Source organism: Burkholderia sp. Ac-20349, from assembly GCF_017104865.1.
In the GTDB taxonomy this organism is placed as follows: domain Bacteria; phylum Pseudomonadota; class Gammaproteobacteria; order Burkholderiales; family Burkholderiaceae; genus Burkholderia; species Burkholderia aenigmatica.
Window position 1 is genome coordinate 1 of sequence record NZ_JAAGPM010000053.1, and the last position, 51,624, is coordinate 51,624.

The 51,624-nt window shown below is 65.7% G+C and carries 50 protein-coding genes, 3 pseudogenes and 1 riboswitch; of the genes and pseudogenes, 16 read left to right on the forward strand and 37 right to left on the reverse strand.

What is annotated here, in order from left to right:
* Positions 1-100: 100 nt before the first annotated feature.
* From G3N61_RS18705 to G3N61_RS18715, 3 genes and pseudogenes are all read right to left on the reverse strand, one after another.
* Positions 101-370, reverse strand: a pseudogene (locus G3N61_RS18705) (alcohol dehydrogenase catalytic domain-containing protein); the annotation flags it as partial.
* 44 nt (positions 371-414) lie between these two features.
* Positions 415-1,047, reverse strand: a complete 633-nt coding sequence (locus G3N61_RS18710; RefSeq protein WP_205823273.1) for a Dabb family protein — start codon at positions 1,045-1,047, stop codon at positions 415-417.
* The gene (locus G3N61_RS18715; RefSeq protein WP_089452881.1) at positions 1,037-1,381 is read right to left on the reverse strand and encodes a hypothetical protein; all 345 of its coding nucleotides are present in this window, start codon (positions 1,379-1,381) and stop codon (positions 1,037-1,039) included. Before G3N61_RS18715 ends, G3N61_RS18710 begins: the two co-directional genes overlap by 11 nt.
* 181 nt (positions 1,382-1,562) lie before the next feature.
* Here G3N61_RS18715 and G3N61_RS18720 point away from each other — a divergent pair, with 181 nt between their 5' ends.
* The 5 genes from G3N61_RS18720 to G3N61_RS18740 all read left to right on the forward strand — a co-directional run bounded on the left by G3N61_RS18720 (position 1,563) and on the right by G3N61_RS18740 (position 7,862).
* Positions 1,563-2,606, forward strand: a complete 1,044-nt coding sequence (locus G3N61_RS18720; RefSeq protein ID WP_241017806.1) for a helix-turn-helix domain-containing protein — start codon at positions 1,563-1,565, stop codon at positions 2,604-2,606.
* Positions 2,607-2,695: 89 nt separating this feature from the next.
* Positions 2,696-2,889, forward strand: a riboswitch (cobalamin riboswitch).
* 341 nt (positions 2,890-3,230) lie between these two features.
* On the forward strand, positions 3,231-5,159 hold the full coding sequence (locus G3N61_RS18725) for a TonB-dependent receptor (RefSeq protein ID WP_205823275.1): 1,929 nt from the start codon (positions 3,231-3,233) through the stop codon (positions 5,157-5,159).
* A 527-nt stretch (positions 5,160-5,686) separates the two neighbouring features.
* Positions 5,687-6,322 carry a hypothetical protein gene (locus tag G3N61_RS18730; RefSeq protein ID WP_205823276.1) on the forward strand — a complete coding sequence of 212 codons (636 nt, stop codon included), beginning with the start codon at positions 5,687-5,689 and terminating at the stop codon, positions 6,320-6,322.
* Positions 6,323-6,555: 233 nt separating this feature from the next.
* Positions 6,556-7,401 (forward strand): GNAT family N-acetyltransferase, encoded by an 846-nt coding sequence (locus G3N61_RS18735; RefSeq protein ID WP_205823277.1) that lies wholly within the window; start codon positions 6,556-6,558, stop codon positions 7,399-7,401.
* Between the two features lie 35 nt (positions 7,402-7,436).
* Positions 7,437-7,862: a DUF6331 family protein gene (locus tag G3N61_RS18740; RefSeq protein WP_205823278.1), complete on the forward strand. Its 426-nt coding sequence runs from the start codon at positions 7,437-7,439 to the stop codon at positions 7,860-7,862.
* Here G3N61_RS18740 and G3N61_RS18745 read toward each other — a convergent pair.
* A complete protein-coding gene (locus tag G3N61_RS18745; protein ID WP_205823279.1) occupies positions 7,859-8,491 on the reverse strand; it encodes a LysE family transporter in 633 nt (210 codons plus the stop codon). The two genes, G3N61_RS18740 and G3N61_RS18745, sit on opposite strands and share 4 nt — an antisense overlap.
* A gap of 116 nt (positions 8,492-8,607) precedes the next feature.
* Here G3N61_RS18745 and G3N61_RS18750 point away from each other — a divergent pair, with 116 nt between their 5' ends.
* Together G3N61_RS18750 and G3N61_RS18755 are read left to right on the forward strand one after the other, a co-directional pair.
* On the forward strand, positions 8,608-9,069 hold the full coding sequence (locus G3N61_RS18750; protein WP_175023312.1) for an Lrp/AsnC family transcriptional regulator: 462 nt from the start codon (positions 8,608-8,610) through the stop codon (positions 9,067-9,069).
* 309 nt (positions 9,070-9,378) lie between these two features.
* Entirely contained in the window at positions 9,379-9,843 is a 465-nt protein-coding gene (locus tag G3N61_RS18755; RefSeq protein WP_205823280.1) for a cupin domain-containing protein, read from the forward strand.
* A gap of 85 nt (positions 9,844-9,928) precedes the next feature.
* Here G3N61_RS18755 and G3N61_RS18760 read toward each other — a convergent pair whose 3' ends face one another.
* The 10 genes from G3N61_RS18760 to G3N61_RS18805 form a co-directional block, all read right to left on the reverse strand.
* Entirely contained in the window at positions 9,929-10,276 is a 348-nt protein-coding gene (locus G3N61_RS18760; protein WP_205823297.1) for a copper-binding protein, read from the reverse strand.
* 52 nt (positions 10,277-10,328) lie between these two features.
* Positions 10,329-11,120: a DUF2182 domain-containing protein gene (locus tag G3N61_RS18765; RefSeq protein WP_205823281.1), complete on the reverse strand. Its 792-nt coding sequence runs from the start codon at positions 11,118-11,120 to the stop codon at positions 10,329-10,331.
* Positions 11,117-11,761: a DUF1326 domain-containing protein gene (locus tag G3N61_RS18770; RefSeq protein ID WP_043186620.1), complete on the reverse strand. Its 645-nt coding sequence runs from the start codon at positions 11,759-11,761 to the stop codon at positions 11,117-11,119. Before G3N61_RS18770 ends, G3N61_RS18765 begins: the two co-directional genes overlap by 4 nt.
* Positions 11,762-11,951: 190 nt before the next feature.
* Entirely contained in the window at positions 11,952-12,251 is a 300-nt protein-coding gene (locus G3N61_RS18775; RefSeq protein ID WP_043186617.1) for a hypothetical protein, read from the reverse strand.
* A 289-nt stretch (positions 12,252-12,540) separates the two neighbouring features.
* Positions 12,541-12,789 carry a hypothetical protein gene (locus tag G3N61_RS18780; protein WP_043186615.1) on the reverse strand — a complete coding sequence of 83 codons (249 nt, stop codon included), beginning with the start codon at positions 12,787-12,789 and terminating at the stop codon, positions 12,541-12,543.
* Positions 12,790-12,884: 95 nt separating this feature from the next.
* Complete coding sequence (locus G3N61_RS18785; protein ID WP_205823282.1) at positions 12,885-13,412, reverse strand: transferase hexapeptide repeat family protein; 528 nt, start codon at positions 13,410-13,412, stop codon at positions 12,885-12,887.
* Between the two features lie 3 nt (positions 13,413-13,415).
* Positions 13,416-14,360, reverse strand: coding sequence for an FAD-binding protein (locus G3N61_RS18790; protein WP_205823283.1), 945 nt, complete (start codon positions 14,358-14,360; stop codon positions 13,416-13,418).
* Between the two features lie 16 nt (positions 14,361-14,376).
* Positions 14,377-15,126 (reverse strand): electron transfer flavoprotein subunit beta/FixA family protein, encoded by a 750-nt coding sequence (locus G3N61_RS18795; protein WP_205823284.1) that lies wholly within the window; start codon positions 15,124-15,126, stop codon positions 14,377-14,379.
* A 38-nt stretch (positions 15,127-15,164) separates the two neighbouring features.
* Positions 15,165-15,953 carry an SDR family NAD(P)-dependent oxidoreductase gene (locus G3N61_RS18800; RefSeq protein WP_205823285.1) on the reverse strand — a complete coding sequence of 263 codons (789 nt, stop codon included), beginning with the start codon at positions 15,951-15,953 and terminating at the stop codon, positions 15,165-15,167.
* Positions 15,954-16,020: 67 nt separating this feature from the next.
* Entirely contained in the window at positions 16,021-16,857 is an 837-nt protein-coding gene (locus G3N61_RS18805) for an alpha/beta hydrolase (RefSeq protein WP_043186606.1), read from the reverse strand.
* 137 nt (positions 16,858-16,994) lie between these two features.
* On the opposite strand from G3N61_RS18805, the gene G3N61_RS18810 reads away from it, so the two are divergent.
* The 6 genes from G3N61_RS18810 to dmpG all read left to right on the forward strand — a co-directional run bounded on the left by G3N61_RS18810 (position 16,995) and on the right by dmpG (position 23,760).
* A complete protein-coding gene (locus tag G3N61_RS18810) occupies positions 16,995-17,774 on the forward strand; it encodes an SDR family oxidoreductase (RefSeq protein WP_205823286.1) in 780 nt (259 codons plus the stop codon).
* 154 nt (positions 17,775-17,928) lie between these two features.
* Complete coding sequence (locus G3N61_RS18815) at positions 17,929-19,494, forward strand: DUF1302 family protein (RefSeq protein WP_089452858.1); 1,566 nt, start codon at positions 17,929-17,931, stop codon at positions 19,492-19,494.
* Positions 19,495-19,534: 40 nt separating this feature from the next.
* Positions 19,535-20,917, forward strand: coding sequence for a DUF1329 domain-containing protein (locus G3N61_RS18820; protein WP_205823287.1), 1,383 nt, complete (start codon positions 19,535-19,537; stop codon positions 20,915-20,917).
* Between the two features lie 97 nt (positions 20,918-21,014).
* Positions 21,015-21,797 (forward strand): 2-oxopent-4-enoate hydratase, encoded by a 783-nt coding sequence (dmpE, locus tag G3N61_RS18825; RefSeq protein WP_043186601.1) that lies wholly within the window; start codon positions 21,015-21,017, stop codon positions 21,795-21,797.
* A 15-nt stretch (positions 21,798-21,812) separates the two neighbouring features.
* Complete coding sequence (locus G3N61_RS18830; protein WP_089452855.1) at positions 21,813-22,712, forward strand: acetaldehyde dehydrogenase (acetylating); 900 nt, start codon at positions 21,813-21,815, stop codon at positions 22,710-22,712.
* A 16-nt stretch (positions 22,713-22,728) separates the two neighbouring features.
* Complete coding sequence (dmpG, locus tag G3N61_RS18835) at positions 22,729-23,760, forward strand: 4-hydroxy-2-oxovalerate aldolase (RefSeq protein WP_205823288.1); 1,032 nt, start codon at positions 22,729-22,731, stop codon at positions 23,758-23,760.
* 122 nt (positions 23,761-23,882) lie between these two features.
* On the opposite strand, the gene G3N61_RS18840 is transcribed toward dmpG, so the two are convergent.
* The 7 genes from G3N61_RS18840 to G3N61_RS18870 are packed head-to-tail and all read right to left on the reverse strand — an operon-like array spanning position 23,883 to position 32,091.
* The gene (locus tag G3N61_RS18840) at positions 23,883-25,355 is read right to left on the reverse strand and encodes an efflux transporter outer membrane subunit (protein WP_089452853.1); all 1,473 of its coding nucleotides are present in this window, start codon (positions 25,353-25,355) and stop codon (positions 23,883-23,885) included.
* Positions 25,356-25,361: 6 nt separating this feature from the next.
* Positions 25,362-26,492, reverse strand: coding sequence for an ABC transporter permease (locus tag G3N61_RS18845; protein ID WP_089452852.1), 1,131 nt, complete (start codon positions 26,490-26,492; stop codon positions 25,362-25,364).
* Positions 26,489-27,421, reverse strand: a complete 933-nt coding sequence (locus G3N61_RS18850; protein ID WP_089452851.1) for an ABC transporter ATP-binding protein — start codon at positions 27,419-27,421, stop codon at positions 26,489-26,491. The genes G3N61_RS18845 and G3N61_RS18850 overlap by 4 nt, the downstream gene beginning before the upstream one ends.
* On the reverse strand, positions 27,418-28,383 hold the full coding sequence (locus G3N61_RS18855) for an HlyD family efflux transporter periplasmic adaptor subunit (RefSeq protein ID WP_089452850.1): 966 nt from the start codon (positions 28,381-28,383) through the stop codon (positions 27,418-27,420). The genes G3N61_RS18850 and G3N61_RS18855 overlap by 4 nt, the downstream gene beginning before the upstream one ends.
* Positions 28,384-28,425: 42 nt before the next feature.
* On the reverse strand, positions 28,426-29,640 hold the full coding sequence (locus tag G3N61_RS18860; RefSeq protein WP_089452849.1) for an alpha/beta fold hydrolase: 1,215 nt from the start codon (positions 29,638-29,640) through the stop codon (positions 28,426-28,428).
* Positions 29,633-30,793, reverse strand: a complete 1,161-nt coding sequence (locus tag G3N61_RS18865) for a phosphoadenosine phosphosulfate reductase family protein (RefSeq protein ID WP_179258803.1) — start codon at positions 30,791-30,793, stop codon at positions 29,633-29,635. The genes G3N61_RS18860 and G3N61_RS18865 overlap by 8 nt, the downstream gene beginning before the upstream one ends.
* 44 nt (positions 30,794-30,837) lie before the next feature.
* Complete coding sequence (locus G3N61_RS18870) at positions 30,838-32,091, reverse strand: hypothetical protein (protein ID WP_089452847.1); 1,254 nt, start codon at positions 32,089-32,091, stop codon at positions 30,838-30,840.
* Positions 32,092-32,687: 596 nt separating this feature from the next.
* Here G3N61_RS18870 and G3N61_RS18875 point away from each other — a divergent pair.
* Positions 32,688-34,067, forward strand: a complete 1,380-nt coding sequence (locus tag G3N61_RS18875) for an MFS transporter (RefSeq protein WP_205823289.1) — start codon at positions 32,688-32,690, stop codon at positions 34,065-34,067.
* Between the two features lie 77 nt (positions 34,068-34,144).
* On the opposite strand, the gene G3N61_RS18880 is transcribed toward G3N61_RS18875, so the two are convergent.
* The 3 genes and pseudogenes from G3N61_RS18880 to G3N61_RS18890 all read right to left on the reverse strand — a co-directional run.
* A complete protein-coding gene (locus G3N61_RS18880; RefSeq protein WP_043186594.1) occupies positions 34,145-34,393 on the reverse strand; it encodes a hypothetical protein in 249 nt (82 codons plus the stop codon).
* The gene (locus G3N61_RS18885) at positions 34,390-35,637 is read right to left on the reverse strand and encodes an alkaline phosphatase family protein (RefSeq protein WP_205823290.1); all 1,248 of its coding nucleotides are present in this window, start codon (positions 35,635-35,637) and stop codon (positions 34,390-34,392) included. Before G3N61_RS18885 ends, G3N61_RS18880 begins: the two co-directional genes overlap by 4 nt.
* A gap of 169 nt (positions 35,638-35,806) precedes the next feature.
* A pseudogene (locus G3N61_RS18890) lies at positions 35,807-35,926 on the reverse strand (AraC family transcriptional regulator); the annotation flags it as partial.
* 179 nt (positions 35,927-36,105) lie between these two features.
* Between G3N61_RS18890 and G3N61_RS18895 the strand changes: the two are divergent.
* Complete coding sequence (locus G3N61_RS18895) at positions 36,106-36,903, forward strand: alpha/beta hydrolase (RefSeq protein WP_205823291.1); 798 nt, start codon at positions 36,106-36,108, stop codon at positions 36,901-36,903.
* A gap of 168 nt (positions 36,904-37,071) precedes the next feature.
* On the opposite strand, the gene infA is transcribed toward G3N61_RS18895, so the two are convergent.
* The 10 genes from infA to G3N61_RS18945 all read right to left on the reverse strand — a co-directional run bounded on the left by infA (position 37,072) and on the right by G3N61_RS18945 (position 48,043).
* The gene (gene infA, locus G3N61_RS18900) at positions 37,072-37,335 is read right to left on the reverse strand and encodes a translation initiation factor IF-1 (protein WP_011355053.1); all 264 of its coding nucleotides are present in this window, start codon (positions 37,333-37,335) and stop codon (positions 37,072-37,074) included.
* 468 nt (positions 37,336-37,803) lie between these two features.
* Positions 37,804-38,007: a cold-shock protein gene (locus G3N61_RS18905; protein ID WP_006483056.1), complete on the reverse strand. Its 204-nt coding sequence runs from the start codon at positions 38,005-38,007 to the stop codon at positions 37,804-37,806.
* Between the two features lie 289 nt (positions 38,008-38,296).
* Positions 38,297-39,376 carry a Rieske 2Fe-2S domain-containing protein gene (locus G3N61_RS18910; protein WP_043186586.1) on the reverse strand — a complete coding sequence of 360 codons (1,080 nt, stop codon included), beginning with the start codon at positions 39,374-39,376 and terminating at the stop codon, positions 38,297-38,299.
* Positions 39,377-39,443: 67 nt separating this feature from the next.
* Complete coding sequence (locus G3N61_RS18915; RefSeq protein ID WP_089452840.1) at positions 39,444-41,906, reverse strand: MMPL family transporter; 2,463 nt, start codon at positions 41,904-41,906, stop codon at positions 39,444-39,446.
* Positions 41,907-41,971: 65 nt separating this feature from the next.
* Complete coding sequence (locus G3N61_RS18920; RefSeq protein ID WP_205823292.1) at positions 41,972-42,943, reverse strand: sialidase; 972 nt, start codon at positions 42,941-42,943, stop codon at positions 41,972-41,974.
* 150 nt (positions 42,944-43,093) lie between these two features.
* On the reverse strand, positions 43,094-44,299 hold the full coding sequence (locus G3N61_RS18925) for an acetyl-CoA C-acyltransferase (RefSeq protein WP_205823293.1): 1,206 nt from the start codon (positions 44,297-44,299) through the stop codon (positions 43,094-43,096).
* A gap of 18 nt (positions 44,300-44,317) precedes the next feature.
* Positions 44,318-44,803, reverse strand: coding sequence for a MaoC family dehydratase (locus G3N61_RS18930; protein ID WP_089452948.1), 486 nt, complete (start codon positions 44,801-44,803; stop codon positions 44,318-44,320).
* On the reverse strand, positions 44,803-45,603 hold the full coding sequence (locus G3N61_RS18935; RefSeq protein ID WP_043186578.1) for an SDR family oxidoreductase: 801 nt from the start codon (positions 45,601-45,603) through the stop codon (positions 44,803-44,805). The genes G3N61_RS18930 and G3N61_RS18935 overlap by 1 nt, the downstream gene beginning before the upstream one ends.
* Positions 45,600-46,799 carry an acyl-CoA dehydrogenase family protein gene (locus tag G3N61_RS18940; protein WP_205823294.1) on the reverse strand — a complete coding sequence of 400 codons (1,200 nt, stop codon included), beginning with the start codon at positions 46,797-46,799 and terminating at the stop codon, positions 45,600-45,602. The genes G3N61_RS18935 and G3N61_RS18940 overlap by 4 nt, the downstream gene beginning before the upstream one ends.
* A complete protein-coding gene (locus G3N61_RS18945) occupies positions 46,796-48,043 on the reverse strand; it encodes an acyl-CoA dehydrogenase family protein (RefSeq protein ID WP_205823295.1) in 1,248 nt (415 codons plus the stop codon). The genes G3N61_RS18940 and G3N61_RS18945 overlap by 4 nt, the downstream gene beginning before the upstream one ends.
* Positions 48,044-48,159: 116 nt before the next feature.
* On the opposite strand from G3N61_RS18945, the gene G3N61_RS18950 reads away from it, so the two are divergent.
* Positions 48,160-49,212: an RNA-guided endonuclease TnpB family protein gene (locus G3N61_RS18950; protein ID WP_089452835.1), complete on the forward strand. Its 1,053-nt coding sequence runs from the start codon at positions 48,160-48,162 to the stop codon at positions 49,210-49,212.
* A 20-nt stretch (positions 49,213-49,232) separates the two neighbouring features.
* On the opposite strand, the gene G3N61_RS18955 is transcribed toward G3N61_RS18950, so the two are convergent.
* The 3 genes and pseudogenes from G3N61_RS18955 to G3N61_RS18965 form a co-directional block, all read right to left on the reverse strand.
* Positions 49,233-50,111: an SDR family oxidoreductase gene (locus tag G3N61_RS18955; RefSeq protein WP_089452834.1), complete on the reverse strand. Its 879-nt coding sequence runs from the start codon at positions 50,109-50,111 to the stop codon at positions 49,233-49,235.
* Between the two features lie 33 nt (positions 50,112-50,144).
* Positions 50,145-51,296: an acetyl-CoA C-acetyltransferase gene (locus G3N61_RS18960; RefSeq protein ID WP_205823296.1), complete on the reverse strand. Its 1,152-nt coding sequence runs from the start codon at positions 51,294-51,296 to the stop codon at positions 50,145-50,147.
* Positions 51,296-51,499: pseudogene (locus G3N61_RS18965) on the reverse strand (acyl-CoA dehydrogenase); the annotation flags it as partial. The gene G3N61_RS18960 and the pseudogene G3N61_RS18965, both read right to left, overlap by 1 nt.
* Between the last annotated feature and the right edge of the window lie 125 nt (positions 51,500-51,624).

A 51,624-nucleotide genomic window follows, 5' to 3' on the forward strand; every position in this document is an offset into this window, starting at 1 on the left:
CAGCGGCCGGCCGTCACCGGCTGCCGCCCGACGCGACCCGGCCGGCCGCTTCGTCCGTCCCGCTGCCGGTGCCGCTCCCGCTGCCGACCAATTCCTGATAACGCACGAACGCGCGCTGCGCGGACGCGAAACCGTCGACACCGTCGCCGACCGCTTCGACCACGCCCGCCGCGTCAAAGCCGATCACGAACGGAAACGTGTATTGCATGAACGCGCCAAGGTAGCCTTCGCGGCATTTCCAGTCGGCGGGATTGACGCCCGCGTAGGCCACGCGGATCAGCACGTCGCCGGGGCCCGGCGTCGGTGCCGGCACGTCGGCCATTCGCAAGGCGTCGGAATGACCGACGCGGTCGATCAACAGGGCTCGCATCTTCGTGTCTCCAGGGTTGTTGTCAGCTTGATGTGTGCTGCGCGTCAGGCCGCTGTCTCGGCCAGCAGGCTCGACGCGAGCGGACAGAACGCATGCGAGATCGCATCGACCGTCCAGTCGGGGCTTTCGGCATCGAACCGGCGATCGACCCAGCCCCAGTGATACGGATGCATCAGGTATTCGCCGAGCAGATCGCCGACGTGCGCTAATTCCTGCTGCCACACGTGCGTCCATGCGCCGGGCGTCACGATCCGGCTCAGGCGCCAATTGCGGATGCCGGGCATGAACGCGGGCATCCGCAGCAGTTCGCGTTCGAGCGCGGCGATCTGCGCCGCGCTCGCCTGCGGCCGCACGCGCAGCATCAGCGTGCGCCATACGCCGTCGCGCAGCGCCGGTTCGCGCAGGCCGCCGCCGATCGCGCGGCAACCGGCGCCATCGATGCGCGCGATGCCCGGCAGGTGCGCCAGCGCGGCGAAATCCGCCGTGCCGTCGGCCGCCGACTCGTCGCGCAACACGTCGAGCGTGTAGTCGCCCGCGCCCCAGCTCCCGTCCAGATTTCGCGCCAGCGCCACGCGTTTCGCGCCCGCCAGTGCATGCGCGGCTTCGCGCAACGCGCGTTCGATGGCGTCGGCGTCGCGATCCGCCGACACGAATACCTGTGCCGTGTCATGCCGCATGATCGACCTCCTGCAGCGCGGGCAGCGGCGCATCGGCGTCCGTCATCACATGGCGGCGGCGCACGTCGCACAGCGCGTCGACGGCCATCCAGAAGCCGACCACGTCGGCATCCGTCAGCGCACGCATCCGGTAGTAGGCCGGCGCGTCGGCCACCTGCCAGGTCAGCCACAGCGTGCTCGGCTGCCCCGGCACCGCGACGGGCGGCGATACCCAGCGGCCGGCCGCCATCAGCCCGCGCGCCGCGTGGCCCGGCAGGTAACGGTCGCGCAGCAGTGCAAGCACGTCGGGAATGCGCTCGGGCGCGAGCGTGATTTCGTCTACGATCTGGATCATTCGCGTGTCGTCCGTGGTCGTTCGTTACAGGGATGCGCGCCGGCCTACGCCGTTTCGGCGAGGCCGAAGGCAGTCGGCGTGGATAGCATTCTTGCGTGGTGACGGTTCCCGGACCCCTATCGGCCCGCTCACCCGCCCCTGTCGCAACGCTCAGATCGGGAAACTCATGAAACAGCGCGCCATGCCGGCCCGAGGTCGCGTCCTGCCGGGCCTCGGCGCGCGCCTGCTGAGCGAACTCACGCGCAGCGGCGCGCCGCCGGCCGACCGCGACGCACCGCCGCCGCAACCGGCGACGACGTCGGGCGATTTCATCGCGCTGTACCGCGACGCGATCGAACGGCTCGAAGCGCAGGTCGCGCGCGGTGACGGGCACCCGCCGATGCGCAAGCGCGAAGTCGACCTGATGTGCCGCTGCCTGCTGAGCTGCGCGACGCTGGCCGACGCAATCCGCTGCGCGCGCGAATTCTGCGAGATGCTGACGCCGCGCGCCGGCGCGCTGTCGCTCGCGGTGCGCGACGGGCGCGCGACGTTCCGGATGGATTCGCTGCGCCGCACGCGCAGTCCGGCCGCGTGCCTCGTCGACCTGACCGGGTTGTTCTGCTATCTGCAGCTGTTCGGCTGGCTGATCGGGCAGCCGTTGCGGCCAATCGACGTGTGGCTCGGCCATCCGCGCCGCGACGACGCGATGCCGCTGCTCGGGCTGTTCAATGCGCCGGTCGAGGTCGGCCGCAAAACCTATGGCTTCGCATTCGATGCGGCGCGGCTCGAATGCCGTGTGATCCGGCAGCCGGCCGAACTCGACGCATTTCTCGTCGATTTTCCGTTTCGTCTGATCGATGCGGCGCCAGCCGTCGTGTCGTGGGCGCAGCAGGTGCGCGGTTTTCTCGATGCCGCGCTCGCGCATGAGCAGGCGTTGCCGGCGCTCGCCGAGCTGGCCGCATGGCTCGGCGTCAGCGAGGCGACGCTGCGGCGGCGGCTGGTAGCCGAAGGAAGCGGTTATCACGCGCTGCGGGAGCAGTGTCTCGCCGAGGCCGCGCAACGCTGGCTGCGCGAGTCGGACTGGCCGGTCGCGCGGATCGCCGCGCATCTCGGGTTCGGCGGCGAGGAAGCGTTCCGCCGCGCGTTCGTCCGGTGGACAGGTTTCGCGCCGAGCCGGTTCAGGCGCGATTGCACGGCTGCTTATCCTCCCGTTTCGTCAGACATGAAACGCAGCACCGACGCATAAAAGAAAGGATTTCGAAAGTTTTTGCGCGGTAATGACGTTTTTTCGCATCCCCGCGCGGCCGGACAATTGACGCGCCGGAGCGCACGCCATTACCCTTGCGCGCTGATGGTTCCCAGGGATGGGATCAAAAGGGAACGCAGGAGAGGCAACGCCTCGAATCTGCGGCTGCCCCCGCAACTGTGAGCGGCGAATCCGTGCCACTGCATGCCACTGGGAAACCGGGAAGGCCGGCACGAATGACGACCCGCGAGCCAGGAGACCTGCCATCGACCCGAGGTCCAAGCAGCCGCACCGGGCGGGGTGTCCCGGCGCGCCCGGCACCGCCGTTGGCGGTCGCCCGTTGCATGGACGGCCCGACCTCAGGATCCGCCCGATGTCCACCGTTACCGCATCCGCTTCCGCGCCGGAAGCGTCGCGCCGGCACGCCGCCGGCATGCACGGCCCGCACGCACGCGCGTGCCGTTCCATCTCGATCGCGCCCGCCGGCATGCGCCGCGCCGATGCCCGCAGCGGCGGCGCACTGGGCTCGGTCCCGCGATCACCCGATCACCGATAACAAGACCGGCGCTGCCCGCCGCCCGCTCACGATCGACGCATGCGCAGCCCGACAACGACGACAGCCTCATGAAGATTCGACACCTCCTTGCCACGTCCGCCGCGACCGCGCTCCTCTCGCCCCTCGCCCACGCCGCCGGCGACACCGCGACTTCGCAACCGGCCCCGGCCGCCGAAGGCACCGACCTGCCGACGATCAACGTGACCGACACGCGGCGGCTGCCCGAGTCGTTCGACCAGCGCTATGCGACGACCCAGGTGCTCACGCGTACCGATCTCGACCGGCTGTCGCCGAGCGACCCGAGCATCACGCAAGCGCTCGCGACGCTGCCCGGCGTGACCGTCTCGCAGAACGGCGGCCCGGGTTCGTCCGCGTCGGTCAGCATCCGCGGCTCGTCGGCCAGCCAGGTCGCCGTGTTCATCGACGGCATCCGGATCGGCTCGTCGACCACGGGCATCGCGCCGTGGTCGGACCTGCCGACCGAAGCGTTCGAACGTGTCGAAGTGATTTCGGGGCCGGCCGCCGCGTCGTTCGGCGCCAACGCGATGGGCGGCGTCGTGCAGCTCTTCACGCGCCGCGCCGGCAACCAGCCGAACCAGACCACCGTGTCGTTCGGCGGCGGGTCGAACAAGACGTTCGACACGCAGCTCCGCACGTCGGGCACGGTGCCGTCGACCGGGCCGCTCGCCGCGCTCGGCGGGCTCACCTACTCGCTCGGCCTGCACTCGTACAACACGGCCGGCATCGATGCGACGCGGCCGTTCGCGTACGGCCATGAGGACGGCCGCAACCCGTACCACGCGCAGGATCTCGATGCACGCCTCGGCTACGCGCGCGACAACTGGTCGATCTCGACGTTCGCGCTGTATCACCGCTCCGATCTGTCCTACGACAACAGCGGCTATGCGAACCGCCAGCTCGATCATCAGCTGACGACCGGTATCGCGTTCCACCTCGATATCACGCCGGACACGCAGTTCGACCAGTCCTTCGGTTATTCGAACGATCGCCAGTTCCTCTATGCAAGCGATCCGACCATCCCGACCGACCAGATCAATTCGCAACGCATCAGCACGTCGACGTCGTTGACGCATCAGGAGCGCGGATTCCATCTGTTCGGACTGCCGCTGTCGGGCGAGACCAAGCTCGCGTACGACTTCACGCGCGAGCAGGCGTTCCTGCCGGTCGACGTTCCGAACGGCGTGCCGACGCGCAACGATTCCGCGTTCTCGCTGCACCAGTCCGCGACGCTCGGCAGCGTGACGATGTTCCTCGCGGGGCGTCATGAAATCATCGCCGGGCAGTCGATCAACACGGGTAACGCGGCGCTGTCGTGGGCGATCACGCCGGTGTACACGGCCCGCGTGTCGTACGGCAATGCGTTCCGGCTGCCGACGTTCAACGATCTGTATTACCCCGGCTACGGCAATCCGAATCTCAGCCCGGAACGCAACACGTCGGTCGAGGCGGCGGTCGATGCGAACACGTCGTACGGCACGTTCACGGCGGCGATCTACGACACGCGGGTCACCAACCTGATCGCGTACAACCCGGCGACGTTCTCGCCGATGAACATCGGTCGCGCGCATATTCGCGGGATCGACCTGTCGTACAAGGGGACGATCGGCCGCTCGACGCCGGTGAGCGTCGCGGTCGGGATCCTGAATCCGCAGGACGAGACCAACGACTCGTGGCTCAACCGCCGGCCGCGCCAGACGGTCAGCCTGAACATCGACCACACGTGGGACGAGCTGCATCTGCATGCGTTGAGCACGGGGGCGTCGCTGCTTTATGGCGGCACGACGTTCGACGATCCGGCGAACTCGACCTATCTGCCGTCGTATCTGACGGTGGGGCTGCGTGCGTCGTATCGGATCAATTCGCACCTGACCGTGTCGGCGACGGTGTCGAATCTGTTCGATCGGCAGTACATGACCGCGTATGGGTACAACACGCTCGGGCGGACGGCGTTCGGGAAGGTGAGTTATACGTTCTGATCGGGGATGGGAGGCCTTGGTGCGGCGTGCAGTGAGGCCTCCCATTGGAACGCTGTGTCCGGTGCCAGCGGATCACTTTCTTCTTGGGCGCCTCTCCCCCATTTCGCACGTTCGAGACAGAAGCCCGGCTACGCCAGCGTGACCGTATCGATCAACCTCGCATCGTCGCCACGCTCGCTTGACTGAAACCGTAGGGGCGGTGATAAGATTCGCGCATCGAGGGCTGCCAGCGTAGCCGATGCAGGAAGCGCTGGCGGTTACACGCAGCACACCCCCAACCGATACCGATGACGCCGTCTACACCTGGCCGGCCGAGGTCCATTCAGTAGGGACGAAACGAATCTGCCCCGGGGGTCGGGGTAGGACCAGGACTGCTGGATACCTGGCGGATCGCCCGAAGATAACTCTCGATGTGGTGACCAAGCAAACCGTGGGGCGTTTTCCGCCCCCGCCACGGATACCTTTCCCGTGGCGGAAGCTGCGGGAATATGCCTTGTCACTCATCCCGTCAACATCGAGAGACCAAGATGAACCCAAGCGACATCTTCCATTTGAACTTCCTCGTAGGTGAGCACGTTACGCTCGCGTGGAGCGCGTCGACTCAACGCACGAAGTGCTACTTGCCAAAGGTGAGGGCTGCGAAAAACGACGCGGTAGCAAAACGCAAGGCCGCGCAACAAGAAGCCACCCGAAATCGCTTTCGGGCGGATGTACTCACCTTCATCCGGGATCGGTTGTTGCCATCCTATGTGGATGGATGCGCTGAAGATCTGCACTACGAAAACCTCGCGCTGCTCATCGCCTACGGCACACAAAAAGGTTCGACTGTCCTTCGTGATGGCATCTACCGTGCCGGCATTGCCCAGAAACTGTTGAATCTGCTGCTCAAGTATTTCTGGAACCTCGGGCTAATCCCGCCACCGCCCCACTGTCCTGTGGATCGCATCATTCTCGCGAAGGTGCCTGGTACCGCGAGACTGAATTGGACCGACATCGACACGATCGACCAATATCGCTCCGTTATCACGGCTTTGCGCACTCGCGCCGATGCGGAAGGTGAGACCCTCGCCGTCTGGGAGGCGACGCGCTTTAGCCGTCGCAAGCGGATCAAGTTTCCGCTCCCCCCGCAAATGAGTTCGCGATGGCAGGTCACGCAGGATTGATCCGCAATGCTGCGTCGCAGCCAGCACCGCCGCTAGCCCTGACATAGCGTCAGTCCATGACCGCCCGACCGTCCGCGTGCCATCCTTTGGTGGCACGGCATGCGCCCCACGCTCATCCCCGCTCTTGGGATTATGATGGCCCGATCGGCAGCCACGGAGGCGCCTCCCGCGCTTCCCCGATGCCTATTCCGTCACGCAACACGCGATCTCGAGCGCGGCGACTGGAGTGAACCATGAATCAAGGCGAAGACTTCATCGTGCGCACCATGTCGGCCGACGAGGTAGCCATGTCGGTCGAATGGGCCGCTGCAGAAGGCTGGAACCCCGGCCTGCACGATCCATCCTGTTTCAGGAACGCGGATCCGGCCGGGTTCTTCGTCGGCGTCTGGCGCGGCGAGCCGGTCGCGTGCCTTGCCGCTGTCGCCTACGACGAACGCTTTGGCTTCATCGGTCTGTACATCGTGAAACCCGGATTCCGCGGCCAAGGCTTCGGCATGCGAATCTGGCAGCACGGCATGCGTTACCTCGGCGTCCGCAACATCGGGCTCGATGGTGTCCTGGCCCAGCAGGCGAACTACCGGAAGTCCGGGTTCGAGCTCGCGTACCGGAATATCCGCTACGAGGGGCGCGTAGGCGGCATCGGTTGCGCGCACGTGGTGGCAGCGGCCGACGTGCCGTTCGAGCAGTTGCTCGCCTACGATCGCCAGTGCTTTCCCGCGGCGCGCGAGCGTTTCGTCTCCGCGTGGATCGCGCAGCCGGATGCGGTTGCGCTCGCGACGCTCGACGCCGGCCGTGTCGCCGGATACGGTGTCGTGCGCCGCTGCAAGACCGGCTGCAAGATCGGCCCGCTGTTCGCCGATGACGCGGGCGTGGCCACCGGATTGTTTCGCGCGCTGGCGGCACACATGCCCGGCGAGATCATCGTGCTCGACGTGCCGGAAACGAACCCGGCGGCCGTCGCGCTGGCGGAGCGGCACGGCATGACGAGCGTCTTCGAAACCGCACGGATGTACACGAACGACGCACCGGCGATTGCGCTCGATCGCGTGTTCGGGGTCACGTCGTTCGAGCTGGGGTGATCGTCACGAAAACTGAACCTGTCGAGCGTCAACCCATGAACGGCAAACCACACAAGAACGACATCAGCATCGGCCCGGATCGCTGGATCGAATTCGGCGACCTGACGGGCGAGCAGGCGCAGGCGGTCGCGATCGATCCCTGTCTGGCCGGGATCATGCCGTTGCTCGATGCACTGGAGACGGACTGCGTCGCCGAATGCTGCGGCATCGACGCGTTCGTTTTCTGGCCGGACGAGATCGCGGGTGCGGTGAGCACGCGGGATCGCGCAGCGCTGGCGCAACTCGCCGACGATCTGCTGACGGTTCAGCGTTCGATCGGCGCGTTGCCGTCCGATCTCGTCGTCAGCACCCGAATGAACCAGTATTTTCCGAAAGCGGTCATGCTCGAGTTGCTCGCGCATCTCCGGACGACGGTCGACGCCATCCGGTCGCAACGCGCTGCGCGCGATGCGTCGACCTAGAGGACACCGCGCATGCCCGCGACGACCTGAATCACGCCGAATCCCGCGATGACCGCGGCCGACACGCGCGACAGCCCGTGCATGAACGCGAACGACATCTTCGTGCGCAGCGCGGCGGTCGCGCTGCTCAGGCACAGCCACCACGTCGCGGAACCGATGAACACACCGGCGACCATCAGCGCCACGGCCGATCCCATCGCCCCTTCCCGCGCCCCCGACAGCGGGCCGAGCGCCGCGAAAATCCCGACGAACGACAGGATCGTCATCGGGTTCGACAGCGTCAGGCCGAACGTCGTCACGAAATCACGCAGGACGGACGTGCGCGGCAGGTCGCGTTGCAGCGTCGACGCGGCCGGCGCCTGACGCGCGATGGTCCACGCCAGCCACACGAGGAACGCGCCGCCGCCGATTTTCAACCCGACGGTCAGCATCGGGAAGGCTGTGACGATACCCGCGATGCCGAGCGCACCGAGCAGGCCATAGATCGCATCGGCGCACGCGGCGCCGACGCCTGTCGCGAATCCCGCCTGAAAGCCGCGGCTCAGGCTGCGCTGGATGCACAGCATGCCGATCGGGCCGACCGGCACCGCGATCGACAGCCCCATCACGACGGATTTGATGAACAGCATCGCCTGCTCCTTGCGACATGTAATGTGTTGAACAGGCATCGTAGGGAAAGTCCGGTCATCGCTGAATGCGGTTTTTAAGGAAAAATGGCTACTCCACCTTAAAAAAGCCCGCCGCAATGGACGATCTGGACTGGAAGGTAGTGGCGCTGTTGCAGGCGAACGGCCGTATCAGCTACACGGAGCTGGCCCGACAGGTGCACCTGTCGGTGCCGGCGGTGACGGAACGCGTGAAGCGTCTCGAGGCGGCCGGTGTCGTCGAGGGCTACACGGCCCGGATCAATCCTGCCGCGGCCGGCTATCCGGTCAGCGCGCTGATCGGCATCACGGTGCAGCAACCGGCGAAAGCAAAATTCCTCCGGTTGCTGGAGACGATTCCCGAAGTCGTCGAATGTCATCACGTGACGGGCGCGGACTCGTACATGATGCGGCTCGTCGCGATCAGCATGTCCCATCTCGAGCAACTGATCGAACGCATCAACCTGTACGGCGAAACACGCACGTCGATCGTGATGTCGACGCCGCTGCCCGCGCGCGGTTTGGCGCGGCCGCCGTCGCAGCGCGACATCACGCGCGATTGACGCATCGAGAGGTCCAGCTCGCTTTCAGCGCGATCATCACCACAAGCAGCTATCGTGCCATTACGATCGGCATCCACGACGACTTCATCCAGCCGCCAGACCGCCGCGTCCCGATGGCCTTCCGGGGCGCGACGCTGGGCCTACGGCTTCAACCTCACAGCGGCGATCAAGCCTTGCGTCCCGGGTAACGCACGCGTAACGAGGGCCCTGCGTTACGTAGCATCGCGCGGCAACGCAGTCCCCAACGCCAGCCCCCATGATTCATACTCGCCGCACCACTGGTGCCCCGATTCCCGAAAAGGACAGACGATGAACACCCCGCGTGAAGTGCTGAAAGCCGCCGACATTGCAGCGATGGAACCGGAACCCTCCGTCCATCCGTTGAACGGCAATGCCGTCCGCCTGAAGCGGTCGCTTGGCGACGCAACCGGGCTGACACAACTCGGCTTCCATCTGATGACCTTGATGCCCGGACGCGAATCCACCGAATACCACCGGCATCTCTACGCGGAAGAATGCGTCTATATCCTGTCGGGAACCGGCGAAGCAGTCGTCGATGGCCACACCTATGCGATCGGCCCGGGCGACTTCATGGGATTTCCGCGCGGCGGCACCGCGCACACGATGCTGAATACCGGCGATCTGCCGCTGGTCTATCTCGTGGCGGGCGACCGTCCGGAACACGACGTGTGCGACTATCCGAAGCTCGGCAAGCGGCTGTACAAGGCGGGCGCCGACAAGGTCTTCGTGGATCTCGGCACGCCTCCTGCGTGACGCACGCATCGCTCGATGCGCGACCGACCAAAACCGGCCATCACCCGGCACACGGCGATCCCCTGCCCCCTCGCCACCTTGCCCGTCACGGTCGCTTCACGAGCTTCACGATCATGAGCTCACCCTTGACGCTTTCCACCCGAATCCTGACCTTGTCGCCCACACGAAGCGGCCGAAGCATGGCTGCGTCGGCAACCTTGAACGCCATCGTCATCGGCGGCATCCCGACGTTGTCGAGTGCGCCGTGCTTCAAGGTCACCACGCCGCGGCCGGCGTCGATCTCCTCGACCTCGGCATCGGTCAGCGCGGAATCCGGCGCCGACCTCTTCGCGGCTCCCATGTTCATGTCGGACATGTCACCGCCCGCGAACACCGGCATCGCAACGACCACCATCGCCAACAATACGGCGGCGGACTGCAAGCAGATTCTCATCGACATGCTCCCGTCGGGCCGGGCACGCTGTCGCGACAGGCGCAGGCGCCCGTCACACGATCAGCGTCACCCCGGCCCACGCAATCAGGACGACGCCCAGCGCACGCCCGATACGTTCGCCGCCGGGCAGGATCTTTTCCGCGAACACGATCAACGACAGCGCCGCGATCCACACGACATTCATCACGCCGCCGACGAACAGCAACGCCATCAGCAACCAGCAGCAGCCGACGCAATACAGGCCGTGCCGCACGCCGAGCAGGAAACTGCCCGCGACGCCCGGTCGCCAGTGCGCGACCAGGAACCCGGCCGGCGCCCGGCATTGCCGCAGGCACGCGCGTTTCAGCGGCGAGAACTGATAGAGCCCGGCCAGCGCCAGCACGATCGCGGAAAGGACGGCGCTCTTCGACCACAGCATCATCGCGGAGATCAGCCCGGCCGGCTGCAGCATCGCCTGGAGCAGCGCCGCGCCGATCGAGAAGCCGAGCCACGCAGCCAGGTAACCGGCCAGCAGCGACACCGACGTGAACGCCGAACCCGCCCCGTCCGCGCCACGTTGCCGCAGCACACGCCGGTACAGCATCACGAGCGGCGCCGCGCTGGGCGTCATCATCGCGATCATCATCACCCACCACATCACGATCACGGTCGGCAGCGACGGATCCATGCTGCCCATGACGTTCGCCAGGCGATGCGGAAAGAGCGCGACGGTGGTCATCTCCAGCGCCGACATGCCGGTGCCCGCCCCGGTCCACAGGTAGAACCAGCACAGGCCGACGAGCGCCGCCATGCCGAGCAGCGTGATGACGCGCTCGCGCGCGAGCCAGTGACCGACGGGAATCATGCCGCGACGCGATGCCGGATCAACCCGTGGTTGTTCAGGTGCAGCCGCGCGAACTGCGCATAGGTGCCGTCGAGCGTCAGCGGAATATGGCCTTGCGAGCGCGACGTGCCCGAACCGATCTCGGCCAGTTCGTATTCGAAACCGTTCGGCAGGTCGATCCGCGCGCGATGCTCGGCGCCCGTCACCGGATTGCGGATCGGGTCGCCCGCGACGTCGAACACGCCGTCGACGTGAATCCGGCCACGCCGCGCGTCGACATCGACGTCGAAATCGATCTTCGTGAAGATCGGATCGAACGCCTGCTCGAGCGTCGACGCGAATACCGAGAACATCGTTGCGAACGGATCGGTATCCTGACCGGTCATGATCTTCAGCACCGCGTCGCGCTGCGCGGGGCTGGCGCGCTCGTCGACGATCGGCTGGCACCGGCCGCCGCCCTCGTGGATCGCTCCCGGCCACTCGAACACGACCGCGATCCGGACGCCGTCGAGCACCACGTCGCCGTAGTGGCCGCTGTCGATCGAAATCGCACCCATCGCTGCGCAATTGCCGTTGGTCGGCAGCGCATTGAACTGACAGGGACAACCGTATGAGCAATTGCAATTGATCAATTCGATGCCCTGAATCTCCCACGGCGTCATGACTCCACCTCGCGCTCGGTGATACGTGAACGCTTCGAATCTAGTGCACGCCAAAGGGGAAATCAAAGCCGCGATGGCGGCCCGAATCGACGCGTGAAAACCGTGTTTTCAGCGCTCATGCAAGACGCTTCGACAGGATTGCGCCGGGCCGAGCCGGCGCGCGGCGGCTCGGCCGAATCTCGCTCGGATCTCACACGACCAGCGACGCGACGATCGCACACCACAACGCACTTGCACCGCACAGAAACACGCGCCGCGCGACGAACATCCGCGACTCGTCGTCGGGTGTCTTCATCGGCGATGTGGCGAGAAACGGCACGCTGACGAGGCACGCGAACCCGGCCAGCGCCGGCAGGATCACGACGTAGTCGCCGAACCGCCACGGCAGCGGCTCGTGCCACCCCCAGTAGCCGAGAAACAGCATGCCCATCGAAAACATCGTCGCGGCGGCCGAACTGAGCGCGACCACCGAACCCGTCGGAAATTGCATGGGAGCCTCCCCGCGCGCAGCGTGCGCGACGCGGGATCATTATCCCGGTACGGAAGGAAAAAAGCACAACGACAGCCGATGGCGGCGGATGGCGGCTGATGGGTGGCGAGGCGCGTGCCGGCGTCTGCACCGACCAGCGCGTCGACAGACCGGAACCCGATCCCGTTGGCCGGTTGCCCCTGCGGCGCGGGGATCCGGCTGCGGCACTGACGATTGCGGCGATGCCGCACAGACGATCGTTGTCACGGATTGACAGCGATCGGTTTTGCGTGGAAGAAGCGCCAGCCTTTCAACCCGGCTTCTTCGCGGCCTGCACGACGGCAATCCAGCCGACCACCGCCGCGGCGACCCAGCAGCAGGCGATCATCAGATCGAGATCCATCCAGCCTTCGAAATTCGCGCTGTTTTCGAAACTGCAGCGCTGATGGCCCCTGACCCACACGCAACCACTGATGAACTGCTGGATGTGCATGTAAACGCTGTAGACGGCAAATGCCGACGCAATGACTGTGAGCCGCAAACGAACGTTCTTTTTCATGTGACGCGAATGCCGATGGGAAAGCCTGTGCCGATCTTACGGCAACGGCAACCTGCCCGGCAATCCGTCGCATCCAGACCCGCCCGGATGCCCGCTCACCCGTCGACCGGCCTGATCGTCCTCAGGCAGTCCGCCGCCAGTTGCTGATAGATCCGCGTGCCGTTCGCCTTCGCATCGATCTCCGCGTCGCTCAGCCGCCGCACGACACGCCCCGGCATGCCCGCGAGCAGCACGCCGCGCGGTACGTCGTAGCCGGCCTTCACGAACGCGCAAGCGGCGACGATCGTCGTCGCGCCGATCGTCGCGCCGTCCATCACGACCGCGTTCATCCCGATCATCGTGTCGGGTTCGAGCGTCGCCCCATGCACGATCGCGCCGTGGCCGATGTGGCTGTTCACGCCGAGCCGGCACGTCTCGCCGATCCCGACGTGCAACACGCAGCCGTCCTGCACGTTGCTGCCGTCTTCGACGACGATCGCGCCGAAGTCGCCGCGCAGGCTCGCATGCGGGCCGATGTAGCAGCGCGCGCCGATCGTCACGTCGCCGATCACGACCGCGCTTGGATCGACATACGCGGACGGATCGACGCGCGGCCGCATCCCGTTGAATTCGAACAGCGGCATCGGTCAGAGCACCGCGACCGCTTCCGGCACGAGCGTGAACAGGTCGCCGACCACACCGTAGTCGGCCACGCTGAAGATCGGCGCCTCCGGATCCTTGTTGATCGCGACGATCACCTTCGAATCCTTCATCCCGGCCAGGTGCTGGATCGCCCCCGAGATGCCGACCGCGACGTACAGCTGCGGGGCGACGATCTTGCCGGTCTGGCCGACCTGGTAGTCGTTCGGCACGTAGCCCGCGTCGACGGCCGCGCGCGATGCGCCCAGTGCGGCATGCAGCTTGTCGGCCAGCGGCTCCAGCACCTTCGTATAGTTCTCGCCGCTGCCCAGCCCGCGGCCGCCCGACACGACGATGCTCGCGCTCGTCAGTTCCGGACGGTCCAGCTTCGTCACTTCACGGCTCACGAACTGCGATTTGCCGGCATCGGCTGCCGCCTCGATCTTCTCGACCGATGCGCTGCCACCAACGGCCGCCACCGGATCGAAACCCGTCGCGCGCACCGTGATCACCTTGACCGGATCGCCCGACTGCACCGTCGCGATCGCGTTGCCCGCGTAGATCGGGCGCTCGAACGTATCGGCCGAAATCACGGCCGTGATCTCGGAGATCTGTGCGACATCCAGCTTCGCGGCAATGCGCGGCGCGATGTTCTTGCCGTAGGCCGTGGCCGGCGCAACGATGTGCGAGTAGCCGTTCGCGACGGTCATCACCGTCGCTTCGACGTTCTCGGCCAGACCGTCGGCCAGCTGCGGCGCATCGGCCAGCAGCACCTTCGACACACCCGCGATCTTCGCTGCCGCATCGGCCGCCGCCTGCGCGTCGTGTCCTGCGACGAGCACGTGAACGTCGCCGCCGCCCGCAGCATCGAGCGCCTGTGCGGCAGCGACGGCATTCAGCGTTGCCGCCTTGATCGACGCGTTGCCGTGTTCCGCAATCACCAGAATCGTCATGTCCTTGCGTTCCCTGTTACAGCACCTTGGCTTCGGTCTTCAGCTTCCCGACCAGCGTCTGCACGTCCGGCACCTTCACGCCGGCCGCGCGCTTCGGCGGCTCGTTCACGTTGAGCACCTTCAGACGCGGTGTCACGTCCACGCCGAGCTCGTCGGGCTTCACGATTTCGAGCGGCTTCTTCTTCGCCTTCATGATGTTCGGCAGCGTCACGTAGCGCGGCTCGTTCAGGCGCAGGTCGGTGGTAATGACTGCGGGCAGTTCAAGCGCCAGCGTTTCAGCGCCGCCGTCGACTTCGCGTGCGACCGTCGCACGGCCGTCGGCCACTACCACCTTCGACGCGAACGTCGCCTGCGGCAAACCCGCCAACGCAGCCAGCATCTGCCCGGTCTGGTTCGAATCGTCGTCGATCGCCTGCTTGCCGAGGATCACCAGTTGCGGCTGCTCCTTGTCGACCAGCGCCTTCAGCACCTTCGCGACACCGAGCGGCTCGACGCCTTCATTCGATTCGACGAGGATCGCGCGATCCGCGCCGATCGCGAGCGCCGTGCGCAGCGTTTCCTGCGCCTGCGCGACGCCGACCGACACGACAATCACTTCGGTCACGACGCCGGCCTCCTTCAACCGCACGGCTTCCTCCACCGCGATCTCGTCGAACGGGTTCATCGACATCTTCACGTTCGCGATGTCGACGCCCGTCCGGTCGGATTTCACGCCGACCTTCACGTTCGCGTCGACCACGCGTTTCACTGCCACGAGCGCTTTCAACTGCCTGTCTCCTGTTCCGTTGCGTGCGCCGCGTTGCGTCAGCGCGCGGTAAACCCGCCGTCGATCACGAGCTCCGCGCCCGTCACGTAACGGCCTGCCGGCGACACGAGATACAGGATCCCGGCCGCGATGTCGCGCGGGCTGCCGATCTTCGCCATCGGCACATTCGTCTGCATGTACTCGAACGCACGATCGGGATCCTGCCCCATCTGGCGGAACGCTTCCTCGAGCATCGGCGTGCGGATATAGCCGGGATGCACCGAGTTCGCCCGAATGTTCTTCGCCGCGTACAGCATCGCGTCGACCTTCGCCATCATCCGTACCGCGGCCTTCGATGCGTGATACGCGGGCACGTCGGGCCCGCCGACGATCCCGTACATCGACGACAGGTTCACGATCGAGCCGCCGCCGGCCGCGTCGATATGCGGAATCGCCGCGCGCGTGCACAGGAACACGCCGTTGACGTTCACGTCCAGCACGCGCTGCCATTGCGCGAGCGTGAGTTCGTGCGTCGGCACGTTGTGGCCTTCGATGCCCGCGTTGTTCACGAGCACGTCGAGGCGCCCGAAGCGCGCGACGATCTCGCCGAACACGCGCGCCACGTCGGCCTCGTGCGTCACGTCGAGCGACCAGAACGCGGCCTGGCCGCCCTGCGCGCGGATGTCCTCGACCAGCGCTTCGGCCGGTTGCGACAGCACGTCGAGAATCGCGACGCTCGCGCCGGCGGCGGCCAGCGTGCGTGCGGTCTCCGCGCCGATGCCGCGCGCGCCGCCGGTGATCGCGGCAACCTTGCCGCGCAGGTCGAACAGGTCTTCGATGAGCTTCATGTCGTCTCCAGGTATTTGTTCGGACGGGCCTGCCCGCATCGGGGCAAGCCTTCAAGGACATCCGGCGTTATCGCGTATTCCGCGTCGCAAGAAAATCGAGGCATTCCCGATTGAAATAGTCGGCGTGCTCCACCATCACCCAGTGGCCGCACCGGTTCATCAGCACGAAGCGCGCATCGCGGCAGCGTTCGAGGAACTTCAGTGCGCCGCCGACCGGATTGAAGCGGTCGTCCGTGCCCCAGAAACCGAGCACCGGGGTGCGCAGGTCGCCGAGCGCGTCGGTCAGGTTCGGCACGCTCATCGTCGACAGCACTTCGGTCGGCTGTTCGACGCACACCTTCATCCGCTCGGCGACCAGCGCGTCGGTGACGATCGCCGGATCGTGCACCAGCAGCGTCAGCAGTTCGCGCATCGTGTCGTCATTCATCTGGCGATTCGTGAACAGCTTCACCATCCGCTGGATGCCTTCCATCCGGAAATAGGTGTCGCGATCCTCCACCCCGCCGGGCGCCATCATGATCAGCCCGTCGACTTCGTCCGGATAGTCGAGTGCGTACTTGAGCGCAATCGCGCCGCCGAGCGAGTTGCCGAGCAGCACGGCCGGCCCGATTCCAAGTGCGTTCAGTTGCGCATGCAGCGCACCGACGAAGAAATCGAGCGTATAGGCGACGTCGGCCGGCTTCGACGACTGCCCGTAACCCGGCAGGTCGACGACGATCGCGCGATAGCCGGCCGCCGCGAACGCGGGCACGTTGTGCTTGAAGTTGCTGAAACCGCTGGCGCCCGGGCCGCTGCCGTGGATGAACACCACGGGCCGGCCGTCGCCCGCCTCGTAGTGGTGCAGGCGCAGGCCGCCCGGCACGTCGGTGAAGATGCCGGCCGGCGGCGTCGTGGGGATCGTCATCGCGGGTTGTCTCCTTCGTCGTTCGATGGATGTCTGCCACGATGATTGCGCCGCCGGCGCCGGCCGGCATCATCCTTTCAGACTACGAAGCCGCGCGCGCTTCTTCCTATCATCGGCCCACCGAAACGGAGGCAACGATGAACGGATTCGACTACAGCGGCAAGACGGTGCTCGTGACGGGCGGCACCAAGGGCATCGGGCGGCGCATCGCCGAACGGTTTCTCGCGGCGGGGGCGCGCGTGTTCGTCTGCGGACGCAGTGCGCCCGACACGCCGCCGTCGGCCGGCGGCCGCACGGCGACGTTCGTCGCGGCCGACCTGCGCGACATCGAGCAGGTCGACGCGATGCTCGCGACGATCCGCGATGCGGCAGGCGGCCTCGACGTGCTCGTCAACAACGCGGGCGGCTCGCCGTTCGCGCTCGCGGCCGATGCGTCGCCGCGCTTCACCGAATCGATCGTGCGGTTGAACCTCATCGCGCCGCTTCAACTCGCGCAGCGCGTGAACGCAATGATGCAGCCGCAGCCGGCAGGCGGCGTGATGCTGTTCATCGCGAGCGTCAGCGCGTCGCGTCCGTCGCCCGGCACGGCCGCGTACGGCGCCGCGAAAGCGGGCCTCGTCAACGCGGTCACGTCGCTCGCGGTCGAGTGGGCGCCGCGCGTGCGCGTCTGCGCGATCAGCCCGAGCCTCGTGCAAACCGAATCGGCCACCGAAGGCCACTACGGCGACGACGCCGCGCTCGACGCGATCCGCGCGACGATTCCCGCCGGACGGCTCGCGACACCCGACGACGTCGCCGCCGCGTGCCTGTTTCTCGCATCGCCCGACGCGTCGTACACGTCCGGCTCGAACCTGCGGCTCGACGGCGGCGGCGAGCGGCCTGCATTCCTGTCGGCGGCGCAAGCGGCCGCGCGTTGATGCGTGCATTCCCGACGGTGCGGTGCGAATCGTTGCCAGTCCTAGGGAAGTCATCTAGTTCATTTTGACGATTCCCTGCTACCGCGATCTCCCTACTCTGCCTCTCACGACAACACACAGTCGACCGTCGTCGATACCCCCAAGAGGAGACACCATGCATCAACGGATTTCGCGCCGTACCGACAAGCGGGCAACCGCCACGCTGTCGACGCTGGCCGCCGCGTTGCTGACGTGCGCCGTTCCCAGCGCGCACGCCGGCAGCACGATCGACCTGGGCGCCGACACGACGCTGGACTACACGTTCACGCTCAGTTACGGCCTCGGCATGCGCACCCGCGCACCGAGCGGCAATCTCCTCACGCCGGCGAACATCAACGGCGACGACGGCGACCGCAACTTCGCGAAGAACAAGCTGATCGAGAACCAGGTCAGCCTGCTCGGCGAAGTGAACCTGAAGCACGACGACTGGGGTGTATTCGTCCGCGCGGATACGTTCTACGACCAGGCCTATCACCGCCCGAACTACAACGATGCGCCGGGCACCGTGAACCACTCGGGCCAGTACAACGACTTCACGAGCGACGCGCGCTACTGGTCGGGCGGCCACACGACGCTGCTCGCCGCGTATGCGTACAACACGTTCCACATCGGCTCGACGAGCCTGAACGTGAAGGTCGGCGACCAGGTCGTCGCGTGGGGCGAAAGCCTGTTCTTCCCGAACATCGCGGGCGCACAGGGGCCGTCCGATGCGACCAAGTCGTACATGGCCGGCGCCGAGGTGAAGGACATCCTGCTGCCCGTGCCGCAGATCTCGACGCAGTGGCAGATCACGCCGAGCTTCAGCCTGCTCGCCTACTACCAGTTCTCGTTCCAGCAGAACCGGCTGACCGCGCCCGGCACGTACTGGAGCTACTCCGACGTCACCGGCCCCGGCGCGCAGTACATCATCGGCCCGGGCGGGATGGTGATTCCGCGCGGCCCCGACGAGAAGCCGAGCGCACGCAACCAGTGGGGGATCGGCGCGCGCTTCCGCGTACTCGGCGACACCGAGCTCGGCCTGTACCACCTGCACTACAACGACATGAACCCGAGCGTCGTCACGACGTACTTCCCGACGCTCCAGTACCAGCAGACCTATTTCAGCAACATCAAGCTGACCGGCGCGAGCTTCTCGACGCAGGTCGGCCCGGTGAACGTCGCGGGCGAAGTGTCGTATCGGCAAGGCGCGGCGGTGCTCGTCAACACGCCCACCGGCCCGCAGTCGACGCGCGCCAACGTGCTGCAGACCAACCTGTCCGGCATCTACTCGATCGGGCCGAGCTTCCTCGCGAACTCGCAGTCGCTGACCGGTGAACTCACGTACGTGCACGCGGGCAGCATCTCGGCACTCGACGGCTCGACGACGCTCGCGAATTCGCGCAATGCGCTCGCGATGGAGGTCGCGTGGACGCTCAGCTACAAGAACGTGTTCAACGGCTGGGATCTCGACGTGCCGCTGACCTACGCACACGACCTGACGGGCACGTCGCCGCTGGCCGGCGCGCTCGGCTCGCTGACGGGCCAGGGCGACCACCGCGTGACCGCCGGCGTGACCTTCACGCGCCTGAGCAACCTGCAGCTGTCGCTCGTCTACGCGAAGTTCCTCGGTTCGCCGAATCCCGCCACGCGGCCGCTCGCCGATCGCGACTACGTGCTCGCCACGGCGACGTACCACTTCTGAGCGGCCCGGCCGCTCGTCACCCAGCAAGATGAGGATAGTCATGAAACGCATTCATCTCCCCCTCCTGCGCGCATCGGTAATGGCCGCGTGCGCGGTCGTCGCGACGGCGTCGTTCCCGAAGGTGTCCCCGGACGACCTGAAGGCGCTCGACGGCCCGCTGACGCCGATGGGCGCGGTGCGCGCCGCCAGCAAGGACAGCGGCGTGCCCGAATGGTCGGGCAAGTGGCTCGGCACGCCGCCCGACGTGCAGTACAAGCGCGGCGGCCGCTACCCCGATCCGTTCGCGAGCGACAAGCCGGTCGCGACGATCACCGCCGAGAACATGGCGCAATACGCCGAGCACCTGACCGACGGCCAGAAGGCCATGTTCAAGCGCTATCCGGCCACCTTCAAGATCGTCGTCTATCCGAGCCATCGCGATTTCCGCTATACGGATGCCGTCTACAAGGACATCCGCACCTATGCGCCCGACTCGACGATGACGTCCGATGCGAACGGGCTCACCAACGCGCCGCCGCAGGTGCCGTACCCGATCCCGAAGAGCGCCGCCGAGCTGCTGTGGAACCAGCGCATGTCGTCGGCGATCGGCACCGAACAGGCCACCTACGACCAGGCGGTCGTCTATTCCGACGGCAACATGGCCTGGGGCAAGGTGCGCTACGACATCTACTCGCCGCGCAACGTCGGCAAGTACGACGTGAAGAGCGACCTGAACAACCGCACCTATGCGCGCGTCGCCACCGACCTGCCGCTGTCCGACCGCGGCTCGCTGATCCTGTCGTTCACGAACTGGGACAAGGCCGGTGCGGACAACGCATCGCGCACGTGGATGTACAACCCCGGCACGCGGCGCGTGCGGCAGGCGCCCGAATACGGCTACGACCAGCCGATGGGCCCGGGCGGCTTCCGCACCGTCGACGACGACCGTCTCTTCAACGGCTCGGGCGACCGCTACGACTGGAAGATTCTCGGCAAGCGCGAGATCTACGTGCCGTACGACAACTACAAGGCGATGGACACCTCGGTCAAGTACAGCGACCTGCTCGGCAAGGGCCACGAGAATCCGTCCTACATCCGCTACGAACTGCATCGCGTGTGGGTGCTGCAGGCGTCGCTGAAGAACGGCTATCGCCATCAGTATGCGAAGCGCGTGCTGTACCTCGACGAGGATTCGTGGATCACGCTGCTCGCCGACAACTATGACGCGCGCGGCCAGCTCTGGCGCACCAACGTTGCCACGACGCTCTACGCGTTCGATGCGAAGACGTTCTATCCGGGCGTCGTGTTCTACCACGACCTCGTCTCGGGCGCGTACATGGCCGACCGCCTGACGAACGAAGGGCCGATGCCGAAGCTCGACAACAGCCCGCGGTTCACCGAGGCGTACTTCTCGCCGGACGGGATCCGCAGCTCGGGCAACTGACGCTCCACACCCGCACCCCACGCGCCGGAGCCCCGCTCCGGCGCACGACGCCGCCCGCGACGGCGGCCTGCTCCATTCAAGATTCGAGGGCCCTTTCATGTCTTCCCGCCTGCATACGACGCTCGGCGACGAGCTGTACGCCGCGTGGCACGCGCGCGCGCCGGTTGCGCCGCTGTCGAGCCGCCCGCGCCGCCTGTCGCTCGACGACGCCTACCGCATCCAGCAGCGCTTCATCGCACGCCGCGTCGAACACGGCGAGGCTGTGGTCGGCAAGAAGATCGGCGTGACGAGCCAGGCCGTGCAGGACATGCTGAACGTGCGCCAGCCCGATTTCGGCATCCTGCTGTCCGGCATGCACTACGCGGCCGGCGAGGCGATTCCCGCCGATTCGCTGATCGCACCGCGCGCCGAAGGCGAGATCGCATTCATCCTCGCGCGCGACCTGCGCGGCCCCGGCATCGACCGCACCGACGTGATCGCAGCGACGGCCGCCGTCGCGCCCTGCTTCGAGATCGTCGATTCGCGCATTCGCGACTGGGCGATCCGCATCGAGGACACCGTCGCCGACAACGCGTCGTGCGGCGTGTACGTGCTCGGCGACGCGCGCGTCGATCCGCGCACGCTCGATCTCGCCGCGTGCGAGATGACGATCGACAAGAACGGTGAGCCCGTCGCGCAAGGGCGCGGCGATGCGGCGCTCGGCCACCCAGCCGACGCGGTCGCGTGGCTCGCGAACACGCTCGCCGCGTACGACGTGCCGCTGCTCGCCGGCGAGATCGTGTTGTCCGGCTCGCTGGCGAAACTGATTCCGGTCACGGCCGGCGATGCGCTGTCGATGCACATCTCCGGCATCGGCAGCTGCGACGTCCGCTTTATCTGAAGAAAAGGAATCCTGATGAAGAAAATCAAATGCGCACTGATCGGTCCTGGCAACATCGGCACCGACCTGCTGGTCAAGCTGCGCCGCTCGCCGGTGCTCGAACCCGTGTGGATGGTCGGCGTCGATCCGGCCTCCGACGGCCTCGCGCGAGCGCGCGAGTTCGGCCTGAAGACCACCGACCAGGGCGTCGACGGGCTGCTGCCGCACGTGGCCGCCGACGACATCCGCATCGCGTTCGACGCGACCTCCGCGTACGTGCACCGCGACAACTCCGACAAGCTCACCGCGCTCGGCGTGAAGATGATCGACCTGACGCCCGCCGCGATCGGGCCGTACTGCGTGCCGCCCGTGAACCTCGATGCGCACCTCGACAGCGCGCAGACGAACGTGAACATGGTGACCTGCGGCGGCCAGGCAACGATCCCGATGGTGTACGCGGTATCGCGCGTGCAACCGGTTGCTTACGGCGAGATCGTCGCGACCGTGTCGTCGCGCTCGGTCGGCCCCGGCACGCGCAAGAACATCGACGAATTCACGCGCACGACGTCCGGCGCGATCGAACAGGTCGGCGGCGCACGCAAGGGCAAGGCGATCATCGTGATCAATCCGGCCGAGCCGCCGCTGATCATGCGCGACACGATCCACTGCCTGACCGACGGCCCGCCCGACGTCGACGCGATCACCGCGTCCGTGCATGCGATGGTCAAGGAAGTGCAGCGCTATGTGCCCGGCTACACGCTGAAGAACGGCCCGGTGTTCGACGGCAATCGCGTGTCGGTCTTCATGGAGGTCGAAGGGCTCGGCGATTACCTGCCGAAGTACGCGGGCAACCTCGACATCATGACCGCCGCCGCGGCCGCCACGGCCGAGCGTTTCGCCGAACAGATGCTGGCCGCGACGGCCGCCACCGCTTGAGTTGAGGAGCCACGCAATGTCACTTGCAGGCAAGAAGATCACCGTCCACGACATGTCGCTGCGCGACGGGATGCACCCGAAGCGCCACCAGATCACGCTCGACCAGATGCGCAACATCGCGCGCGGGCTCGACGCGGCCGGCGTGCCGCTGATCGAGGTCACGCACGGCGACGGGCTCGGCGGTGCGTCGGTCAACTACGGTTTCCCCGCGCATACCGACGAGGCGTACCTGAGCGCCGTGATTCCCGAGCTGAAGCAGGCGAAGGTGTCGGCGTTGCTGCTGCCGGGCATCGGCACCGTCGAGCATCTGCGCATGGCGCACGAACTCGGCGTCGGCACGATCCGCGTCGCGACGCACTGCACCGAGGCCGACGTGTCGGAGCAGCACATCGGCCTCGCGCGTACGCTCGGGCTCGATACCGTCGGCTTTCTGATGATGGCGCACATGTCGTCGCCGGCGCAGCTCGTCGTGCAGGCGAAGCTGATGGAGTCGTACGGCGCGAACTGCATCTACATCACCGATTCGGCCGGCCACATGCTGCCCGACGACGTGACCGCGCGGATCCGGCAGGTGCGCGACGCGTTGAAGCCGGAGACCGAACTCGGCTTCCACGGCCATCACAACCTCGCGATGGGTGTCGCGAACTCGGTTGCGGCGGTCGCCGCCGGCGCGAACCGTATCGACGCGGCCGCGGCGGGCCTCGGCGCAGGCGCGGGCAACACGCCGATGGAAGTGTTCGTCGCGGTGTGCGACCGGATGGGGATCGAGACGGGCGTCGACGTGTTCGCGATCTCGGACGTCGCCGAGGATCTCGTGGTGCCGATCATGGACGCGCCGATCCGCCTCGATCGTGATGCGCTGACGCTCGGCTATGCGGGCGTTTACTCGTCGTTTCTGCTGTTCGCGAAGCGTGCAGAGGCGAAGTACGGGATTCCCGCGCGCGACATCCTCGTCGAGCTGGGCCGGCAACGGCTCGTCGGCGGGCAGGAGGACATGATCGAGGATGCGGCGCTGACGATGGTGCGGGCGCGGGAGGTGGCGGCGTAACGAACGTCACGCTCCACCGATACGATGCAAGCGCGGGGCATTGCCCCGCGTCCCGGCCACTCGCTCGCGCCCCGACTCGGAGCCACCACGGCTACGGCTCCTACTCCCCACCTGCCGCCTCGTCATTGACGCACACTGTCGGCATCGCTGCCTACGGCGACAAAAAACGAGGCCGTACTGGCCATCTGGGCTGCGCGAAGCCGAATCACGTCGAGTCGGGCCATGTCGTAGGCATATTCAGCCCGCAACACGCCGAACCGGTCTTCGCTACCATGGGTAAACTGGCTACTCGCCATCGCGAGCAAGGTGTGACGACGCCGCGTCACAGCGGTATACGCATGTAGTGACTTCATGTCCCGATCCATTTCCGCCATGGTATCGGCGACGTTCTGCAACCCGCCGAGCACGACGTTCCGATAGTCCTCGAACGCCGCATCGCAAGCGGCATACGCTGCGTCCCGAGCGGCGCGCAACTCCCCCCCGTGAAAAAGCGGTGCGCCGAGTTGGGCCCCGATGTTCCAGATCGTCGTGCCACCAGCGAACAATTGCCCGAGTGCCAGTGGCGACGATCCGATGCTCGCGTTCAGTTCGATCCGCGGGTACAGGTTTGCCGTCGCAACACCGGCCAGTTCCCCGGCGATATGCAGACTCGCCTCCGCCGCAAGGATGTCGGGCCGGCGGCGAACGAGTTCCGACGGAATGACCGACGGCAGGTGTTGCGGCACCTGCAAATCGTGCAAGCGGAACTGCGGCAGCGACTCAGGCGACGTGACACCCGCATAGACGGCCAGTTGAGACCGGACCTTCAGCAATTCGGCACGCAACGGCGCAAGCACCGCTTCAATGCGATCGACGTCCGAATCGCCGTCAATAGCTTCCCGGTAGGCCTCGCTTCCGTTTGCATAACGTGCATGCAACATCTGCCGAACGGTTTTCCGGTTCCGCAGTAACGCCTCGTTCAATTCGATTTCTTCCCGTACCTGCCCTTCCCGGATCACCGCAGTGACAATATTGCCGGCCAGCGTCAGGCGTGCGGCGTCTGCCTGATGTTTCCTGACTGCCGCTTCATATCGTTTCGCGGCGATTCGATGTCGTTGCGCACCAAAGAAATCGAAATCGTATCGAACGCTCACGTTCGAGTTGTAAAGCATGAATGGCGACGGATTCGGGATCATCGATAGACCTGCAGCTGCCGTATTCAACTGCTCCTTCTTGGCTGACGCCCCAAAATCGACTTGCGGATAGCGACTTGCGCCGCGTTGCGCGGCGAAATGTTTCGTGGCTTCGATCAGGCGTGACTCTGCGCCCCGTATGGATGGACTGTCCTGCATGGCTTGCCCGACAAGCGCGTCCAGCGTCGGGGAACCGAAACGCCGCCACCAGCCGGGGACACGCACGGCAACCGCAGAAGTATTGTCGCCGTCGGTTGATACGCCGCTCAATCCCATGAAAGTAGAAGGCAATACCAGATCGCTTGCGGACCTCGGGATCCGTGCTGGGCCGCTGCAACCCAGTCCGGCAACGATTGCAAGCACCACCGGCAGAACCACCATCGTACGGAAGCCGCGACGATCGAAAAATTTTCGTTGTTCCATGACCGATCAATCCAGCGTATTCCTGTACGCAGCCAAGCCGATCACCATCGCTACGAAACCGAAAACAACCAGCATCGAGGCATCGGGCCACATTTCGCACCATCCACTCCCCTTCAGCAGCACACCTCGAATGGCCCGGTTGAAATACGTCAGCGGCAACGCATTGCCGGCAAGTTTCGCCCAGGCGGGCATGCCGGCGAAAGGGAACATGAATCCGGAAAGCAGTACGCTCGGCAAAAAATAGAAGAACGTCATCTGCATCGCCTGCAACTGGTTCCGCGCGATCGACGATATGGCGATACCGACCATCAGGTTCACGACAATCAGCAATAGCGCCAGGCAATAGACCGTGACCGGATTTCCTTCGAATGGCACGTCGAACACGAAACGCGCCGCGAGCAGGATGATCGTGCACTGAAGCATACCAATGAAGATATACGGTACGATTTTTCCGCAAATTACCTCGATGGATGTCGCTGGCGATGCAAGGATGTTCTCGATCGTCCCTCGCTCACGTTCACGCGTGATGGCAAGACTCGTCATCATCACCATCGTCATCGACAGGATCACGCCCATCAAGCCGGGAATGATGTTGTACTGCGTCGTTCCAGCCGGATTGTAGATTTTGTGAATCCGCGCCGAGAATGCGTGCTGTGGCACGGTTGACGCCAATGCCCCATGCAGGTCCTTGTCCAGCACCGTCCGAACCATTGTATTGAAGGCTGCGATCGCATTTCCCGTTGCGGCAGGATCGGTCGCATCCGCCTCGACAAGAATTTCCGGATACTCGTTGCGTACCAGGCGCCGAGAAAAGTCGTGCGGGATGCTGACGACGAATTGCACTGCCCCTCTCTGCAGCGCGTCACGCGCACCGAGCTCGGAAAACGTGCCGTCCCGAACATCGAAATAGCCGGTGTTGCGCATACCGGCAACGAGCGATCGCGAAAATTCGCTTCCTTCGCCGGCAAGTACGATCGTCGGAAGGTGCTTGGGGTCGCTGTTGATCGCAAACCCGAACAAGGTCAACTGAACAACCGGTAGAATCGCGATCATCCCGAGCGTCACGCGATCGCGGCGGATCTGAAGAAACTCTTTCATCACCATGCTCCACCAGCGGGAAACCGAGAATCCGATCATGATCCGCCCTGCTCTCGCGACGCATCTTTCATCAGATGCAAGAAAACATGTTCGAGGTTTGTATCGATTCGATCGACCTCAACGTCCTCGCCGCAGACGGCACTGAGACTTGCCACAAGGGCAGCTTCGTCCCGTCCCGATACGTGCAGTGCACGCCCGAACGCCACGATCTGCTCGACACCCGGCTGTCCTCGCAGCTGTTCGTTCAGCCGCACCAGATTACGTCCCGAGACCGACCAGGTATGAAGCGCTTGTCGCTGTACGAGCTCACGAGCTTCGCCATGTGCCAGCAAGGTGCCGTACGAGATATAGGCCAGTTTGTGACAACGTTCGGCCTCGTCCATGTAGTGCGTGCTGACGAGCACTGAAATGCCGCGCGCCGCCAGCTCATGCAGTTCTTCCCAGAATTCGCGGCGAGCACTCGGATCGACGCCGGCCGTCGGTTCGTCGAGTAGCAGAAGTTCGGGCGACTGCAAGAGTGCGGCTGCGAGCGCCACGCGTTGTTTCCAGCCACCGGACAGCGAGCCCGTCAGCTGGTTTGCGCGTGATTCCAGCCCCATCTCGGCGAGCATTCGCGCAACGCTGTCTTTTCGTGAGTTGATTTCGTACAGTCGCGCGACGAAATCGAGATTCTCGCGGATCGTCAGGTCCTCCCAGTAAGAAAAACGCTGTGTCATGTACCCGACCCGTCGCTTGATTTCCCTCGATTCCGTGAGGATGTCGAAACCAAGGCAACTCCCGTGTCCGGAATCAGGTGTCAGCAGTCCGCACATCATCCGCAACGATGTCGTCTTGCCGCTCCCATTGGGGCCAAGAAAACCGAATATCTCGCCTCGGGCGACCCGCAGACTCAGATCCTTCACGACGTGGCGCGTGCCGAAATGCTTGTTCAGCCCCTGCACGTCGATCAATGGCATCTCATGGCTCATGGCGTTACCTCGACCGGCATACCGGGATGCAGCGTGCGCGCTGCAACATCGTCAGGCTGCGCTTCGACGAGAAACACCAGCTTCGCACGCACATCGTTGCTGTAGATGACGGGCGGCGTATATTCGGCTTCCGAGGCGATATGAACGATCGTCGCCGAATAAGCACGTTTGCACCCGTCACAACCCAGCTTCACGATATCGCCGATCCGCAGACGCGCAAGCCGGGTCTCAGGCACGAAGAAACGCACCTTCGTATTGCGATCGATCAGAACCTTGACGACGGGATTGCCGGCCGGCACCCATTCGCCAGGCGTAAAGAAGGTGTCGACAACGACACCATTTTCCGGAGCGCGCACGATCCGCTGCCCGTATTGAACCTCCACACGCTCGTACTCGGCCTGAAGCGCCTCGGTGTCCTGTCGTCGAGAACGCAGTTGATCGTCGCGCGCCGGCAGTTTCGCCGTCCTCAGTTGGCTGGCGATTTCCCTAACGCGCGCGTTGTCCACGCGAGCCGCGGCACGCTCGCCTTCTAGCTTTTCACGAGAAATTGCGTCAACCCCGTAATCGACCTCGGCACGCGCGAGCCGTTGCGACGAACGAGCAGCGGTGGCGCGCGCCTGCTCGAGTTGCGCCTTCATCGTGTCGATCTCCGATGGGCGCTTCCCCTTTTCCAGGTCCTCGAGCATGTTCAGCGACGACTGCCACTGATGATATTGACGCTTGACCGCTTTTTCCAGGTCGGGGGAGTCGATCTCGAATACGGCCGCCCCGGCGGCAACGCGTTGACCGCGGCGCACGGGCAATGTTTTCAGGGTCCCCGAGTGCGGCGTGGACAGATAGGAAAACTGCCCCTCCATATAGCCCTGAAAGGTCTCCGGATGCTTCGTGCAGCCCGCAATCGACAAGCAGGCGAAAACGAATCCAAAACGAGCCAATCGTGGCGTGACAGTGATGCGTTCCATAGCGAAGAAATCGAACGTGGCTCGGTTGTACGCAACAACAGCTCAAGCAGTCGGCAAACGGTGATCCGACTGATATCGATCGCCGATTCTTTGCCTGTATGCGTCGAGGAAGTCGACTGCGGCTGCACGCCGGATCTCTGTCACATATTGCGTACAACAATGGTCTCCGTCTGCGAGCAGCGTGAGCTTGACGTCGTCCGTTCCCCGGAGTTCGTTCAACGTATCGCGCAACCATGTCTTGTCGGCAACCGACACGAGCGGATCTCGGCCGCCGTGAACGATATGGACACGGGCACGAACGCTCCCAAGCATTGCAACGTCGCGGATAGCGAAGCCGTTTGCCGCGCCCTTCGCTTCGTCCATCGACGTAATGCCCAGAATCTGGCAAAACTTGCTTTTCAGAAAGAATGGCAGTTTGTTGAATTCACGTGCATCAACGGGGCCGCCCAGATCGAGGATCGCGCCAACACGCGGGTCGACTGCGGCAATCTTGTAGGCCCACATGCCGCCCCAACTGATTCCGGCGACGCAATATCCTTCGGTATCGATCTGCGGATGGTCGTTCAGCACGTCGACGGCTGCCACGATCGCTTCCTCGAAGTTCTCCGGCCATGTCGTCCCCTCGAGCAGAAAAGTCTCGCCTTGCCCCGGTCCGTCTATGCACAGCACGGCAAATCCCGCTTCTGAAAACAGCAATTCGCTGGCGAGATGCTCTTCCTTGACGTCGTCCATGCCATGTACGATCACGATCAACGGAATCCTCCCCGACGGCAGCGGCACCTCAGGCAAATGCAAGTTGGCCCACATCGGCTTGCGCTGCCAGTCGATGCGCAGACGCGTGAACCGGGCGCCGAATGCCCGACGCTCGGCCTCGAGATAGAAGTCCCGACACTGCCGATAGGCGCGCACCTTCGCCTCCGAAAGCGGCAGACAACCCCATTGCACCAGATGGGCCAGAAACGACAGCCGTCGATAGTGCGCCACGGCATCGCCGTTCGACATATCGGGCAGCATCGCCTCGACCTGCCTGACCTCGCCTTGCAGAAATTCTTCCCCTTTTGTCGGCCAGTCGGAAAGACCATTCATCGCGGTGAGGAAGCGATCCAGCGTGTTCTGGTCGAACAGCGCCGCGCGCCATCGATTCCAGAAGGGCCGGGTGATGTTCCTCACGCCTACCACGCGCGACAGCGCGAAGACGGCGCGGCTCAACACGTGATCGGTAAACGAGTAAGTATCTGTTTCGCTCAGGTTACGCATCTTGATTGCCCTTCTGAATCGTCACGCCGAACTCGTTGGCCTCTTGACTGCTCAGTCCGAGCATCGTTGCGCCGAGTCTTACGAATGTCGGATCAGGGGAACCGGACGCGGCCCGGTCCGGTGCGTGCCCGAGCCGACGTTCGTTCGCGTCGATCACCTGATAAAGGTCGAAACCGAATCTGGAACGCATGACTGCCCGCCCCAGTTCGTTAATCATGCAGTTCGAACTGCAAGCCCCCGTGTTTTTAGGGAGAATCCAGCCATATTTCGCGATATGCGCGATCTGGACATCTCTGTCCGGTCTCCGCACAAGTTCGTAGAAAGGCACGAGAACGGTTGGGAAACGGATACCATCGGGATCGGCGTCCAGTGCGTCCGCGTGATCAGGAATCGCCTTGCGGAACGGCTGCACGAACTTGGCGACGAGATCGTTGACTTTCGGCAACGCCCGCGAAGACAACACGCCGGTCCCCTCGAGATTCAGCCTGTTCTGTCCTTTTTGCGTGCCGATGAAGCACAGCGGAATGCGATGGCGGTTTGCGAACGCGCTTGCGCTCACGGCAATCAGCGAAAAGCATGGCCAGCACGCGGATCCGTAGGTCATCGCCCCTTTTTGCAGATCGATATCCGAAGTCGTGTCGATCGAGAATCCGGATCGGAACAACGCGTCCGTGAGCGCTTTATCGGGTGTTTCGATTACGAGAGGTATGCCGAGTTTCTCGGTCACGCGCCGCGCGCTATCGAGCGTTTGCGGTGACTGATATCCGGGATCAAGCATCCAAGCACAGACATTTACCCCTTTCTCGGCAAGCTTGATCAGCATGTATGTGCTGTCCTTGCCGCCGCTGTAAAGCACCATTGCAGAGTACGTCGAGTGCGTATCGCGCGCGGGAATCGAATCGAGAATTCCCGCGGCTGCGCCAGGGCCGTCTTCGCCGACAATCGATAGTCGTCTCGCGATCGAGAGTGCTGTGTGACGCCAGGTTCTCCGGCCGTCGGCGGCAGCGATCATCGAATCGATCAACCATTCGTGGTCGGTATCAGGATCGTACTCGGTGCACCGGTCGAACAGACGCCCTGAACAGTGCGTGCAGAGCCCGGATGCCTCGACGTCGGAAACATCACGCCCGCTCACGAGTGCGTCGTAATGCAACGGCATTCCGCACGTATTGCATCCCCGATAAACTGGAATAGGCTTCACGAGCGACCTCCCTGAGCACGACGCAGTCTGGACGCACCGATCGAAAAGCGACGGAAAGCCTCGACATCCAGCAGATGCTTTCCACATTGAAGCGCCGGAATCTCGAACTTCATGTCATCGAACGCGCGCTCATAGGCGAGCAGTTGCGCAACATCTGCCTCGCCAACATTACTTGCTAGCCACGGCAGGCTGGCACGCAACAACCCTTCGGCAAGGCAGGACCATGAAATCACGCTGCCCTGCCCATGGTCGTCAGCGAAATCGAACGGAAAGAACGACCGGTACGCAATCTCTCCCACATCGACCAATCCAGCGTCGCATGGAAGGATGTCGCCACGTGCCTGCACGCGACTCCATGCCATGTCCCGGTCCCAGCAATAGGGTTGACTGTCGTCAATGAGGATCGTGCCGGGGCGCACGAGATCGATGTCGAGGATCGACGGTGTGCTGACCGCACTGACGATCACGTTGGCGTCTCGATAGCACCGGCTGTCGGCCGGCAACGCGTGACGTGTCGGGAGCACCTCGACAGACACCCGTATAGGAGAGCATGCTGCGACCTCGCGCGCGATGACATGAAGCCTGTCCTGCTGCTGCTGCGTATCGACGAGAATCAATTCGACAGGCTTCGTTGTACGTGTCGAATGCGCCAGAAGTCTCGTCACTCCGGCACCCACGCTGCCGACACCGACGATGGCGAGGACGGTATCGTCACCGCTCATTCGGGATTCGGACAGTGCCTTCTCGAACTGCCGGACGATCGAAACGGACGTCACCGCGTGACCAGTCGTCAATTCGATACCGAGATCCTTCGAATGCGCCTCGATGCGGCGCCCGTAATTCGTCAGCGCTCCGGTCAATCCACCGAGACAGACGTGCCGGGCGCCCATCGCGGCAACCTTGGCCAAACCTTCTTTTTCCAGACGCCTGCGACTGTACGCGCGAGATTTCGGGTCGATCATGTCTTCGGCGAGAATCGGCAGGAACAATATCCCTATGTTGATGCCCCGCGCTTCGATGATCTCGCCATAAACAGGCTGCAGGCAGTACAGCAGGTCCGCGAGTGCCTCGCCGTCGAGCGCGTCAGTCCACGGAAACATCCGCGCGATGTCCGCCCTGTCGCGCGGATGCGTCACCAGGACGACATCTATATCGCGACGAGCACCGCGCCCTAACCATTTTCTTTGTGCGGACGGACCGAAATAGACATTCGACGTGGTCACCGCTTGAAATCCATCTCTTTCGTTCATGGATGCGCTTCCATCGATTCAATTGAAACTGATATGAAAAATCCACCGAAATTCACTGACAGATTTGATTGGACGCAAAAATAGCGAACGCAATCACGATCCGATTAAAATAAATCCACAAAAGATAAATTATTCACTGCGCGAGAATTCCAGGACATACCAACACGCAAAACCCTGGAAAAAACCTAAAACACAAACCGATCTTTTCGGCAGCGAATCCTATGATCTTCATCATAGCGAGTCAACATCGCAATTTTGCTTTTTATGAGATTAAATCTCAATTTTTCAATTCGAAACACATTATCAATTCGTACTATTACTATAAATAAACTCCAGAACAGTAAATGCCACCACTCATCTCGAGAATACGATGCCTTCCAGTTCAGATATGGAAATCCCGTCTTGCAAACGCCCCCCGGTTGGTCTAGCAATCCACATCATTGCATCGACCTGGCTGCTCGCGACAAGATGCGGCAAGAATCTGGCGACCACATCGGTGCTGGCCGCACACGGGCCAGCAACCATCCTCACTGCTGCCATGACGCTGTCAGCAGGACCTCTTTATCTTCGGACTACCGTCATTCGGGAGTTGCCTCGTGCTCCATTCGGAACGACTCGTTACCGATCCCAGGCGTCGCAAAGGTCTAACCCTGCTGACCCTCTGCCTCGCCGTCCTCGTCGCGCAGGTCGACACGGCCGTCGTGAATCTCGCGACGCGTGCGATCGGCGACTATTTCCACGCGGGCGTCGGCGCATTGCAATGGGTCGTCGACAGCTACAACCTCACTTACGCGGTGCTGCTGCTGACCGGCGGGCTGCTCGCCGACCTGCACGGCCGGCGCCGCATCTTCATTGCGGGCACGGCCCTCTTCACCGTCGCATCGCTGCTGTGCGCGCTCGCGCCTTCGGTGCCGGTGCTGATCGCCGCCCGCGCGCTGGCCGGCGTCGGCGCCGCGCTGCTGCTCCCGGCGTCGCTCGCGATCGTGCGGGTGGTGTGGCGCGACCCGGTCGAGCGTGGCCGCGCGCTCGGCATCTGGGCCGCGTGCAACGGCGCGGCGATGGCGATCGGCCCGACACTCGGCGGCGTGCTGATCCGGCACTTCGGCTGGCGCAGCATCTTCTTCGTTGTCGTGCCACTGAGCGTCGCCGCGATGCTGCTTGCCATCCCGGCGGTGCCCGAGTCGTCCGATCCACGCGGCCGGCATGTCGACGTCGGCGCCCAAGTCACGGGCGCGCTCGCGCTCGGCACGCTCGCGTATGCGGCGATCGTGTTCCGCGATTCGCCGGTCGCATGCGTGCTCGCGGGCTGCGTCGCGATCGCTGCGCTCGCCGCATTCGCGTCGATCGAACGGCGTCACGGCGCGGCCGCGCTCGTGCCGCTCGAACTCTTCCGGATCGGCGCGTTTCGCGGCGCGATCGCCGCGACCTCGGGCATGACGTTCGGGATGTACGGCGTGCTGTTCCTGCTGCCGCTCTACTGGCAAGGCACCGGCCGTCTCGATTCGACCGGCGCGGGCCTCGCGCTGCTGCCGATGGCGCTCGTGTTCGTCGTCGTATCGCCGTGGTCGGGGCCGCTGTCCGAACGCATCGGCTCACGTGCAACGACGGCCGGCGGGGTCGGACTGATCGCGAGCGGGCTCGGCGCGATCGGTGCGTCGGCCGGTTCGTCGAGCCTGCTCGGCGCCGAACTCGGGCTCGCGTTGACGGGGCTCGGTATGGGGATCGCGACGGGGCCGTTGATGACGGTCGCCGTCGGGGCGGTCGACGCCGCGCGTTCGGGCACCGCGAGCGCGCTCGTCAACGTCGCGCGCATGACCGGCGCGACGCTCGGCATCGCGGTACTCGGCACGCTGTTCGCGGCCGCGCACGGCGGTGCAGCCGGCTTGCGCGCGGCGATGTTCGCCGGCGCGGCCGTTCAGTTGGCCGGCGCCGCGGTGTCGGCACTCAGCATGCAAAGTGCGCGGCTGGCGGCATAACGCGTCGCGGCCTCGCTCATGCACCTGTCCATGCCGACATGGCTTCACGCCGCCCCAACCGCGCACCGCCCCGGCCGTCAGCGATGCTTCGCGCCGTGCCGCTTGCGCCGATGCGCTTCGCGCGCCTGCAGCAGCGACGGCATCAGTTCCTCGATGTATTGCCGCGCCTGCCCGCGCGTCACGATCTCGCTGAAACGCTGATGGGCCTTGTCATGGCCGACCAGCGCCGCATGCGCTTTCTTCAGGATGTGCAGAAACGCGATCAGGCTCGTGCCGTCGCGCACGGGCAGCGCATCGCGCGGGTCGAAGGCCGGTGTTGTACTCATGATCCGATCCTTTGCGGGCAGTCGCTGCGGCACGTCGTGGTGACGAGCGCCAGCAGGTCGTTCGCGAGACGGTCGCGGTCGGTCAGCGGCGCCAGGCCGAACAGCCGCTCGAGCGTCGCCGCGACCGACGCATGATCGTATGGCGTATGGTCGACCTGCCCGGCCGCGACCCACGGCGAAATCACGATCGCCGGCACCCGCACGCCGTACAGGTCGAACCCGAAGCCGCTCGCGTTCAGCGTCGCCGCCGCGCCATCGTTCGGCGGCGGTGCGGCGCCCGGCCTGACCGAATCGTAGAAGCCGCCGTGCTCGTCGTAGCAGATCACGAGCAGGCTGTTGTTCCACAGCGGCGAATTGCGGATCGCGTTGTACACGCGCGCGGCGAGCTGGTCGCCGCCGGCAAGGCCGTCCATCGGGTGTTGCGAGCTGCCGTTCTGGTAGGTGCCGTGCACGATGTCGCCGTAACCGGGCTCGATGAACGTATAGCGCGCCGTATAGCCGGCCGCGAGATCGGCCTCGAAATGCGCGAGATCGTCGACGTCGAAGAAGCTGATGCCCTTCAGCGACGCGACCTGCGGCACGTGGCCGAGCGGATCGCCCGTCTGGTCCTGGTAGATGCGCCAGTTGTCGTCGCCGAGCGCGGCGAAGATCGAACCCTTCGGATACGGAAAGCCGTCGAACGCATCCCACCCGGCCATTTCTTCCTTGGTCGGCGAATGGTCGAGCCCGGCCGACGACGCGCCGTGCAGGAAAAAGCGGTTCGGCCAGGTCGGTCCCGGCATCGACGCATGCCATGCGTCGCACAGCACGAACGCGTTCGCGAGCGCGGACAGCGACGGCGCCTGCGTCGCGATGTCGACGCCCTGCATGATCTTGCCCGCATCGGCCGGCTGCGGCGGCGTGCCTTCGTCATGCGAGGTCGCGTAGTTCGACACGAACCCCGTATTGCCGACCGGCGGATACGGCTGCCCTTTCACGAACGGCACGCCCGCGCCGCAAAGCTGCTCGAGCACGTCGGTGAATTCGTGGCACGGATCGGTCGGCATCCGGTCGGGCGCGCCGCCGCCGAACGGATAGACCGCGTCGTCGTACGCGTTGCTGTTGCCCGGCGACGCGGCGACGATGTCGGGGTAACCCGACAGCGCGAACAGGTGATCGAAGGAACGGTTCTCGAGCATCAGCACGAACACGTGCTGGATGCGGTCCTGAACCGACGGGGATGCGGGGGCTGCGTCTGCACTCATGGCGCCTCCTGGCGTCGCGCGACGAAAGTCCTGCTGGCACGGTCGTTGGCCCGCTGAAAGCCACTGAAGGAATTGAAAGCCGTGGCGCGGGCCGCGAATTGCCGACGAGTGTACGACCGCGCCGGCCCGCGCGTAAAGCTGCACGAGAACCGCGTTGCGGCCGGTGCGTTCAGCCGTCGGCCGACGCGGTTTTCAGCGTGACGACATCGCGCCGCGGCGGCGCACCGAACATCCGCGCGTATTCGCGGCTGAACTGCGACGCGCTTTCGTAGCCGACGCGATACGCGGCCGTTTCCGCGCTCGCCGCGCCCGCCCCCTCAGCGCATCGTGAGGTTGGGCCGGATGGCGCTCTGAGCGTTGACTTTCACCGGTCGGCCCGATACGATCGATGCACTTTCAAGACGCCCTCCCGGTCCGCCGGGAGGGCGTTTCGTTTTGGTTCTGCCAACCAAAAGGAAGCCCCTTGAAATGAACCGTATCGACACCCTCACTTCCCGCCCGAACAGCGGCCTCGGCTACCTGCAGCACGGCACCGGCCCCGAATGCGTGATGGTCCTGCACGACTGGCTCGGCGATCACACGAACTACGCGGCGCTGCTGCCGTATCTCGACGAAACGGCATTCACGTACGTGTTCGTCGACCTGCGCGGCTACGGCGAATCCATCCATCTGACCGGCGCCTGTACCGTCGACGAGATCTCGGCCGACTGCCTGGCGCTCGCGGATCGGCTCGGCTGGCAGCGCTTTCACGTGATCGGCCATTCGATGACCGGCATGGCGACCCAGCGGCTCGCCGCCGACGCGCCGTCGCGCATCAAGAGCGCGATCGCCGTGTGCCCGGTGTCGGCAGCCGGCAATCGCCTGAACGACGACGCGCGCGCATTCTTCGCGCGCACGGCCGTCGATGACGATGCGTTTCGCCGGCTCGTGCGATTCGTGACGGGGGGATTGTCGGCGCGCTGGGCCGACGTGAAGCTGCGGCAGAACCGCGAGCGCGTGGCGCCGGATTGCCGGCTCGCGTATCTCGACATGCTGACCGGCACGGATTTCGTCGACGACATCCGCGGGCTCGACACCCGCTTCCTGGTGATCGTCGGCGACAAGGATCCAGGGCTCGACGATGCGGCGATGCAGGCGACGTTCCTCGCGTGGCATCCGAACGCGCGGCTCGCGACCCTGCCGAATTGCGGGCATTACCCGATGCAGGAATGTCCGCCGTACTTCGCGATGATCGTCGAGGATTTCCTGCGGGACGCGGCCGCCTGAGCGTTGCGCACGCGCGGCGGCCGGTAAAGGCGGTATTGGCCGCCGCGGCATGACGATGCCGGCGACGACCGGTGGACGGCACGTGATGGTGTCGTCCACCCGGTTCGTCCGGCCTCGTCGGCCGGACGGGATTCGATCGGCACGCGGCGGCGCGCCGATCGTTACCGCTTAACGGCGCGGCTGGCCGGTTCGCGGCGGACGCGGGGAATTCGCGTCCTTGTGACGGAAGTTGATACGACCCTTGGTGAGGTCATAGACCGACAGTTCCAGCGTCACGCGGTCGCCCGCGAGAATGCGGATGTGGTTCTTGCGCATGCGGCCCGACGCGTACGCGCCGACCACGACGCCGTTTTCCAGCGTGACACGGTATTTGCTGTCCGGCAGCACTTCGTCGACGATTCCGTCCAGTTCCAGCAGTTCTTCTTTTGCCAAACCAATTCCTCCAGACAAGGTAATTGACCGCGGCCGCGGCGATCTGCCCGGCGCCGTGCCCACAACGGGACGGCGGCCGGCAGGCTGCCGGGGATCGGTTCGTTCAGACGGGCCATGGGCCTGTCTTGCGATCGGAGCCCGGCGCGTTGCGGCGTTCAGGCGGTCGGTGGCGGCGGCGCACGAAGCGCCGCGCAAGTCGGGACCGCGCCTGCTACGGCATGGCGGCGGTCTGCTCAGGTTGATGCGTTGAAGCGGTGATGCGCTCGCGAAGCGGCGCGCGCTTTGCGAAGGCGTTGCGTCGCACGCCATTCTGGCATGCGATGAAAGAGGCGTCACGACCGATGCATCGTGAATGTCGCGATGCATCGGTCGTGCGCATCGGAAACGCGCCGGCTGCCGCCGAAGCGGCGCCCTGCGCGCAAATCCATCCGGCAACGGCCGCCGTGTGGCGGCCGTTGCCGATGCGGCTTACTGCGGCGTGATGTTCGACGCTTGCAGACCCTTCGGGCCGCGCTTCACTTCGAAGCTGACCTTCTGGCCTTCGGCCAGGGTCTTGAAGCCCGTGCCGCGAATTTCCGAGAAATGGGCGAACAGATCGTCGCCGCCGTTGTCAGGGGAGATGAAACCAAAGCCCTTGGTTTCGTTGAACCACTTGACGGTACCGGTATCCACAATTACTTCCTTAATACAAATGACGAATAATTGAACATGCGCCCTCGACGAGCACAGAAAGAATCAAAAGAGGGAGAGACCAACGACCGCCGCACGGAGTGCGGCCAATGATGAGCAATCGAACTTCTTGAACACTTCGGTCATGGACACTACGCGGTAGTGGCCGTTTCGTCAAGTCATTTTGATGCAGCGCACCAGCCCACCCGCCGCGTGCGCCTTATGCGGCGGGTGTTACCGGCCGACTGGGCCTGTTTCGATACGCCCCCTTTTTCGCTCGGCCAGCCGGCTTTTACTGCGGCTCGAACACGTGATGCAGCGCCGGCGGTTCCGCACCGTCCCGGATCCGCATTTCGAATGCCTTACGCGCGACGCTCGTCGGCCGCACGTCCGCCACGTCCAGATAGAACTGCGAATACCAGTCGCGCATCTGGTACAGCGGGCCATCGCCTTCGCACAGCAGCGGGTTGTCGATCCGCGTCTTGCTGTGCCAGATGTCGACGTCCTCGTAGAACGCGCGCTGCGCTTCCTTCACGTACGCGTTCGCGATCTCCATGTTCTGCGCGTCGGACAGCCCGGCCACCTTCTTCACGATCACGCCGTAGCGCAGCTCGAAGCTGTTCATGTCGATCGGCACGTGGCAGTTCAGCAGCACCGAGTGGATCGGCTGCCCGCCGCTCTGCCCCGTCATCTGCGTGATGTGCACGGCCGGCCCGAAATACGTCGACAGCGCGGTCAGCGCGTCGCCGCCGAGCTTCTCGCTGCGGCCGACCATCAGCTGCGTCGCCTTGTGATCCTCGAACAGGTTCGCGAAAAAGTCGATCGGCGCGCGGTGGACGGTCGCGAAGTGCGCAACGTCCGAGATGTTGTCGACCAGTTCGCGGCAGTTGGCCTGGATCACCATCTTGTCGACGACCCAGTCCGACCATTCGTCGGAGAAGCACACGTCGAGGCGCGGAATCGCGACTTCCGGCGGCGGCGCGTTGCCTTCGGGGTCGTTCCACACGAACAGCAGGTTGTTCTCCTCGCAGGTCGGCCATGCGCCGATGCGCGCCTTCGGCGGAATCCGCTTGCAGTACGGGATCGACGCGCACTGCCCTTCGCCGCTCCACGCCCAGCCGTGGAACGGGCACACGAGGTGGTCGCCCTGCACCGTGCCGAGGCTCAGGTCGGCGCCCATGTGCGGGCAGTATGCGTCGACGACGTTGACCTTGCCGGTCGAATCGGCGAACGCGGCGAGCTTGCGGCCGAAGGCGTTCAGCGTGTGCGGCTTGCCGTCCTTGAAGTCGCGGGCGAGCCCGAGGCAGTGCCAGCCACGCGCATAGCGCTGCGCGAGCGGCTGGGCTTCGATCTTGTAAGGGCGTGCGGACATGTGGGTTGACTCCTCTTGTGGAGAGCGCGCGGCGGCCGGCCGCGCGCGGGGGAAATGGGGGCGCCGGTCAGCGCATCGGGTTGCCGGGTTCGAACGCGGGCGACGGCTTCAGCGGCGCCGGGGCCGCGGGTGACGGCTGCAGCTTGTGCAGCACGCGGCGCTCGGCGCGCTCGACGCCGAGCCACGCGGCGAGCGCGGGCAGCAGGAACACCGCGCCGAACAGGTTCACGAGGAACATGAACGCGAGCAGCACGCCCATGTCGACCTGGAACTTCAGCGCGGAGAACGCCCACGTGCCGACGCCGATGAACATCGTGACGGCCGTGAACAGCGCCGCCGTGCCGCGCTGGCGCATTGCATCGGCGAACGCGTCGGGCAGCGTCGCGCCGTGGCGGATGTCGTGCTGCAGGCGCTCGTACAGGTAGATCCCGTAGTCGACACCCACGCCCACGCCGAGCGTGATCACCGGCAGCGTCGCGACCTTCAGCCCGATGCCGAGCCGCGCCATCACCGCGTTGCACAGGATCGACACGAGCGTGAGCGGCACGATGATGCACAGCACCGCGCGCCACGAGCGGAACGTGACCGCGCAGAGCAGCGCGATCGCGCCGAAGATCGACAGCAGCATCGCGATCTCCGCGTCGCCGACGGCCTCGTTGGTCGCAGCCATCACGCCGACGTTGCCGCCCGCGAGCCGGAACGCGACGTTCGGCGTCGGGTTCTCGGCCGCGAAGCGCTTGATCTCGTCGACGATGTGCGCGATGGTCGTGCCTTCGTGGTTCTGCGTGTAGATCAGCACCTGGATCGCCTTGCAGTTCGCGGTGTTCATCCCGTTGTCGGGATCGAACGCGTTCGATCCCTGCGTGAGCCCGTCGCTGGAGCGCGGCAGCGCGGCCCAGCGCGGATTGCCCTCGTTGAACGCGGCGATGAACACCTTGCCCTGCGACGCCACGCTCGTCACCGACTGCACGCCGGCCACGCCGCGCATGTTCATCTCGAACTTCTCGATCGCGCTCATCACCGGGTAATGCAGGCACGCGTCGTCGAAGCCGGTCGTCTCGACGATCACCGACAGCACGTCCACGCCGATGTTGTACTGGTGCGTGATCGCCGCGTTGTCGACGTTGTAGCGCGAGTTCGTGCGCAGTTCGGGCGCGCCGGTGCCGATGTCGCCGATCTCCAGCTTGCGCGATTCGAGCGTGCCGTACGCGAGCAGCGCGAGCGCCACCGCGAACACGCCGAGTGCGGGCGCCGGCCGCGCGAACACCGCGAAACGCGCCCACTTCCCGCTGCCGCCGGCCGCCGCCGTGCGCTGCGCGCGGGCCAGCGTGCCGCGTTCGAGGCGCGTGTACGACAGCAGGATCGGCAGGAACACCTTGTTCGTCACGATCATCAGCAGCACGCCGAGGCACGCGGTGATGCCGAGCTCGCGCACGATGTCGATCCGGATCCGCATGATCACCATGAAGCCGAGCGCGTTGGTCAGCAGCGCGACGGTGCCCGGCACGAACAGCTTGCGGAACGCGTCGCGCGCGGCATCGGCCGACGATGCGCCGCGCACCAGCGCCTGCTTCCACGCATTGGTCATCTGCACCGCGTGCGACACGCCGATCGAGAAGATCAGGAACGGCACGAGGATCGACATCGGATCGATGCCGAGCCCGAGCAGCGGCAGCGCGCCGAGCAGCCACACGACCGGCAGCAGTGCGACGACGAGCGCCAGCACGGTGGTCTTCAACGAACGCGTGTAGGCGAACAGCAGCGCGGCCGTCACGAGGAACGCGAGTGCGAAGAACGCCATCACGCCCGCGATGCCGTTCTCGACGTCGCCGACCAGCTTCGCGAAGCCGATGATGTTCACGTCGATGCCCTGTTTCGCGTATTTCGCGCGGATCTCCTCGAGCTGGCGCGCGACCGCGCTGTAGTCGAGCCGCTTGCCGGTGGCCGGGTCGGTCTCGCGCAGCTCCGCGCGGATCAGCGCCGATTTCAGGTCGTTGCCGACGAGGCGGCCGATCTGCCCGGAACGCGCGACGTTGCGGCGCACCTTCGCGAGATCGTCCGGGTTCGCGCTCGAGAACTGGCCCGGCACGACCACGTCGCCGCGAAAGCCCGCCTCGGTCACCTCGGTGTAGTGGACGTTCGGCGTGAACAGCGAGAACACGCGCGAACGGTTCACGCCGGGGATGAAGAAGACGTCGTCGGTCGCGTGGCGCAGCGCGTCCATGAAGGTCTGGTTGTAGATGTCGCCGTCACCCTTCCAGCGCAGGCTCACGAGGATCGTGTTGGCGCCGGGGAATGCCCCCGCGTAGCGCTCGAACACCTGCATGTACGGATGCTCCATCGGGATCATCTTGTTGAAGCCCGGATCGAGCTTCAGGCGCGTCGCGGACAGGCCGAGCGCGAGCGTCACCGCGACGCACAGCACCAGCAGCAGCCGGCGGCGGCGGATGATCGTGTCGGCGCAGCGCTCGACGAACGCGGCAAGGCGCGACGCGGGAACGGCTTCAGGGGGACGTGACAGGTCGTTCATGGGAATTCTCTTGTCGATGCGGACGATGCGAAATGAACGGAAGCAGGCAGCAGGACCGCCGCGCGTCAGGACGGCCTGGCGGCAAGCAAGCCGGCGAGCGGCGCGACGCCAGCCTCGCCGCCGAGCAGCAGCGCGCCGTGGCCCATGTCAAGCACGGCCGCGAGGCTCTGCACGCCGCCGAGCTTGCGCACGTCGAAGGTCAGCCCGCCGTCGCGCGACGCGACGATCGCGCCACCCTGCCCGACCAGCACGAGTTCGCCGTCGGTGAGCTGGGTCGCGCCGAAGTACGACACCGGCACGCGACTGTCGACGTGCGTCCAGGTCGCGCCGCGATCGGTGCTGCGCACGACGTTGCCGCGCATCCCGTAGGCGACCCAGTCGCCGTTCGCGAGCATCAGCGCGCCGAACAGCGAACCGGCGTACGGCGACGGCAGCTTGTCCCAGGTCGCGCCGTTGTCGGTCGAACGCAGCAGCGTGCCGCTCTCGCCCGCGATCAGCAGGCTGCCGTGGCCGTCGCCGACGATCGCGTTCAGGTGGCGGTCGCCGGCCGGAGTCTTCACGGTCTGCCAGTTGAGGCCCGCATCGTCCGAGCGCAGCAGCTGGCCGAAGCTGCCGGCCGCGAACAGCGGGCCGTCGGCCGTGCCCCAGATCGACAGCAACGGATCGGAATGCGCGTGGTCCATGTACACCTCGCGCCAGTGCGCGCCGGCGTCGTCGCTGCGGACGATCCGGCCGTCGTGGCCGACCGCGATCCCGAGCGTCGGCGTGACGAAGCGCACCTGCGTGAGCGTCGAGCCCTGGTCGGGCGTGACCGACGCCGGCCGCCAGTGCGCGCCCGCGTCATCGCTGAGCAGGATCACGCCGCGCTCGCCGACCGCGACGATGCGCGCGCCGGCCTTCGCCAGCCCGTTGATCTGCAGGCGATCCGCCTGGATCGCGGTGACCGGGAACGCCGGCAGCGGGCGCGGCGAAAACGCGAACAGCGCGGCGCCGAGCACGAGCGCCGACATCGCGAGTCCGGGCAAAGTTCGTTTCATCGCTTGTCTCCTGTGTCTGCGTTCGACGACGGTTCGCGCCATGGCGCCCACCGCCGTCGCCTGCAAGTCTCCGGGCCGTCGGTCGTTGCCGCGGCCTCGAATGGTCCTGAATGGAGGGCCGCTCGAGCGGCGCGGCCCGTCCGCGTGCCGCTACGCGCCGACTTCGAACAGCGCGGCGGCACCCATCCCGCCGCCGATGCACATCGTCACGACCGCGTGCCGCACGCCGCGCCGCGCGCCTTCGAGCAGCGCGTGCATCGTCATCCGCGCGCCGGACATCCCGAACGGATGGCCAAGCGCGATCGCACCGCCGTCGACGTTCAGCCGCTCGTCCGGAATGCCGAGCGTGTCGCGGCAGTACAGCGCCTGGCACGCGAACGCCTCGTTCAGCTCCCACAGCCCGACGTCGGCCACGGTCATCCCGAAGCGCGCCAGCAGCTTCGGGATCGCGAACACCGGGCCGATACCCATTTCGTCCGGCTCGCAGCCGGCCACCGCGAGGCCGCGGAACGCGCCGAGCGGCGTCAGGCCGCGGCGCTGGGCCTCGCCACGCGACATCACGACCACGGCCGCCGCGCCGTCCGACAGCTGCGACGCGTTGCCGGCCGTCACGAACTCGCCCTGCTCGACGACCTTGCCGCCGCTCCACGACGGCTTCAGCCCCGCGAGCCGTTCGGCCGTCGTGTCCGCGCGCACGCCTTCGTCGCGCGCGGCGTTCACGTCCTCGTGGCCGGCCGGGTTGCCTTCCTTGTCGAACAGCGCGCGCCGCACGTCGAGCGGGGCGATTTCCGCGTCGAAGCGGCCGGCCGCCTGGGCTTGCGCCGTGCGCTGGTGGCTCTGCAACGCGAATTCGTCCTGTGCCGCGCGCGAGATGCCGTAGCGGCGCGACACGATCTCGGCCGTTTCCATCATCGCGATGTACGCCGCCGGCTGGTGGTCGAGCACGGCCAGCGAACGCGCGCGATACGCGTTCTTGTGCTTGTTCTGCGTGAGCGAGATCGACTCGACGCCACCCGCGACGACGATCCGCGCGTCGCCCGCGCCGATGCTGCGCGCGGCGCTCGCGATCGACATCAGCCCCGACGAGCACATGCGGTCGATCGTCATGCCGGGCACCGACGCCGGCAGCCCGGCCGCCGCAGCCGACAGGCGGCCGATGTTGTAGCCCTGCGTGCCCTGCTGCGCGGCGCAGCCGATCACCACGTCGTCGACGTCGGCCGGCGCGACGCCCGCGCGGTCGAGCGCGGTGCGCACCACGTGGCCGCCGAGCACCGGCGCCTCGGTGTCGTTGAACATGCCGCGAAACGCCTTGCCGATCGGCGTGCGTGCGACGGAAACGATGACTGCGTCTTCCATGTGTGTGGCTCTCTCGAACTAGAAGGTGTAACGGCTGATCGTGTCGGCGACGCAGCCGGGCTTGGCTTCGCCTTCAATCTCGACGGTCACGCGGATCCACGCCTGCACGCCGCCTTCGAGCGGCTCGACGCGCAGCAATTCGCCGACGCCGCGCACGCGCGCGCCGACCTTCACCGGCGCGGGGAAACGGATCTTGTCGCAGCCGTAGTTGACGCCGAGCCGCGCGCCGTCGATCCGCACAATCTGCGGCAGGAAATAATTGACGAGCGACAGCGTCAGGTAGCCGTGCGCGATGCACGCGCCGAACGGGCCGTCCTTCGCGCGCACCGGATCGACGTGCACCCACTGGTGGTCGCCCGTCGCGTCGGCGAAACCGTCGATGCGGATCTGGTCGATCGCGAGCCATGCGCTCGCGCCGAGCGGGTCGCCGACGGCCGCCGCGAGTTCGCCGGGATGCGCGAACACACGGGGCGTCGCGCGCACGGGGTCGAGGGTCGCGCTCATCATGCGTGCTGGCTGCTGACCGACAGCACTTCGCCCGTCATGTACGACGCGTAATCGCTTGCAAGAAACACCATCACGTTCGCGACCTCCCAGACTTCGGCGGCGCGCCCGAAGGCTTCGCGCGACGCCAGTTGATTCAGCAAGTCGGCCGGCGCCGACTTCTTCAGAAAATCGTGCATCGCGATGCTCGGCGCGACCGCGTTGATGCGCACGCCGTACGGCGACGCCTCGAGCGCCGCGCAACGCGTCAGCGCCATCACGCCCGCTTTCGCGGCCGCGTAGTGCGCCTGTTCCGCCTGCGCGCGCCAGCCGAGCACCGATGCGTTGTTGACGATCGCGCCACGGCCGCGGGCCTGCATGTGCGGCAGCATCGCGCGCGTCATCCGGAACGTCCCGGTGAGGCTAATGTCGATCACGCGCGACCATTCGGCATCGTCCATATCGACGATGCGGGTCGACCCGCCGAGCCCCGCGTTGTTGATCAGCACGTCGACGCCGTCGAGCTTGTCCTGCGCTTCGGCTACAAGCGCCTGCACGTCGGCCTCGACCGCAACGTTGCACAGGCGGCCGTACACCTGTTGCAGCCCCGTTTCGGCGCGCAGCGTCTCGACCGCCTGTTCGAGGCGCTTTTCGTGGATGTCGGAGATGAACAGCGCGCGGCAGCCTTCCTCCGCGCAGCGGCGGGCGGCCGCGAAGCCGATGCCGGCGCCGGCGGCGGCCGTGATCAGCACCGATTTGCCGGCGAGCAACTGGTGGCCCGGTACGTAGGCCGGTGCTTTCTGGATGATGGGTTCGGTCATGCTTGTCCTCGCGGTTCCCTGGGCATGCCGAGCCCGCGCTCGGCCATGATGTTGAGCTGGATTTCGTTGGTGCCCGCGTAGATCGTGTCCGCACGGGAGAACAGGAATACGCGCTGCAGATGGGTGAGTTTTTCGTCGGCCGGATCGATCACGTTCGCGCGGGACCCAAGCGCGTCCATCGCGAGTTGGCCGAGGTCGCGGTGCCAGTTCGACCAGTAGTACTTGTAGATCAGCGCCTCGCGGCGCAGCGGTGCGGAGCCGCCGTCGGCGTCGTCCGCGCCGGACAGCATCCGCAGCGCGTTGTAGCGCATCACGCGCAGCCCGGCCCACGCACGGCCGATCCGCTGGCGCAGCACGGGGTCGCGGTCGGTGCCCGCTTCGCGCGCGGCGTCGATCACCCACTCGAGCTCGCGGACGAACTGCATCTGCTGGCCGAGCGTCGACATCCCGCGCTCGAAGCCGAGCAACGTCATCGCGATCCGCCAGCCGTCGCCGGGGGCGCCGACCAGGTCGCGGGCGTCCGCGCGCGCGCCGTCGAAGAACACTTCGTTGAATTCGGCGCCGCCGTTGAGCTGCTTGATCGGCCGGATCTCGATGCCCGGCTGGTCGAGCGGCATCAGCAGGAACGACAGCCCCTTGTTGCCCTTCGATGCGGGATCGGTGCGCGCCAGCACGAAGATCCAGTCGGAATCGTGCGCGAGCGACGTCCACACCTTCTGACCGTGGACGCGCCACGCGCCGTCCGCATCCTGCTCGGCGCGCGTGCGCACGTTGGCCAGGTCCGAACCCGCGCCGGGCTCCGAATAGCCCTGGCACCAGAACTGCGTGCCGGCCAGGATGCCGGGCAGGAAGCGCGCGCGCTGGTCGTCGGTGCCGCATGCGACGAGCGTCGGCCCGAGCAACCCTTCGCCAATGTGGCCCATCCGTCCGGGGCCGCCGGCGCGCGCGTATTCCTCGTGGAAGATCACCTGCTCGGCGACCGAGAAGCCGCGCCCGCCGGCATCCGTCGGCCAGCCGAGGCCGGTCCAGCCGCCTTGCGCCAGTTCGCGTTCCCACGCCTTGCGCAGTTCGGGCCACGCTTCCTCGTCGCCGGGGCCACCGCGGTATTTCAGGCACGCGAAATCGCCGGTCAGGTGCGACTGCACCCAGTCGGCCACTTCGTGCCGCAATTGCTGTTCGCGCGTTTCGCTGTTCATTGGAGGGCTCCTGCGCGTGCGGCGGACGGGGACGGACGCGTTGCCGTCGCAGGAACCGGCTCTGCGAGTGCTGCGTCGCGATGCGGTGCGCCGCCGTTGATCGCATGGCTCGCGATCCATTCGAGCAGTTGCGGCGTCGTGCCGAAATGCGAACCCGACGCCTGTGCGCGCTTGAAATAGAGATGCGGGTCGTATTCCCACGTGAAGCCGACACCGCCGTGCAGCTGGATCGCTTCCTGTGCGCAGAACGCATATGCGTCGTTTGCGGCAGATTTCGCGGCGGCGATGTCGGCGCGCAATGCGTTGCTCGGCTGCGCGCTGCCGGCTTCGGCATCCCACGCGTGTGCGGCTCCGAGCACGGCCGAGCGGGCCGACTCGATCAACACCATCATCTGTGCGCAGCGGTGCTTGACGGCCTGGAACGATGCGATCGCGCGGCCGAACTGCACGCGCTGGCTCGTGTAGTCGAGCGTCAGGTCGAGGCATTGCTGGGCGCCGCCGAGCTGTTCGGCAGCCAGCGTGAGTGCCGCGAACCAGGCGGCGTGCTCCAGCACCTGTGCAACCGCTGTGCCGCCAGCAAGCAGCGCATCGCGGCTCACGCGGGCTTCGTCGAGCACCACGCGCGCGATCGGCCGTGTTGCGTCGAGCGTGTCGAGCGGCGTGACTTTGAGCCCCGACGCTGTTGCGACATCGATCGCGAACAAACCGATCGACTGCCCTTCATTCGCGATCCGCGCGGGTACCAGCAGCAGGTCGGCACGCGCGCCGTCGATCGCCTGTTCGAGCGTGCCGGACAGCGCATAACCGCCCGCCGTTTCTTCCGCGACGACCGGCAGTTGCCACGCACCCGCCGGCAGGTCGAACGGCAGCGCCAGCGTCGCGCTGCACGCTCCTTCGGCGATCTTCACGAGCCAGTCGTTTGCCAGCGGCGTGTCGGCGCAGCCCGCGAGCGCGGTCGCCGCGAGGCACGTCGTTGAAAAGTACGGCACGCATGCGACGCGCCGGCCGAGCTGTTCCATCAGCGCCGTCTGCTCGACCGCGCCGAGCCCGAGCCCGCCAGCCGCTTCCGGCAACGCGAGCGCGTTCCAGCCGAGCTCGCCCGCGAGCGTGGCCCACAGCGCGTCGTCGCGGCCTGCCGACTGCTCGAGCACCCGGCGTACGTCGGCGGACGCGCTGCGTTCGGCGAGCACGTCCGCTGCCGCGTCGCGGATCATCGCCTGTTCGTCGGTGAGCGAAAATTCCATCAGTTGCTCCGAGAGGCCTGGCCATCTCGCCCAAGGAGAAATCCTGCTGGACGCATGGCGAGGAAGAAAGGAGCTCCCTTGACAAGCAGCTTCTTCCACGGGTTAGGATCGCCGGTATGATTCTTGTCTACCGCTACCGAGTGAAATCGCTCAACGGACTGCTTAGCAAGCAGAGCCGCGCGGTGAACTACGTCTGGAATTTCTGCAACGACACGCAGAAGCACGCGCTCAAGTGGAACAAGAGGTGGCCGACCGGATTCGACCTGAACGTGCTGACGACCGGCACTAGCAAGGAGCTCGGCATCCACTCCGGCACGGTTAACGCAACCTGCGAGCAATACGCGAAGTCTCGCAGTCAGCACCGACGCCGTTACCTGCGATATCGCGGCAGGAAATCGCTCGGCTGGGTTCCCCTGAAGGGCCGTGATCTGAAACGCGAGGGCGACGCGTTTCGTTTTGCCGGCAACACCTTCCGCGTGTTCAACAGCCGCCCGCTTCCCGACGGCAAGATCAAGGACGGAACCAGTTTTGCGCAAGATGCGCGCGGCAACTGGTTTCTGAACATCGCAATCGAGATACCTGATGCTCAGGTGCGCCCGATTCGTTCCGGTGTCGGCATCGACCTTGGTCTGAAAGACTTCGCCACCCTTTCGACGGGCGAGAAGCTTCCTAACGATCGGTTCGGCCGACGCGCGGCCGAGAAGCTCGCGAAAGCGCAACGGGCGCGAAAGCACAAACGGCATATCGCGAAGCTGCACGCCAAGGTGGCGAATGCCCGTGCCGATTTCCAGCACAAGCTCGCGCTCGATCTGGTGCGGCGTTTCGATTACATCGCGGTCGGCAATGTGTCGGCTACGAAGCTCGCCAGAACCAGGATGGCGAAGAGCATCTACGACGCATCCTGGTCGTCCTTCCGAAACAAGCTCCGCTACAAGGCGATCGCGCACGGAGCCACGTTCGAGGAAGTCGACGAAAGCGGTTCTACCCAGTCCTGTTCGACGTGCGAGTCGAAAGACAGCACGACGCGGCCGAAAGGTATCGCGGGGCTGCGAATAAGGGAATGGATGTGTAGTAGCTGTGGTGTCGTGCATGATCGTGATACCAACGCTGCGTTGAACATTCTCCGATGCGGACGTGCATCGCCATGTGTGGGAGTCCCTTGCATATAGGCAGGGGAAGACGTCAATGCTCAGCTCCCGTACACGCGCTGCGCGGGACGCACATCGGCGAGCAACTGCGCGACCGCCGGGCCGACCTCGGCCGCCGCCCAGCGCGCGCCGCGATCGACGCTCGGGCCCGTGCGCCAGCCTTCCGCGACCGCGATCATCCCGCCCGCGACCTCGAACACCTGGCCCGTCACGTCGGCCGACAGCGCGCTGCCGAGCCACACGACCAGCGGCGCGACGTTGGCCGGATCGAAATAGTCGAAGCCGCCGTCCTCGGGCTTCTTCATCATGTCGGCGAACACGCCTTCCGTCATCGACGTGCGCGCGGCCGGCGCGAGCGCGTTCACGCGCACGCCGTAGCGCTGCAGCTCGGCCGCCTGCATCAGCGTGAGCGCGGCGATCCCGGCCTTCGCCGCGCCGTAGTTCGACTGGCCGATCGAGCCTTGCAGCCCGGCGCCCGAACTCGTGTTGACGATCCGCGCATCGACCGGGTGGCCTGCCTTCGCGGCATCGCGCCACACGCGCGCCAGCACGCTCGACAGGCAGAAGTGGCCGCGCAGGTGCACGCGCATCACGTCGTCCCAGTCGGTTTCGGTCATGCTCGTGAACATCTTGTCGCGGCAGATGCCTGCGTTGTTGACGAGCACGTGCACGTCGCCGAATGCATCGCGTGCCGCGTCGACGATCCGCTGCGCGGTGTCGACCTGCGTGATGTCGTCCGCGTTCGCGAGCGCTCGCCCGCCGCGTCGTGCAATCTCGTCGCACACAGCCTGCGCCGCTTCGTGCCGGATGTCGTTGACGACGACCGCCGCGCCTTCGGCCGCGAACGCGAGCGCGTATGCGCGCCCGAGCCCGCCGCCCGCGCCGGTGATGATGACGGTGCGTCCGTTACAGATTCCCATGCTTGTGCCTCGTGGATCGTGAAGGTGACGCGCTCACAGGCGCTCGATGATCGTGACGTTCGCGAGGCCGCCGCCTTCGCACATCGTCTGCAGCCCGTAGCGGCCGCCGGTGCGTTCCAGCTCGTGCAGCAGCGTCGTCATCAGCCGCGCGCCGGTCGCGCCGAGCGGATGGCCGAGCGCGATCCCGCCGCCGTTCGGGTTGGTCTTTTCGTGCAGGAAGCGCGTGTCGGCGAGCCATGCCTGCGCGACCGATGCGAACGCCTCGTTCATCTCGACGACGTCGATCTGCGACCAGTCGAGGCCGGCCTTCTTCAGCGCAGCCTTCGTCGCGGGAATCGGCGCGGTGAGCATCCACAGCGGATCGTCGCCAAGCACGCTCAGGTGATGGATGCGCGCGCGCGGCGTGAGGCCGTAGCGCTTCAACGCATCCTCGGACACGATCAGCAGCGCGGCAGCCGCATCGCAGGTCTGGCTCGCGACGGCAGCCGTCAGCGAGCCACCCGGCATCAGCGGTTCGAGCGTCGCCATCTTTTCCAGCGACGTGTCGGGACGCGGCGTTTCATCGTGCATCACGCCTTCGAGCGGCACGATTTCCCGCTTGAAATGGCCGGCCTCGATCGCCGCGACCGCGCGACGATGGCTTTCGAGCGCATAACGCTCCATCGCGTCGCGCGACAGGTTCCAGTGATCGGCGATCCGCTGCGCGGCGACGAACTGCGATACCGGCGCGTCGCCGAAGCGCGCGCGCCAGCCATTGCTGCCCGAGAACGGGTCGTTGAAGCCGAGCGGCGCCGCGCAGGTCATCGCGGACGAGATCGGGATCTGCGTCATCGTCTGCACGCCGCCCGCCACCACCACGTCCTGCATGCCGCTCATCACCGCCTGCGCGGCGAAGTGAACGGCTTGCTGCGACGAGCCGCACTGGCGGTCGACCGTCACGCCCGGCACCTGCAGCGGCAACCCGGCCGCGAGCCAGCAGGTGCGCGCGATGTTGCCCGCGAGCGGGCCGATCGTGTCGACGCAGCCGAACACCACGTCGTCATAGTCGTCGGCCGGAATCGCGTTGCGTTCGACGAGCGTCTTCAGCACGAAGCCGCCGAGGTCCGCCGCATGCACGTGCGCGAGCCCGCCCTTGCGGCGGCCGGTCGGCGTGCGCAGCGCGTCGACGATATAGGCTTGTTTCATCAGTTGGATTCCTCGAGGTCGAAGGTCTGCGCGGGGCCGATCGGCAACGCGTCGCCGAGGATCGCGTCGGCCACGCGGGCCTTGTGGAACGCGCTGTCGCCCCAGCTGCCGGACAGCGCCCAGATGCGCTTCATGAAGATCTGCAAGTCGAGTTCCCACGTGTAGCCGATCGCGCCGTGCACCTGCATCGTGTGGCGTGCGGCCGGCATGCCAGCGCAGCCGCGGGTGCCGCGCGCGATGCGCATCGAACGTCGCATCGAAGCTGCGCGTACACGCGTGCGCCGGCCATTCGTCCTTCACCGACATCACGAGGCATTCGCGCGGATGC

What these genes read in the sequence shown, in the direction of transcription:
- G3N61_RS18710 (WP_205823273.1), bottom strand. Translation starts at nt 1,047, where the DNA reads ATGCGGCATGACACGGCACAGGTATTCGTGTCGGCGGATCGCGACGCC.
- G3N61_RS18715 (WP_089452881.1), bottom strand. Translation starts at nt 1,381, where the DNA reads ATGATCCAGATCGTAGACGAAATCACGCTCGCGCCCGAGCGCATTCCC.
- G3N61_RS18720 (WP_241017806.1), top strand. Translation starts at nt 1,563, where the DNA reads ATGCCGGCCCGAGGTCGCGTCCTGCCGGGCCTCGGCGCGCGCCTGCTG.
- G3N61_RS18725 (WP_205823275.1), top strand. Translation starts at nt 3,231, where the DNA reads ATGAAGATTCGACACCTCCTTGCCACGTCCGCCGCGACCGCGCTCCTC.
- G3N61_RS18730 (WP_205823276.1), top strand. Translation starts at nt 5,687, where the DNA reads ATGAACCCAAGCGACATCTTCCATTTGAACTTCCTCGTAGGTGAGCAC.
- G3N61_RS18735 (WP_205823277.1), top strand. Translation starts at nt 6,556, where the DNA reads ATGAATCAAGGCGAAGACTTCATCGTGCGCACCATGTCGGCCGACGAG.
- G3N61_RS18740 (WP_205823278.1), top strand. Translation starts at nt 7,437, where the DNA reads ATGAACGGCAAACCACACAAGAACGACATCAGCATCGGCCCGGATCGC.
- G3N61_RS18745 (WP_205823279.1), bottom strand. Translation starts at nt 8,491, where the DNA reads ATGCTGTTCATCAAATCCGTCGTGATGGGGCTGTCGATCGCGGTGCCG.
- G3N61_RS18750 (WP_175023312.1), top strand. Translation starts at nt 8,608, where the DNA reads ATGGACGATCTGGACTGGAAGGTAGTGGCGCTGTTGCAGGCGAACGGC.
- G3N61_RS18755 (WP_205823280.1), top strand. Translation starts at nt 9,379, where the DNA reads ATGAACACCCCGCGTGAAGTGCTGAAAGCCGCCGACATTGCAGCGATG.
- G3N61_RS18760 (WP_205823297.1), bottom strand. Translation starts at nt 10,276, where the DNA reads ATGAGAATCTGCTTGCAGTCCGCCGCCGTATTGTTGGCGATGGTGGTC.
- G3N61_RS18765 (WP_205823281.1), bottom strand. Translation starts at nt 11,120, where the DNA reads ATGATTCCCGTCGGTCACTGGCTCGCGCGCGAGCGCGTCATCACGCTG.
- G3N61_RS18770 (WP_043186620.1), bottom strand. Translation starts at nt 11,761, where the DNA reads ATGACGCCGTGGGAGATTCAGGGCATCGAATTGATCAATTGCAATTGC.
- G3N61_RS18775 (WP_043186617.1), bottom strand. Translation starts at nt 12,251, where the DNA reads ATGCAATTTCCGACGGGTTCGGTGGTCGCGCTCAGTTCGGCCGCCGCG.
- G3N61_RS18780 (WP_043186615.1), bottom strand. Translation starts at nt 12,789, where the DNA reads ATGAAAAAGAACGTTCGTTTGCGGCTCACAGTCATTGCGTCGGCATTT.
- G3N61_RS18785 (WP_205823282.1), bottom strand. Translation starts at nt 13,412, where the DNA reads ATGCCGCTGTTCGAATTCAACGGGATGCGGCCGCGCGTCGATCCGTCC.
- G3N61_RS18790 (WP_205823283.1), bottom strand. Translation starts at nt 14,360, where the DNA reads ATGACGATTCTGGTGATTGCGGAACACGGCAACGCGTCGATCAAGGCG.
- G3N61_RS18800 (WP_205823285.1), bottom strand. Translation starts at nt 15,953, where the DNA reads ATGAAGCTCATCGAAGACCTGTTCGACCTGCGCGGCAAGGTTGCCGCG.
- G3N61_RS18805 (WP_043186606.1), bottom strand. Translation starts at nt 16,857, where the DNA reads ATGACGATCCCCACGACGCCGCCGGCCGGCATCTTCACCGACGTGCCG.
- G3N61_RS18810 (WP_205823286.1), top strand. Translation starts at nt 16,995, where the DNA reads ATGAACGGATTCGACTACAGCGGCAAGACGGTGCTCGTGACGGGCGGC.
- G3N61_RS18815 (WP_089452858.1), top strand. Translation starts at nt 17,929, where the DNA reads ATGCATCAACGGATTTCGCGCCGTACCGACAAGCGGGCAACCGCCACG.
- G3N61_RS18820 (WP_205823287.1), top strand. Translation starts at nt 19,535, where the DNA reads ATGAAACGCATTCATCTCCCCCTCCTGCGCGCATCGGTAATGGCCGCG.
- dmpE (WP_043186601.1), top strand. Translation starts at nt 21,015, where the DNA reads ATGTCTTCCCGCCTGCATACGACGCTCGGCGACGAGCTGTACGCCGCG.
- G3N61_RS18830 (WP_089452855.1), top strand. Translation starts at nt 21,813, where the DNA reads ATGAAGAAAATCAAATGCGCACTGATCGGTCCTGGCAACATCGGCACC.
- dmpG (WP_205823288.1), top strand. Translation starts at nt 22,729, where the DNA reads ATGTCACTTGCAGGCAAGAAGATCACCGTCCACGACATGTCGCTGCGC.
- G3N61_RS18840 (WP_089452853.1), bottom strand. Translation starts at nt 25,355, where the DNA reads ATGGAACAACGAAAATTTTTCGATCGTCGCGGCTTCCGTACGATGGTG.
- G3N61_RS18845 (WP_089452852.1), bottom strand. Translation starts at nt 26,492, where the DNA reads ATGATCGGATTCTCGGTTTCCCGCTGGTGGAGCATGGTGATGAAAGAG.
- G3N61_RS18850 (WP_089452851.1), bottom strand. Translation starts at nt 27,421, where the DNA reads ATGAGCCATGAGATGCCATTGATCGACGTGCAGGGGCTGAACAAGCAT.
- G3N61_RS18855 (WP_089452850.1), bottom strand. Translation starts at nt 28,383, where the DNA reads ATGGAACGCATCACTGTCACGCCACGATTGGCTCGTTTTGGATTCGTT.
- G3N61_RS18860 (WP_089452849.1), bottom strand. Translation starts at nt 29,640, where the DNA reads ATGCGTAACCTGAGCGAAACAGATACTTACTCGTTTACCGATCACGTG.
- G3N61_RS18870 (WP_089452847.1), bottom strand. Translation starts at nt 32,091, where the DNA reads ATGAACGAAAGAGATGGATTTCAAGCGGTGACCACGTCGAATGTCTAT.
- G3N61_RS18880 (WP_043186594.1), bottom strand. Translation starts at nt 34,393, where the DNA reads ATGAGTACAACACCGGCCTTCGACCCGCGCGATGCGCTGCCCGTGCGC.
- G3N61_RS18885 (WP_205823290.1), bottom strand. Translation starts at nt 35,637, where the DNA reads ATGAGTGCAGACGCAGCCCCCGCATCCCCGTCGGTTCAGGACCGCATC.
- G3N61_RS18895 (WP_205823291.1), top strand. Translation starts at nt 36,106, where the DNA reads ATGAACCGTATCGACACCCTCACTTCCCGCCCGAACAGCGGCCTCGGC.
- G3N61_RS18910 (WP_043186586.1), bottom strand. Translation starts at nt 39,376, where the DNA reads ATGTCCGCACGCCCTTACAAGATCGAAGCCCAGCCGCTCGCGCAGCGC.
- G3N61_RS18915 (WP_089452840.1), bottom strand. Translation starts at nt 41,906, where the DNA reads ATGAACGACCTGTCACGTCCCCCTGAAGCCGTTCCCGCGTCGCGCCTT.
- G3N61_RS18920 (WP_205823292.1), bottom strand. Translation starts at nt 42,943, where the DNA reads ATGAAACGAACTTTGCCCGGACTCGCGATGTCGGCGCTCGTGCTCGGC.
- G3N61_RS18925 (WP_205823293.1), bottom strand. Translation starts at nt 44,299, where the DNA reads ATGGAAGACGCAGTCATCGTTTCCGTCGCACGCACGCCGATCGGCAAG.
- G3N61_RS18930 (WP_089452948.1), bottom strand. Translation starts at nt 44,803, where the DNA reads ATGAGCGCGACCCTCGACCCCGTGCGCGCGACGCCCCGTGTGTTCGCG.
- G3N61_RS18935 (WP_043186578.1), bottom strand. Translation starts at nt 45,603, where the DNA reads ATGACCGAACCCATCATCCAGAAAGCACCGGCCTACGTACCGGGCCAC.
- G3N61_RS18940 (WP_205823294.1), bottom strand. Translation starts at nt 46,799, where the DNA reads ATGAACAGCGAAACGCGCGAACAGCAATTGCGGCACGAAGTGGCCGAC.
- G3N61_RS18945 (WP_205823295.1), bottom strand. Translation starts at nt 48,043, where the DNA reads ATGGAATTTTCGCTCACCGACGAACAGGCGATGATCCGCGACGCGGCA.
- G3N61_RS18950 (WP_089452835.1), top strand. Translation starts at nt 48,160, where the DNA reads ATGATTCTTGTCTACCGCTACCGAGTGAAATCGCTCAACGGACTGCTT.
- G3N61_RS18955 (WP_089452834.1), bottom strand. Translation starts at nt 50,111, where the DNA reads ATGGGAATCTGTAACGGACGCACCGTCATCATCACCGGCGCGGGCGGC.
- G3N61_RS18960 (WP_205823296.1), bottom strand. Translation starts at nt 51,296, where the DNA reads ATGAAACAAGCCTATATCGTCGACGCGCTGCGCACGCCGACCGGCCGC.